Origin of the sequence: Fictibacillus sp. NRS-1165, assembly GCF_050468105.1 — a bacterium.
Lineage (GTDB): Bacteria > Bacillota > Bacilli > Bacillales > Fictibacillaceae > Fictibacillus_C > Fictibacillus_C terrinigri.
In genome coordinates, this window is sequence record NZ_JBDPNU010000010.1 from 1 (window position 1) to 55,327 (window position 55,327).

At 44.9% G+C, this 55,327-nt stretch carries 72 protein-coding genes and 2 other annotated features (1 of these 74 cut by a window edge); of the genes, 71 read left to right on the top strand and 1 reads right to left on the bottom strand.

All coding sequences use genetic code 11. The features are described from left to right. On the bottom strand, positions 1–302 hold a 302-nt coding region (locus tag ABHN01_RS03245; RefSeq protein WP_429874371.1), incomplete at its 3' end, for a hypothetical protein. 248 nt (positions 303–550) lie between these two features. Here ABHN01_RS03245 and ABHN01_RS03250 point away from each other — a divergent pair. From ABHN01_RS03250 to ABHN01_RS03600, 71 genes are all read left to right on the top strand, one after another. Continuing rightward, positions 551–1,021, top strand: a complete 471-nt coding sequence (locus ABHN01_RS03250; RefSeq protein WP_290402306.1) for a CtsR family transcriptional regulator — start codon at positions 551–553, stop codon at positions 1,019–1,021. Positions 1,022–1,057: 36 nt separating this feature from the next. Further along, a complete protein-coding gene (locus tag ABHN01_RS03255; RefSeq protein WP_429874372.1) occupies positions 1,058–1,594 on the top strand; it encodes a UvrB/UvrC motif-containing protein in 537 nt (178 codons plus the stop codon). A 3-nt stretch (positions 1,595–1,597) separates the two neighbouring features. Next, entirely contained in the window at positions 1,598–2,665 is a 1,068-nt protein-coding gene (locus ABHN01_RS03260; RefSeq protein ID WP_429874373.1) for a protein arginine kinase, read from the top strand. A 25-nt stretch (positions 2,666–2,690) separates the two neighbouring features. Beyond that, positions 2,691–5,123: an ATP-dependent protease ATP-binding subunit ClpC gene (clpC, locus tag ABHN01_RS03265; RefSeq protein ID WP_429874374.1), complete on the top strand. Its 2,433-nt coding sequence runs from the start codon at positions 2,691–2,693 to the stop codon at positions 5,121–5,123. 217 nt (positions 5,124–5,340) lie between these two features. Then, a complete protein-coding gene (gene radA / locus ABHN01_RS03270; RefSeq protein WP_429874375.1) occupies positions 5,341–6,717 on the top strand; it encodes a DNA repair protein RadA in 1,377 nt (458 codons plus the stop codon). Between the two features lie 3 nt (positions 6,718–6,720). Beyond that, positions 6,721–7,794, top strand: a complete 1,074-nt coding sequence (gene disA, locus ABHN01_RS03275; RefSeq protein WP_429874376.1) for a DNA integrity scanning diadenylate cyclase DisA — start codon at positions 6,721–6,723, stop codon at positions 7,792–7,794. Positions 7,795–7,877: 83 nt separating this feature from the next. Continuing rightward, positions 7,878–8,969: a PIN/TRAM domain-containing protein gene (locus ABHN01_RS03280; protein ID WP_429874377.1), complete on the top strand. Its 1,092-nt coding sequence runs from the start codon at positions 7,878–7,880 to the stop codon at positions 8,967–8,969. Positions 8,970–9,033: 64 nt separating this feature from the next. Beyond that, positions 9,034–9,723: a 2-C-methyl-D-erythritol 4-phosphate cytidylyltransferase gene (ispD, locus tag ABHN01_RS03285; RefSeq protein WP_429874378.1), complete on the top strand. Its 690-nt coding sequence runs from the start codon at positions 9,034–9,036 to the stop codon at positions 9,721–9,723. Then, the gene (ispF, locus tag ABHN01_RS03290; RefSeq protein WP_290402298.1) at positions 9,720–10,196 is read left to right on the top strand and encodes a 2-C-methyl-D-erythritol 2,4-cyclodiphosphate synthase; all 477 of its coding nucleotides are present in this window, start codon (positions 9,720–9,722) and stop codon (positions 10,194–10,196) included. Before ispD ends, ispF begins: the two co-directional genes overlap by 4 nt. A gap of 50 nt (positions 10,197–10,246) precedes the next feature. Next, positions 10,247–11,713: a glutamate--tRNA ligase gene (gltX, locus tag ABHN01_RS03295; RefSeq protein WP_290402297.1), complete on the top strand. Its 1,467-nt coding sequence runs from the start codon at positions 10,247–10,249 to the stop codon at positions 11,711–11,713. A gap of 67 nt (positions 11,714–11,780) precedes the next feature. Beyond that, positions 11,781–11,997: a binding site (T-box leader), on the top strand. A gap of 206 nt (positions 11,998–12,203) precedes the next feature. Continuing rightward, a complete protein-coding gene (epsC, locus tag ABHN01_RS03300; RefSeq protein ID WP_290402296.1) occupies positions 12,204–12,854 on the top strand; it encodes a serine O-acetyltransferase EpsC in 651 nt (216 codons plus the stop codon). After that, entirely contained in the window at positions 12,851–14,251 is a 1,401-nt protein-coding gene (gene cysS / locus ABHN01_RS03305) for a cysteine--tRNA ligase (protein ID WP_429874379.1), read from the top strand. The genes epsC and cysS overlap by 4 nt, the downstream gene beginning before the upstream one ends. Further along, positions 14,252–14,677, top strand: coding sequence for a Mini-ribonuclease 3 (locus ABHN01_RS03310; RefSeq protein ID WP_429874380.1), 426 nt, complete (start codon positions 14,252–14,254; stop codon positions 14,675–14,677). Continuing rightward, positions 14,674–15,420, top strand: coding sequence for a 23S rRNA (guanosine(2251)-2'-O)-methyltransferase RlmB (rlmB, locus tag ABHN01_RS03315; RefSeq protein WP_429874381.1), 747 nt, complete (start codon positions 14,674–14,676; stop codon positions 15,418–15,420). Before ABHN01_RS03310 ends, rlmB begins: the two co-directional genes overlap by 4 nt. Continuing rightward, positions 15,420–15,929, top strand: coding sequence for an NYN domain-containing protein (locus ABHN01_RS03320; RefSeq protein WP_429874382.1), 510 nt, complete (start codon positions 15,420–15,422; stop codon positions 15,927–15,929). The genes rlmB and ABHN01_RS03320 overlap by 1 nt, the downstream gene beginning before the upstream one ends. An 82-nt stretch (positions 15,930–16,011) precedes the next feature. Further along, positions 16,012–16,662: an RNA polymerase sporulation sigma factor SigH gene (gene sigH, locus ABHN01_RS03325; protein ID WP_290402291.1), complete on the top strand. Its 651-nt coding sequence runs from the start codon at positions 16,012–16,014 to the stop codon at positions 16,660–16,662. A 179-nt stretch (positions 16,663–16,841) separates the two neighbouring features. Beyond that, positions 16,842–16,991 (top strand): 50S ribosomal protein L33, encoded by a 150-nt coding sequence (rpmG, locus tag ABHN01_RS03330; protein ID WP_290402290.1) that lies wholly within the window; start codon positions 16,842–16,844, stop codon positions 16,989–16,991. 54 nt (positions 16,992–17,045) lie between these two features. Next, positions 17,046–17,252, top strand: a complete 207-nt coding sequence (gene secE / locus ABHN01_RS03335; RefSeq protein ID WP_429874383.1) for a preprotein translocase subunit SecE — start codon at positions 17,046–17,048, stop codon at positions 17,250–17,252. Between the two features lie 83 nt (positions 17,253–17,335). Beyond that, the gene (gene nusG / locus ABHN01_RS03340) at positions 17,336–17,869 is read left to right on the top strand and encodes a transcription termination/antitermination protein NusG (protein ID WP_290402289.1); all 534 of its coding nucleotides are present in this window, start codon (positions 17,336–17,338) and stop codon (positions 17,867–17,869) included. Between the two features lie 170 nt (positions 17,870–18,039). Next, entirely contained in the window at positions 18,040–18,465 is a 426-nt protein-coding gene (gene rplK / locus ABHN01_RS03345; protein ID WP_007203564.1) for a 50S ribosomal protein L11, read from the top strand. A 200-nt stretch (positions 18,466–18,665) separates the two neighbouring features. Beyond that, positions 18,666–19,367 carry a 50S ribosomal protein L1 gene (rplA, locus tag ABHN01_RS03350; RefSeq protein WP_290402288.1) on the top strand — a complete coding sequence of 234 codons (702 nt, stop codon included), beginning with the start codon at positions 18,666–18,668 and terminating at the stop codon, positions 19,365–19,367. 43 nt (positions 19,368–19,410) lie between these two features. Beyond that, positions 19,411–19,557: a sequence feature (ribosomal protein L10 leader region), on the top strand. 40 nt (positions 19,558–19,597) lie between these two features. Further along, positions 19,598–20,098, top strand: a complete 501-nt coding sequence (gene rplJ / locus ABHN01_RS03355) for a 50S ribosomal protein L10 (RefSeq protein ID WP_429874384.1) — start codon at positions 19,598–19,600, stop codon at positions 20,096–20,098. Positions 20,099–20,149: 51 nt separating this feature from the next. Continuing rightward, a complete protein-coding gene (rplL, locus tag ABHN01_RS03360) occupies positions 20,150–20,512 on the top strand; it encodes a 50S ribosomal protein L7/L12 (protein WP_290402286.1) in 363 nt (120 codons plus the stop codon). Between the two features lie 104 nt (positions 20,513–20,616). Then, complete coding sequence (locus ABHN01_RS03365; protein ID WP_429874385.1) at positions 20,617–21,219, top strand: class I SAM-dependent methyltransferase; 603 nt, start codon at positions 20,617–20,619, stop codon at positions 21,217–21,219. Positions 21,220–21,485: 266 nt separating this feature from the next. After that, positions 21,486–25,028, top strand: a complete 3,543-nt coding sequence (gene rpoB, locus ABHN01_RS03370) for a DNA-directed RNA polymerase subunit beta (RefSeq protein WP_290402284.1) — start codon at positions 21,486–21,488, stop codon at positions 25,026–25,028. A 30-nt stretch (positions 25,029–25,058) separates the two neighbouring features. Next, positions 25,059–28,682, top strand: coding sequence for a DNA-directed RNA polymerase subunit beta' (rpoC, locus tag ABHN01_RS03375; RefSeq protein WP_429874386.1), 3,624 nt, complete (start codon positions 25,059–25,061; stop codon positions 28,680–28,682). An 83-nt stretch (positions 28,683–28,765) separates the two neighbouring features. Further along, positions 28,766–29,014 (top strand): 50S ribosomal protein L7ae-like protein, encoded by a 249-nt coding sequence (locus ABHN01_RS03380; RefSeq protein WP_290402282.1) that lies wholly within the window; start codon positions 28,766–28,768, stop codon positions 29,012–29,014. Positions 29,015–29,132: 118 nt separating this feature from the next. Beyond that, on the top strand, positions 29,133–29,555 hold the full coding sequence (gene rpsL, locus ABHN01_RS03385) for a 30S ribosomal protein S12 (RefSeq protein WP_053356202.1): 423 nt from the start codon (positions 29,133–29,135) through the stop codon (positions 29,553–29,555). A 45-nt stretch (positions 29,556–29,600) separates the two neighbouring features. Continuing rightward, positions 29,601–30,071 carry a 30S ribosomal protein S7 gene (gene rpsG / locus ABHN01_RS03390; RefSeq protein WP_290402281.1) on the top strand — a complete coding sequence of 157 codons (471 nt, stop codon included), beginning with the start codon at positions 29,601–29,603 and terminating at the stop codon, positions 30,069–30,071. 80 nt (positions 30,072–30,151) lie between these two features. Further along, entirely contained in the window at positions 30,152–32,230 is a 2,079-nt protein-coding gene (gene fusA / locus ABHN01_RS03395) for an elongation factor G (protein WP_429874387.1), read from the top strand. A gap of 113 nt (positions 32,231–32,343) precedes the next feature. Further along, positions 32,344–33,534, top strand: coding sequence for an elongation factor Tu (tuf, locus tag ABHN01_RS03400; RefSeq protein ID WP_290402279.1), 1,191 nt, complete (start codon positions 32,344–32,346; stop codon positions 33,532–33,534). A 479-nt stretch (positions 33,535–34,013) separates the two neighbouring features. Then, entirely contained in the window at positions 34,014–34,322 is a 309-nt protein-coding gene (rpsJ, locus tag ABHN01_RS03405) for a 30S ribosomal protein S10 (protein WP_007203552.1), read from the top strand. Positions 34,323–34,369: 47 nt separating this feature from the next. Then, a complete protein-coding gene (rplC, locus tag ABHN01_RS03410) occupies positions 34,370–35,008 on the top strand; it encodes a 50S ribosomal protein L3 (RefSeq protein WP_290402278.1) in 639 nt (212 codons plus the stop codon). A 17-nt stretch (positions 35,009–35,025) separates the two neighbouring features. After that, entirely contained in the window at positions 35,026–35,649 is a 624-nt protein-coding gene (rplD, locus tag ABHN01_RS03415) for a 50S ribosomal protein L4 (protein ID WP_429874388.1), read from the top strand. Further along, the gene (gene rplW, locus ABHN01_RS03420) at positions 35,649–35,936 is read left to right on the top strand and encodes a 50S ribosomal protein L23 (protein WP_290402276.1); all 288 of its coding nucleotides are present in this window, start codon (positions 35,649–35,651) and stop codon (positions 35,934–35,936) included. Before rplD ends, rplW begins: the two co-directional genes overlap by 1 nt. A gap of 28 nt (positions 35,937–35,964) precedes the next feature. Continuing rightward, complete coding sequence (rplB, locus tag ABHN01_RS03425; protein ID WP_290402275.1) at positions 35,965–36,795, top strand: 50S ribosomal protein L2; 831 nt, start codon at positions 35,965–35,967, stop codon at positions 36,793–36,795. A 57-nt stretch (positions 36,796–36,852) separates the two neighbouring features. After that, on the top strand, positions 36,853–37,131 hold the full coding sequence (gene rpsS, locus ABHN01_RS03430) for a 30S ribosomal protein S19 (protein WP_429874389.1): 279 nt from the start codon (positions 36,853–36,855) through the stop codon (positions 37,129–37,131). A 20-nt stretch (positions 37,132–37,151) separates the two neighbouring features. Further along, entirely contained in the window at positions 37,152–37,493 is a 342-nt protein-coding gene (gene rplV / locus ABHN01_RS03435) for a 50S ribosomal protein L22 (protein WP_007203546.1), read from the top strand. 3 nt (positions 37,494–37,496) lie between these two features. Continuing rightward, the gene (rpsC, locus tag ABHN01_RS03440; protein WP_290402273.1) at positions 37,497–38,156 is read left to right on the top strand and encodes a 30S ribosomal protein S3; all 660 of its coding nucleotides are present in this window, start codon (positions 37,497–37,499) and stop codon (positions 38,154–38,156) included. 2 nt (positions 38,157–38,158) lie between these two features. Next, positions 38,159–38,593: a 50S ribosomal protein L16 gene (rplP, locus tag ABHN01_RS03445; RefSeq protein WP_053356191.1), complete on the top strand. Its 435-nt coding sequence runs from the start codon at positions 38,159–38,161 to the stop codon at positions 38,591–38,593. After that, positions 38,583–38,786, top strand: coding sequence for a 50S ribosomal protein L29 (rpmC, locus tag ABHN01_RS03450; protein WP_053356190.1), 204 nt, complete (start codon positions 38,583–38,585; stop codon positions 38,784–38,786). The genes rplP and rpmC overlap by 11 nt, the downstream gene beginning before the upstream one ends. A 21-nt stretch (positions 38,787–38,807) precedes the next feature. Further along, the gene (gene rpsQ / locus ABHN01_RS03455) at positions 38,808–39,071 is read left to right on the top strand and encodes a 30S ribosomal protein S17 (protein ID WP_290402272.1); all 264 of its coding nucleotides are present in this window, start codon (positions 38,808–38,810) and stop codon (positions 39,069–39,071) included. Positions 39,072–39,115: 44 nt separating this feature from the next. Further along, positions 39,116–39,484 (top strand): 50S ribosomal protein L14, encoded by a 369-nt coding sequence (gene rplN, locus ABHN01_RS03460; protein WP_053356188.1) that lies wholly within the window; start codon positions 39,116–39,118, stop codon positions 39,482–39,484. Between the two features lie 60 nt (positions 39,485–39,544). Further along, positions 39,545–39,853, top strand: a complete 309-nt coding sequence (gene rplX / locus ABHN01_RS03465) for a 50S ribosomal protein L24 (protein WP_053358406.1) — start codon at positions 39,545–39,547, stop codon at positions 39,851–39,853. Positions 39,854–39,877: 24 nt separating this feature from the next. Then, on the top strand, positions 39,878–40,417 hold the full coding sequence (rplE, locus tag ABHN01_RS03470; RefSeq protein WP_290402271.1) for a 50S ribosomal protein L5: 540 nt from the start codon (positions 39,878–39,880) through the stop codon (positions 40,415–40,417). A gap of 25 nt (positions 40,418–40,442) precedes the next feature. Continuing rightward, on the top strand, positions 40,443–40,628 hold the full coding sequence (gene rpsN, locus ABHN01_RS03475; RefSeq protein WP_007203538.1) for a 30S ribosomal protein S14: 186 nt from the start codon (positions 40,443–40,445) through the stop codon (positions 40,626–40,628). A 32-nt stretch (positions 40,629–40,660) separates the two neighbouring features. After that, complete coding sequence (gene rpsH, locus ABHN01_RS03480) at positions 40,661–41,059, top strand: 30S ribosomal protein S8 (RefSeq protein WP_053356186.1); 399 nt, start codon at positions 40,661–40,663, stop codon at positions 41,057–41,059. A gap of 28 nt (positions 41,060–41,087) precedes the next feature. After that, a complete protein-coding gene (gene rplF / locus ABHN01_RS03485) occupies positions 41,088–41,627 on the top strand; it encodes a 50S ribosomal protein L6 (RefSeq protein ID WP_429874390.1) in 540 nt (179 codons plus the stop codon). 35 nt (positions 41,628–41,662) lie between these two features. Continuing rightward, complete coding sequence (gene rplR / locus ABHN01_RS03490) at positions 41,663–42,025, top strand: 50S ribosomal protein L18 (protein WP_429874391.1); 363 nt, start codon at positions 41,663–41,665, stop codon at positions 42,023–42,025. A 14-nt stretch (positions 42,026–42,039) separates the two neighbouring features. Continuing rightward, positions 42,040–42,540 (top strand): 30S ribosomal protein S5, encoded by a 501-nt coding sequence (gene rpsE / locus ABHN01_RS03495; RefSeq protein ID WP_290402307.1) that lies wholly within the window; start codon positions 42,040–42,042, stop codon positions 42,538–42,540. Between the two features lie 14 nt (positions 42,541–42,554). Then, on the top strand, positions 42,555–42,743 hold the full coding sequence (gene rpmD / locus ABHN01_RS03500) for a 50S ribosomal protein L30 (protein ID WP_061975703.1): 189 nt from the start codon (positions 42,555–42,557) through the stop codon (positions 42,741–42,743). A 31-nt stretch (positions 42,744–42,774) separates the two neighbouring features. After that, positions 42,775–43,215, top strand: coding sequence for a 50S ribosomal protein L15 (rplO, locus tag ABHN01_RS03505; RefSeq protein ID WP_053356181.1), 441 nt, complete (start codon positions 42,775–42,777; stop codon positions 43,213–43,215). Next, positions 43,215–44,516: a preprotein translocase subunit SecY gene (secY, locus tag ABHN01_RS03510; RefSeq protein WP_429874392.1), complete on the top strand. Its 1,302-nt coding sequence runs from the start codon at positions 43,215–43,217 to the stop codon at positions 44,514–44,516. Before rplO ends, secY begins: the two co-directional genes overlap by 1 nt. Positions 44,517–44,587: 71 nt before the next feature. Then, a complete protein-coding gene (locus tag ABHN01_RS03515; protein ID WP_290402266.1) occupies positions 44,588–45,241 on the top strand; it encodes an adenylate kinase in 654 nt (217 codons plus the stop codon). Continuing rightward, entirely contained in the window at positions 45,238–45,984 is a 747-nt protein-coding gene (map, locus tag ABHN01_RS03520) for a type I methionyl aminopeptidase (protein ID WP_429874393.1), read from the top strand. Before ABHN01_RS03515 ends, map begins: the two co-directional genes overlap by 4 nt. Positions 45,985–45,998: 14 nt before the next feature. Beyond that, complete coding sequence (locus tag ABHN01_RS03525) at positions 45,999–46,322, top strand: KOW motif-containing protein (RefSeq protein ID WP_429874394.1); 324 nt, start codon at positions 45,999–46,001, stop codon at positions 46,320–46,322. Continuing rightward, positions 46,315–46,533, top strand: a complete 219-nt coding sequence (gene infA / locus ABHN01_RS03530) for a translation initiation factor IF-1 (protein WP_007203527.1) — start codon at positions 46,315–46,317, stop codon at positions 46,531–46,533. The genes ABHN01_RS03525 and infA overlap by 8 nt, the downstream gene beginning before the upstream one ends. A gap of 34 nt (positions 46,534–46,567) precedes the next feature. Further along, complete coding sequence (gene rpmJ, locus ABHN01_RS03535; RefSeq protein WP_007203526.1) at positions 46,568–46,681, top strand: 50S ribosomal protein L36; 114 nt, start codon at positions 46,568–46,570, stop codon at positions 46,679–46,681. Positions 46,682–46,700: 19 nt separating this feature from the next. Beyond that, positions 46,701–47,066, top strand: a complete 366-nt coding sequence (rpsM, locus tag ABHN01_RS03540) for a 30S ribosomal protein S13 (protein WP_053356176.1) — start codon at positions 46,701–46,703, stop codon at positions 47,064–47,066. 22 nt (positions 47,067–47,088) lie between these two features. Continuing rightward, on the top strand, positions 47,089–47,484 hold the full coding sequence (gene rpsK, locus ABHN01_RS03545) for a 30S ribosomal protein S11 (protein ID WP_429874395.1): 396 nt from the start codon (positions 47,089–47,091) through the stop codon (positions 47,482–47,484). 173 nt (positions 47,485–47,657) lie between these two features. Then, positions 47,658–48,602, top strand: coding sequence for a DNA-directed RNA polymerase subunit alpha (locus tag ABHN01_RS03550; protein ID WP_290402262.1), 945 nt, complete (start codon positions 47,658–47,660; stop codon positions 48,600–48,602). Between the two features lie 86 nt (positions 48,603–48,688). Then, positions 48,689–49,051, top strand: a complete 363-nt coding sequence (rplQ, locus tag ABHN01_RS03555) for a 50S ribosomal protein L17 (RefSeq protein ID WP_061975721.1) — start codon at positions 48,689–48,691, stop codon at positions 49,049–49,051. A gap of 136 nt (positions 49,052–49,187) precedes the next feature. Continuing rightward, complete coding sequence (locus tag ABHN01_RS03560; RefSeq protein WP_429874396.1) at positions 49,188–50,063, top strand: energy-coupling factor ABC transporter ATP-binding protein; 876 nt, start codon at positions 49,188–49,190, stop codon at positions 50,061–50,063. Beyond that, entirely contained in the window at positions 50,039–50,911 is an 873-nt protein-coding gene (locus ABHN01_RS03565; RefSeq protein ID WP_290402260.1) for an energy-coupling factor ABC transporter ATP-binding protein, read from the top strand. Before ABHN01_RS03560 ends, ABHN01_RS03565 begins: the two co-directional genes overlap by 25 nt. Then, the gene (locus ABHN01_RS03570) at positions 50,905–51,705 is read left to right on the top strand and encodes an energy-coupling factor transporter transmembrane component T family protein (protein WP_429874397.1); all 801 of its coding nucleotides are present in this window, start codon (positions 50,905–50,907) and stop codon (positions 51,703–51,705) included. Before ABHN01_RS03565 ends, ABHN01_RS03570 begins: the two co-directional genes overlap by 7 nt. 19 nt (positions 51,706–51,724) lie before the next feature. Further along, the gene (gene truA / locus ABHN01_RS03575; protein WP_429874398.1) at positions 51,725–52,462 is read left to right on the top strand and encodes a tRNA pseudouridine(38-40) synthase TruA; all 738 of its coding nucleotides are present in this window, start codon (positions 51,725–51,727) and stop codon (positions 52,460–52,462) included. 229 nt (positions 52,463–52,691) lie between these two features. Then, positions 52,692–53,129 carry a 50S ribosomal protein L13 gene (rplM, locus tag ABHN01_RS03580; protein WP_290402257.1) on the top strand — a complete coding sequence of 146 codons (438 nt, stop codon included), beginning with the start codon at positions 52,692–52,694 and terminating at the stop codon, positions 53,127–53,129. An 18-nt stretch (positions 53,130–53,147) separates the two neighbouring features. Beyond that, complete coding sequence (gene rpsI, locus ABHN01_RS03585) at positions 53,148–53,540, top strand: 30S ribosomal protein S9 (protein ID WP_061975732.1); 393 nt, start codon at positions 53,148–53,150, stop codon at positions 53,538–53,540. Between the two features lie 382 nt (positions 53,541–53,922). Then, positions 53,923–54,363, top strand: a complete 441-nt coding sequence (locus tag ABHN01_RS03590; protein WP_290402256.1) for a DUF2521 family protein — start codon at positions 53,923–53,925, stop codon at positions 54,361–54,363. Positions 54,364–54,425: 62 nt separating this feature from the next. Next, positions 54,426–55,139: an N-acetylmuramoyl-L-alanine amidase CwlD gene (gene cwlD / locus ABHN01_RS03595; protein WP_429874399.1), complete on the top strand. Its 714-nt coding sequence runs from the start codon at positions 54,426–54,428 to the stop codon at positions 55,137–55,139. 112 nt (positions 55,140–55,251) lie between these two features. Further along, positions 55,252–55,327, top strand: partial view of a P-loop NTPase gene (locus ABHN01_RS03600; protein ID WP_429874400.1) — the 5' end (the start) only. Its footprint extends 950 nt past the window's final position; 76 of the gene's 1,026 nt are visible here — the first part of the coding sequence; the start codon lies at positions 55,252–55,254; the stop codon falls past the right edge of the window.

The following is a 55,327-nucleotide window of genomic DNA, read 5'->3' on the forward strand; positions in this document are numbered from 1 at the left end:
TTTTCTTCTTCGGCATTCGAATGTCCCCTTAATCTTTGACTAGTTTTAGTGTATTTCTTTTTATATTTCATGTCCAAATGATTAAGGGGGCTAAAAAGAAGTGGCATGTAATCGGGCGAAACCCGCATGTAAACGCAGCAAACCCGCACGTAAACCGTACACCCAGCAAGTAACAGTACAAAAAAACGCCACACAAAATCCAACTCGATTCTCATACAGCTCTCCACCCTTTCAACAGTAAAAATCCACATAAATATCATACAAAAAAACCCCTGATTCATTTTTTTTTCAACAGCACCCACACACCAAACACCACTTTGGAATTTTAAAATTCGCCCGATCCCCTGAACTGTGGAATCGTGTCGGTTGTTTACAGTGAAAGACTTCAATTGTTACGATTAATCCCGAAAATATCGGGTAATACTGTGATAGAAACAGGCAGTCCCCCAATCAGCCAAAAAGTATACATTAGTTGCATAAATCCTGAAAATGCGTCTATAATATAAGTGTATAGTCAAAGATAGTCAAAGTCAGAGGGGAGGGGAGCAGGATGAAAAATATCTCAGACATCATTGAAGCATATTTAAAGCAGGTCATTGCAGGTTCAGATGATACGTTCATCGAGATCAAGCGAACTGATATTGCTGAAAAGTTCCAGTGTGTCCCTTCCCAGATCAATTATGTGATCAATACCCGTTTCACGGTAGAAAAAGGTTTTGTAGTAGAAAGTAAACGGGGCGGCGGGGGATATATCCGGATCATTAAAGTCCAGACGGAGAATTACGTCGAGCTTATTGATCAGCTGCTGCTTCTGATTAATGACCGCATTTCACAGGGGAATGCGGAAAATGTTATATTACGGTTGCTTGATGAGCAGATCGTATCCGAACGTGAGGCCAGAATCATGCTGAGTGTGACAGAACGCTCTGTTCTGCAAGTGTTAGACCTTCCTGAACGTGATCAGTTACGAGCCGAATTATTAAAAGCGATGATTCGGACATTAAAATTTAGAACCAGATAGCGACATATCACATTTATTAATAGGGAGGGAAAAATAATGTACTGCCAGGAATGCCATGAGCGGCCTGCCACTTTACACTTTACGAAAATTGTAAACGGCAAGAAAACTGAATTCCATATTTGTGAGCATTGTGCAAAAGAAAAAGGAGAATTCCTTCCGGGGTCGAATACTTTCTCTATTCATCAGCTGCTCTCTGGTCTGCTTTATGGAGATCCTTCCATTTCGGGGGCGGCATCTGCAGGATTGTCTCAAAATTCGGTCCTGGCCTGCCCAAAGTGCAGCATGACGTACCAACAGTTTGCCAAATCGGGCAGGTTTGGCTGCAGCCATTGCTATGAGGTTTTTGATTCTAAGCTGGATCCGGTACTAAAGAGGGTTCACGGCGGCAATACAAAACATGCTGGAAAAATTCCAAAGCGAATTGGCAGCGGACTTCAAGAGAGGCGTGAATTGGAAAAATTAAAGCAGGCGATGCAGCAGTATATTTTAAATGAGGAATTTGAAAAGGCGGCAGAGACCCGCGATCAAATTCGACTTTTAGAAAAGCAGAAGAACCGGGAAAAGGGGGAATAGAGCATGTCACTTGAACATTTTATAAGTGAAGCTATCAGTCCCTGGATGAAGAAAGAAGGACCAGACTCTGACATTGTCCTTAGCAGCAGAATTCGGCTGGCGCGAAACCTCGAAAAGTTTAATTTTCCCGACTTGGCTTCCAAGGAAGAGTCCGAGGCTGTCATTCAGACATTGGAAGCAGCCTGCAGAGAGCAAGGAAGCGGGAATTTTGGAGAATTTGAAATACTTCATCTCGATGAGCTAAAACCTCTGGCAAAAAGGGTATTGGTAGAGAAGCACTTGATCAGTCCCCATCTTGCAGAGCAGTCAAGATTCGGGGCGGTGATGCTCAATCATGATGAGTCAGTGAGCATCATGGTCAATGAAGAAGATCATCTCCGCATTCAATGTCTTTTTCCAGGCTTTCAGCTGAATCAGGCGTTGACTCTTGCTGGGGGACTGGATGATTGGATAGAGGAAAAGGTGGATTATGCCTTTGATGAGGAAAGGGGCTATCTGACCAGCTGCCCAACGAATGTCGGAACAGGGTTGCGGGCTTCCGTCATGATGCATCTCCCAGCTTTGGTGTTAACGAAACAAATGAACCGGATTATACCGGCCATCAACCAGCTGGGCCTTGTGGTGAGAGGAATATACGGGGAAGGAACTGAAGCTCAAGGAAATGTCTTTCAGATCTCCAACCAGATTACTCTCGGGAAATCAGAGGAAGATATTGTGGAGGATTTGCGGGGCGTGGTCCTTCAGCTCATTCAGCAAGAGAGAGTGGCAAGAAAAAACCTGCAGGACGGTTTAAAGATCCAGCTTGAGGATCGGATCTTCAGGTCGTATGGAGTGCTGGCAAACAGCCGGATCATCCAATCGAAGGAAGCTGCACAATGCCTTTCCGATGTGAGGCTGGGAATTGACCTTGAGATAATTATAGGGATTTCCCGATCCATATTAAATGAATTAATGATACTTACACAACCGGGCTTTTTACAGCATTATGCGAATGAGATGTTGAATCCTGATGAGCGTGATATCCTAAGGGCAACGCTAATAAGGGAAAGAATCAAACTTGAAGAAGCATAAAATTTGAATGGGAGTGTGAATGATTATGATGTTTGGTCGATTTACAGAACGAGCTCAAAAGGTACTTGCGCTGGCACAGGAAGAAGCCATCCGTTTAGGCCATAATAATGTTGGAACCGAGCACATTCTGCTTGGCTTGATCCGGGAGGGCGAAGGAATTGCTGCCAAAGCGCTTCACGTTCTTGGCCTTGGACCTGAGAAGATCCAAAAAGAAGTAGAAACCTTAATTGGACGCGGCCAGGAATCCGTGCAAACCATCCATTACACTCCAAGAGCAAAAAAGGTAATCGAACTATCAATGGATGAAGCCCGTAAGCTTGGCCACTCCTACGTCGGTACTGAACACATCCTGCTTGGGCTGATCCGTGAAGGCGAGGGAGTAGCGGCCCGCGTGCTGAATAACCTCGGAGTGAGCTTAAACAAGGCCCGCCAACAGGTGCTTCAGCTTCTTGGAAGCAATGAAGCATCATCCAATCACCGCGGTTCCTCTACGAACGCTAATACGCCTACGCTCGACAGCCTGGCTAGAGATCTAACAGCGATTGCGAAGGATGGAAGCCTGGATCCGGTCATCGGCCGTTCCAAAGAGATTCAAAGGGTGATTGAGGTACTGAGCCGCAGAACAAAGAACAACCCCGTTCTTATCGGTGAGCCGGGGGTTGGTAAAACCGCGATCGCGGAAGGCCTCGCTCAACAGATTATCAATAATGAAGTGCCGGAAACTCTTCGTGATAAAAGGGTCATGACACTCGATATGGGAACGGTTGTTGCCGGCACCAAGTATCGCGGTGAATTTGAAGACCGTTTAAAGAAAGTCATGGATGAGATCCGCCAGGCAGGCAACATTATTCTCTTTATCGATGAGCTTCACACACTGATCGGTGCCGGCGGAGCAGAGGGTGCGATCGACGCATCAAACATACTTAAACCGGCCCTTGCCCGCGGTGAGCTTCAATGTATCGGAGCGACAACGCTGGATGAGTACCGTAAATATATTGAAAAAGATGCAGCGCTTGAGCGCCGTTTCCAGCCGATCACAGTTAATGAGCCAACTAAAGATGAAAGTACACAGATTTTGCAAGGTCTTCGCGACCGTTATGAAGCGCATCACCGCGTCACGATTACCGATGATGCCATCGAAGCGGCTGTAACGCTGTCTGACCGTTACATCTCCGATCGTTTCCTCCCGGATAAAGCGATTGACCTTATAGATGAAGCGGCGTCGAAAGTAAGACTGCGTTCCTATACTGCACCGCCAAACTTAAAGGAGCTTGAACTGAAGCTTGAAGAAGTACGCAAGGAAAAGGATGCAGCTGTTCAAAGCCAAGAGTTTGAAAAAGCAGCTTCCCTAAGAGATTCGGAACAGCGTCTGCGTGAGGAACTTGAGAAAACAAAGAATGTATGGAAAGAGAAACAAGGACAGGAGAATACAGAGGTTACTCCAGAGGATATCGCGCAAGTGGTCTCCAGCTGGACCGGTGTACCTGTCTCCAAACTGGCTGAAGAAGAAACCGAACGCCTCTTGAAGCTGGAAGAGATTCTTCATAACAGGGTGATCGGGCAAAACGAAGCGGTTCAGTCGATCTCAAAAGCGATCCGCAGAGCCCGTGCAGGCTTGAAGGATCCGAAGCGTCCAATCGGTTCGTTTATCTTCTTGGGGCCTACAGGTGTAGGTAAAACGGAGCTCGCCCGTGCAGTGGCAGAATCTCTGTTCGGAGATGAGGATGCAATCATCCGTATTGATATGTCCGAGTACATGGAGAAACATACGACATCAAGACTCGTAGGTTCACCTCCAGGCTATGTAGGACATGAAGAAGGCGGGCAGCTGACAGAGAAAGTTCGCCGTAAGCCTTATTCTGTTATCCTGCTTGATGAAATCGAAAAAGCGCATCCTGAAGTATTCAACATTCTGCTTCAGGTACTTGAAGACGGACGCCTGACAGATTCCAAAGGCCGTACGGTCGACTTCCGAAACACTGTCGTCATCATGACGTCCAATGTCGGAGCCAGCACCCTTAAGCGCAACAGTTCTTTAGGGTTTACGGTTCACACGGAAGATCAGCAGTACAACGATATGAAAACGAAAGTGATGGCAGAGCTGAAAAAGGCTTTCCGTCCTGAGTTCTTAAACCGTATTGATGAGATCATCGTCTTCCATGCTTTGGAGAAAACACATCTCAAACAGATCGTTACCTTATTGGCAGATTCTCTGATCAAACGTTTGAGAGACCAGGGCATCGAAATCGAGCTTACTGACGCGGCACTCGATAAGATTACGGATGAAGGCTATGATCCGGATTACGGAGCGCGCCCATTGCGCAGGGCCCTTCAGCGTAAGATTGAAGACCGTCTGTCAGAAGAATTGCTGAGAGGAAACATCAGCAAAGGCAATACCGTGAAAATCGATGTGGATAACAATGACTTTGTCGTTGAAACGGTCGGAGCCAGCTCGTAATGATGGGATTTAGTCCAATCGTATAGAAATAAATACAAAAACCCGGGAGGCAGTCACGTCTTCCGGGTTTTTGTCGAATTGTTTTCTGTATTTTATCCAAATTCCAGATGCCCCCATTGGAAAGGGAACCCGCTTTTTTGATAAGATAAAGGCAGCAAATGAAAAAAGAAAGAATTGCCGGCTGAGAAAAAGCAGCCTGGAAATAGAGGAGAAAGAGATGGCCAAGAACAAATCTGTTTTTATGTGCCAGGAATGCGGATATGAATCACCGAAATGGATGGGGAAATGTCCCGGATGCAACCAATGGAACACCATGGTGGAAGAAGTCATCAAGCGTGATAGCCAAACGAGAGGCCTGACGGCTTCCTCGGCTTCAGGCACCCAGCAAAAACCTCAATCCATCGTTGACATAAAAAGTGAACAAGAGCCGCGCATCAACACTCATACGATTGAGCTTAACCGCGTCCTCGGGGGAGGGATCGTCCCTGGTTCATTGGTGCTCGTTGGGGGTGATCCTGGAATCGGGAAATCCACCCTGCTGCTGCAAACCTCGGCAAAACTCGCCCAGCACGGGCAAAAGGTTCTTTATATATCAGGTGAGGAATCGGTCAAACAGACGAAACTCCGGTCGGACCGCCTGAATATCTCAGCCGGAGATCTTTTTGTCCTGGCTGAAACGGACCTTGATTTGATTGAGAAAGCTGTTACGGAGATCAATCCTTCGGTGGTCATTATTGACTCCATACAGACGGTCTACCGTCCGGAAGTGACAAGCGCCCCAGGAAGTGTGTCACAGGTCAGGGAGTGTACGTCGCATTTTATGAGAATCGCCAAGACAAAAGGGATTGCCATTTTTATCGTTGGTCACGTGACGAAGGAGGGTGCGATCGCTGGTCCGAGAATGCTTGAGCATATGGTGGATGCGGTGCTCTACTTTGAAGGAGAACGGCATCACACGTACCGGATTCTGCGAGCGGTCAAAAACCGATTCGGTTCAACCAATGAAATCGGTGTGTTTGAGATGAAGGAGCTCGGGCTTTCCGAAGTTCTTAACCCTTCTGAAATTTTTCTTGAGGAACGTTCAAAAGGAGTGGCGGGATCAACGGTTGTTGCTTCATTAGAAGGAACGAGGCCCATGCTTGTAGAAATACAGGCATTAGTATCTCCCACAAGTTTTGGAAATCCGAGAAGGATGGCAACTGGCATCGATCACAATCGAGTCTCATTGCTCATGGCTGTACTAGAAAAAAGGGTAGGCCTCCTGCTACAGAATCAGGACGCTTATTTAAATGTCGCCGGTGGAGTGCGTCTGGATGAACCGGCCGTTGATCTGGCTGTTGCTGTAAGCATAGCGTCAAGCTTCCGGGATGCTCCGACCCGCCCTACGGATGTCATGATCGGGGAAGTGGGGCTGACTGGAGAAGTACGAAGGGTCTCAAGGATCGACCAACGGATCCATGAAGCGGCAAAGCTTGGATTTGAACGGGCGATTATCCCGGATAAGAACCTCGGGGGATGGACCATCCCTAAGGGAATCCAAGTGATTGGTGTGTCTACAGTTGAAGAGGCATTGCACTATACTTTGGGAGGATAAGGCATGGATCATATATTAAGAGAAGCGATCATCAGCAACATGCTCCAGCTCGTTGCACCAGGAACACCCCTCAGAGAGGGTATAGACAATGTACTCCGCGCCAATACCGGCGGCCTCATTGTTGTCGGCTATAATGATAAGGTTACACAGCTTGTTGACGGAGGGTTTTCCATCAACTGTAAATATTCCCCGGCCTCGCTATATGAGCTTGCTAAGATGGATGGAGCCATTATACTGAGCGAAGATGCCTCTCGAATACTTTATGCGAATACACAATTGGTGCCTGACACGTCCATTCCATCTACTGAAACCGGGATCCGGCACAGGACCGCTGAGCGTGTGGCACGGCAGACAGGAAATCTTGTCATATCGATTTCACAGCGCCGTAATGTTATCACTCTCTATCAAGGGGTGATCCGCTATTCACTGAAAGACATCGGCGTTATTTTGACAAAAGCGAACCAGGCGATTCAGACCCTGGAAAAATACAAGGTAGTGTTCGACCAGAGTGTTACGAACCTTGGTGCTCTTGAATTTGAAGAGCTCGTAACGTTCCAGGAGGTCTCTCAGGTCATCCACCGTATTGAAATGGTTCTAAGAATAAAGAGCGAAATCATAAAATATGTTAATGAATTGGGTGTAGAGGGAAGATTAATAAGGATGCAGATGGAAGAACTTGTCGCCAACATAGAAGATGAGGCTGTTCTTTTAATTAAAGATTACGTAAAAGATAGAAAACATGACCCTGCACACATTCTCCGTCAGCTTAAAAAGCTTTCAAGTGACGAGCTGTTTGATGAAAATGTCATCGTAAAGCTGCTGGGGCACTCACCTACTTCCAATGTACAGGAAGAGACGGTCCATCCCCGCGGCTACCGTATCCTTTCCAAAATTCCGAGGCTGCCGGCGCTTATCGTGGAAAACTTAATCGGTACTTTCGACAGTCTTCCGAGCATTTTGCGGGCGTCCATCAAAGAGCTGGATGAGGTGGAAGGCATCGGGGAAATTCGCGCTAAGAAAATTAAAGAGGGTCTTAAACGTATTCAAGAGCAGCTTTTTGTAGACAGGCATATATAAATGGTTAATTTTTATAGATTTTATGAAAAGTGCACGTTTCAAAACAGACAATTTGTAAATAATGGTTAAGGGAGGTGAAGTGCATGCTAAAAAGATTTGTACAGCTGTTTTTTGTTGTTGTGGGAGGCATGCTTGGTTTTATCTATGTCCCTGACATTATCCGTATTCTCAATTTGGGTGATCTGCCGTCAGAATTGACCTCATCTTATGCGGGCGCCGTCTTAGGGGCACTTATATTCTTTTTATCTACATTTTGGGTGACTGATTATATCGTAGGTTTGATCCGCTGGGTTGAAGAAACTGTTGTGAAGGCTCCAGTCACTGATGTCCTTTTTGGAACGATGGGACTTATTTTCGGACTTATAGTTGCTTTTTTTGTACAACTTCCTCTTAATAACATCAATATTGTGGTATTCAGCTCGGTTTTACCCATATTCTTAACGTTATTATTAGGTTATCTGGGATTCCAGGTTGGTTTTAAAAAGCGAGATGAGCTGATTAATCTGTTCTCTATCAACCGCTCAGGAAAAGAACGGAAAAAGGATATGGAAGAAGAAAAGCTTAAAGGGAAATACAAGATTCTTGATACGAGCGTCATCATCGACGGCAGGATCGCTGATATCTGCCAGACCGGGTTCCTTGAAGGGCCGCTTATTATTCCTCGCTTTGTTCTAGAGGAGCTTCAGCATATTGCCGACTCTTCCGATGTATTGAAACGGAACCGCGGAAGACGTGGCCTTGATATTCTGAACCGCATTCAGAAGGAACTTTCCATCAAGGTGGAAATTTACGAAGGCGATTTTGTAGAAGTGAGCGAAGTGGATAGCAAATTAGTGAAGCTCGCCCAGCTTCTGTCCGGAATCGTTGTGACGAACGATTTTAACTTAAACAAAGTGTGCGAACTTCAAAATGTGTTAGTATTGAACATAAATGACCTGGCCAACGCGGTTAAACCAGTCGTACTGCCTGGGGAAGAATTGATCGTACAGGTGATTAAGGACGGCAAGGAGCATAACCAGGGAGTCGGCTATCTTGATGACGGAACAATGATCGTTGTGGAAGAGGGCCGAAACTATATCGGCAAGACCATAGATGTCCTTGTGACGAGTGTTCTGCAGACTTCTGCAGGACGGATGATTTTTGCGAAGCCGAAACTTCTGGAGAAGGCTTTATAATTAAAGAGCTTACAAGAGAGCCATTGTTTTCTCTGTACGCGGTATAGTGTGGTGGAGAAGGGTGTTGGAATATAGTGTAGTCATTCCTGCAGCAGGCCAGGGAAAAAGGATGAACGCAGGAAAGAACAAACAATGGATCGAACTGAACGGCAAACCGCTGATCGCTCATACACTTTCTGTATTTGAAGAGGATCCGTGGTGCCGGGAAATCATCCTGGCTGTGAATCGTCTGGAACAGGTTCAATTTCAGGAATTGGCCAAAAAAGGACGTTTTCAAAAGATTTCCCGGATTGTAGTAGGCGGGGCCGAACGGCAGCACAGTGTCTTTGAAGGCTTAAAAGCGGTACAGCAAACGGAACTGGCGCTGATTCATGATGGTGCTCGTCCCTTTGTTGAAAGAGAAAACATTCATGAACTTGTATCGAAGGCGAATGAAACAGGAGCGGCCATCCTGGCTGTCCCGTTAAAAGATACAGTGAAAAAAGCAACAGGCGGAACCGTGGATGTAACGGTAGACCGTGCGAGCTTGTGGGCTGTCCAGACCCCACAAGCTTTTCGTCTGCCTGTCGTACTGGACGCTCACCGGATGGCAGCCGAAGCCGGCTATCTTGGTACAGACGATGCCAGCCTCGTAGAACAGATGAACTACCCGGTATCGATCGTCGAGGGAGATTATTTAAACATCAAATTAACAACTGTGCATGACATACTATTCGCCAATGCCATATTGGCGCAAAGGGAGAGAGAAACATGATTCGAGTAGGACAAGGCTATGATGTGCACCAGCTCGTCGAAGGGCGCCCTCTGATTATCGGAGGCATCACCATCCCTTATGAAAAGGGGCTGCTCGGCCATTCTGACGCGGATGTTTTGCTGCACGCTGTTACGGACGCATTGCTCGGTGCAGCAGGTGAAGGCGATATCGGCAAGCATTTTCCGGACACGGACGAAGCGTTTAAAGATGCGGATTCAAAAAAACTGCTGCAGGAGTCCTGGAATTTTGTTAAGAATAAAGGTTATGTTCTAGGGAATGTCGATTGCACGATCATCGCCCAAAAGCCGAAGATGGCACCATACATTGAAGAGATGCGAAGTGTAATCGCCGGAATTTTCGGAGCTGAAACGGAACAGATTAATGTCAAAGCAACAACGACTGAGAAACTGGGTTTTACCGGCCGCAGTGAAGGGATTGCCGCAAACGCAGTCATCCTTATTACAAAAAAGTAGACAAAGTGTTACAATGGAAAAAGTAAAAAAATATCGAGGTGGAATTGAAAATGTCAAACGAAGTAAGGGTACGGTATGCACCTAGCCCAACAGGACATTTACATATAGGGAATGCAAGAACAGCATTGTTTAACTATTTGTTTGCCCGCCACAATAACGGCAAGCTCATCATCCGTATTGAGGATACCGACCAAAAACGTAACATCCAAGGCGGAGTGGAAAGCCAGCTGACGTATTTAAAATGGCTGGGCATCGATTGGGACGAAAGCATTGATGTTGGCGGTGAGTATGGCCCTTATACTCAGATGGAGCGTTTGGACATCTACCAAAAACACTACGAGGACTTGTTAGACCGCGGCTTGGCTTATCCTTGCTACTGTACAGAGGAAGAGCTTGAAGCATCACGTGAGGAACAGGTCGCAAATAATGAAACTCCGCACTATTCAGGAAAATGCCGCCATTTGACGGAAGATGAGCGCAAGGCACTTGAAGCTGAAGGAAGAAAGCCGAGCATTCGTTTTGCTGTGCCGGCAGACCATACCTACGCGTTTGATGATATGGTAAAAGGACATGTTTCGTTTGATTCCAATGGGATCGGCGACTATGTTATCGTAAAAAAAGACGGGATTCCAACTTATAACTTTGCAGTAGCCATTGATGACCACTTAATGAAGATTTCTCATGTGCTGCGCGGGGATGATCATATCTCCAATACACCGAAACAGCTTATGGTCTATGAAGCATTTGGCTGGGAGCCGCCGGTGTTTGGCCATATGACGCTGATTTTTAATGAAAACCGCAAGAAACTGAGCAAACGTGATGAGTCCATCATCCAGTTTATTGAACAGTACGAACAGCTAGGATATATTCCTGAAGCATTGTTTAACTTTATTACTCTGCTTGGATGGTCACCGGTTGGAGAAGAGGAGATCTTCACGAAGGAAGAGTTCATTGAAATCTTTGATCCCACCAGACTTTCAAAAGCACCGGCTATTTTTGACAAACAGAAACTGCTTTGGGTAAACAACCAATACATGAAGAAGCAGGACCTTGAAACTGTAATGGAACTCACCCTTCCACATCTTATTGAGGCTGGAAGATTAAAAGAGGACATGTCCGCAGAAGACCGCTTATGGGCGGCTAAGCTTGTTGCGCTCTATCAGGAAAAATTGAGCTATGGCGCTGAGATCGTGGAACAGACGGATGTTTTCTTTAAGGATCAGATTGAATATGAAGAAGAGGCACTGGAAGTTTTGAAAGGCGAAACGGTTCCTGAAGTCATCGCTTCTTTTAAAGGACAAGTGGAAGCGATCACGGATTTTTCAGCAGAGGAAGTAAAAGCTGCGATAAAAGCGACACAAAAGGAAACGAAGCAAAAAGGGAAAAACTTGTTTATGCCGATTCGCGTATCGACAACGGGTCAGACACATGGCCCTGACCTTCCACAAGCCATCGCATTGTTCGGCAAGGAAGAAATCCTAAAACGCTTGGATACAACAGCATCTCGCTTATCTTAAATTTTTACCAGGCAAAATTAGTTAACATTTTGCCCGTAATGTAATATATTAAAAGAAATTAATTACAGCGACAGCAAGGATGAGGAGAGTAAGTTATCCATTTTCCTATCAGAGAGAATCGCCATGGGCTGAGAGCGGTTTAGGAAAAGGAAACTGAAATGCACCTCGGAGCCTTTTATCGAACCGATAGAGTAGATAAAAGCGGCACTCCACGTTACGGAGTTTAAGGAGAACAGCAACCATGCTGTTAAACAGAGTGGAACCGCGCAAAAAGCGTCTCTGTGCATACGCACAGGGGCGCTTTTTTTGATGGCCCGGGGCGTTATGGATAAGTTTACCGGCGAAATGGGGGATTACGGTAAAAGCAGGCAGGGCCTCGGCCGCTTCACTCTCCCACCTCAACACAAAAAGCGTGTTGCTGTGGGAGTATTTCACCGTCTTTCGGCCCTAAAAGCCTGCTTCGAGCTTTTCTAACTAAGGGGGGATTACAATGTGGAAACGCATCAAGGAGGATATACAGGTTGTCTTTGAGAACGATCCGGCAGCGCGAAGCAAGCTGGAAGTAGTACTTACCTATTCTGGCCTGCATGCCATATGGGCGCATCGGCTGGCACATAAGCTATTTAAACGAAATTTTTTGTTTTGGGCCCGTTTGGTTTCGCAGATCAGCCGTTTCTTTACTGGAATTGAGATTCATCCGGGTGCACAGATCGGACGCCGGTTTTTTATAGACCATGGGAGTGGTGTAGTGATAGGGGAGACCTGTATTATCGGCAATGATGTTACCTTGTATCAGGGAGTAACACTTGGTGGTACTGGTAAAGAAAAAGGGAAACGCCACCCGACCATTGAGGATCATGCGTTAATTGCAACAGGTGCAAAAGTATTGGGATCCATCACAATTGGGAAACATTCTAAGGTAGGAGCAGGATCTGTTGTTTTGCGGGATGTACCTCCGAATTCGACAGTTGTTGGTATTCCCGGGCGAATCGTTATCCAGGATGGAATTAAGGTTGGCAAAGAACTGGATCATTGTAACTTGCCTGATCCGGTGGCCGTTCAGTTCCGAGAGGTTCAAGAAGAGCTGGAACGACTGCAAACAGAGATTGAACGTTTACGAAAGGGAAGTGAAGTACGATGAGTTTAGTTATTTATAATACGTTGACGCGGCAAAAAGAGGTATTCAAACCCCTCGAGGAAGGGAAAGTAAAGATGTATGTATGCGGGCCTACCGTCTACAATTATATTCACATTGGGAATGCGCGTCCGGCCATCGTCTTTGATACCGTAAGACGTTATCTCGCGTATCGCGGCTATGATGTAAACTTTATCTCTAACTTTACGGATGTCGATGACAAGCTCATTAAGGCTGCAAAAGAGCTCGGTACCGATGTGCCGACTGTTGCAGAGCGTTTTATTCATTCCTATCATGAGGATGTTTGCGCGTTAGGTGTGCAAAAAGCAGATCATCACCCGAGAGTGACAGAGACCATGCCGGAAATTATTGATTTTATCGGCAGGCTCATTGAAAAAGGGTATGCTTATGAAGCACAAGGCGATGTTTATTTTAAGACAAGGGCGTTTGAGGGCTATGGCAAACTTTCTCATCAGTCGATCGATGACCTCCGATCCGGAGCACGCATCGAGGTGGGTGAGATCAAGAAGGATCCTCTGGATTTCGCTTTATGGAAAGCAGCAAAAGAAGGGGAAATCTATTGGGAAAGTCCATGGGGCAACGGACGTCCGGGATGGCATATCGAGTGCTCGGCCATGGCTAAAAAATACCTCGGCGATTCCATTGATATTCATGGCGGCGGCCAGGATCTTACCTTCCCGCATCACGAAAATGAGATCGCCCAGTCTGAAGCATTGAACGAGGCGCTGATGGCCAGGTATTGGATGCATAATGGCTATATTAATATCAACAACGAAAAGATGTCCAAGTCGCTGGGGAATTTCGTTCTTGTCCATGACATGATTAAAGAATATGACCCTCAGGTGATTCGCTTTTTCATGATGGCGGTGCATTACCGCAATCCGATCAATTTCAGTGATGAGCTGCTCCAGAGTGCACAGGCGAGCTTGAACCGCATTCGTACTGCTTATGATAACCTGAAACACAGACAGGGAATCAGTGCGGATCTTGCAGAGGACGCAGAGATTTGGGAAGCAAAAGTGAATCAATTCAAACAGAGCTTTATTTCTGAGATGGATGATGATTTTAATACGGCGAACGCCATTGCTGTTTTGTTTGATGCTGCAAGGGATGCGAATGTATACCTGCAGTCGGAAAACACATCGAAAAGTGTGCTGACGGCATTCATTACACTCTTTGAAGAACTTACTGGAGTGCTCGGTCTGACACTCACGGCAGAAAAGGAACTGCTTGATGAGGAGATCGAAGCGTTGATCGAAGAACGAAACCAGGCAAGAAAAGAACGCAATTTTGCAAGAGCCGACGAAATCCGCGGCCAGCTGAAGGATATGAACATCATCCTGGAAGATACGCCACAGGGCGTTCGCTGGAAGAGGCAATAAATGAGCAGACAGATTTCACGTTCGGATATTAAACAGCTAAACGGGATGACGCTTGCGTATATGGGAGATGCCGTACTCGAAACCTTTGTGCGGCATCACCTCATCCATACCGGCCAGGTGAAACCAAACCGGCTCCATACGCTGGCAACCAAGTATGTATCTGCCAAGGCCCAGGCAGCTGTGGTTCTTCGTTTGCTTGACGAGAGCTTTTTTGACGAAGAAGAAGTCGGTGTGATCATGCGGGGCAGAAACGCAAAGCAAGGCTCCGTACCAAAGAACACAGATGTACAAACCTACCGTTATGGGACAGGCTTTGAGGCAATTATCGGCTACCATTATCTGCTTGGAAACGAAGAGCGGTTACAGGCCATTTTTGAAAAAGTAGTATCTTTCGTCGAACAGGCGGGAGAGGGAGGAAAACGATGAGCGAAGAATTTATTATTGGCAGAAACCCTGTACTCGAAGTACTGCGTGCAGGGAGGGATATAAACAAAATATTTGTTGGTGAAGGCTCACAGAAAGGGCCCGTCAGCCAAGTGATCCACATGGCAAAGGAAAACAATGTGCTCGTGCAGTTTGTTCCGAAGCGAAAGCTGGATCTGCTGAGTGACGGAGGCAACCACCAAGGGGTGATCGCAGCAGTTGCTGCTTACGAATATGCAGAGATCGATGACTTATTTAAAAAAGCCGAGGAAAAAGGGGAAGAACCTTTTTTCATCCTGCTAGATGAGATTGAAGATCCTCACAACCTTGGATCCATCATGCGTACGGCTGATGCCGCGGGTGCCCATGGCATCATTATTCCTAAGAGGAGAGCGGTCGGGCTGACAGCGGCGGTAGCGAAGGCCTCCACAGGAGCGATCGAATATATTCCGGTCGTGCGTGTGACCAACATCGTACAAACAATGAAAGAGCTTAAGGAGCGCGGCCTTTGGTTTGTAGGTGCTGATATGAAAGGCAAAGAGGATTACAGGGAAGCCAAGCTTGATATGCCGATCGGCCTTGTCATCGGAAGTGAAGGCAAAGGCATGGGCAGACTGGTGAAAGATACGTGTGATTTTCTTGTACGCCTGCCGATGGAAGGAAAAGTTACTTCCCTCAATGCTTCAGTGGCAGCCGGCCTTTTATTATATGAAGTTTACCGCAAACGCCATCCGCTTTCATCCTGATGGAAACGATTTTAATCGTTGATGGCTATAATGTCATAGGCGCCTGGCCTGAACTCCGGTCATTAAAAGAAGCGGACTTTGCAAAAGCCCGGGATCTTCTGATAGAAAAAATGGCTGAGTATCAGGCTTTCACAGGCTGCCGGGTCATCATCGTATTCGATGCCCATATGGTCGCGGGAATTGAAAAGAAAGCAAAGAACTATAAAGTAGAAGTTATTTTCACGAGGGAAAATGAAACGGCGGATGAAAGGATCGAAAGGCTGGCTTCAGAGTACAAGAGCGTAAACACGCGAATCTTTGTAGCTACCTCAGATTATACGGAACAATGGGTGGTTTTTGCCAAAGGCGCCCTAAGAAAGTCATCCCGTGAGCTCAAAGTCGAAATGGACGATATTGAAAAAAGGATCGAGCGCAAAGTCAAGAAAGCAAGAGAACGCAACTTTTCAAGCATCTCCCTGTCCGAGGAAGTAGCCGAAATATTCGAAAAATGGAGAAGAGGCCAAAAATAAACAATCTTGACGCTTTTTCCTGACATGCTGTATAATATTGTTATATTTTGCCTTGCATTCAGGCTCTGACGGGGGGATTGTCGTGAGCATTTACCTCAAAGAAATGACGGTTCTGGAGTATGAACAGATTGAAGATGAAAGCCTGGTTGAACATGTCCATGAAGGAGACAGTGCTGCACTTGAATTTTTAATCAACAAGTATAAAAATTTCGTACGCGCCAAAGCCAGATCTTACTTTTTGATCGGAGCTGACCGGGAAGATATCATCCAGGAAGGCATGATCGGCCTTTATAAAGCTATCCGGGATTATAAAGAGGACAAGCTTTCATCCTTTAAGGCTTTTGCCGAACTGTGCATCACACGGCAAATGATAACGGCTATTAAGACAGCCACAAGGCAGAAACATATTCCGCTTAATTCGTATGTATCACTGGACAAGCCGATTTATGATGAAGAATCGGACAGGACACTGATGGATGTGATTTGCGGAACCAAGGTTACCGATCCGGAAGAATTGATCATTAACCAGGAAGAGTTTGATGACATTGAACTGAAAATGGGAGAGATATTGAGTGACCTTGAACGGAAGGTTCTGATGCTCTACCTGGACGGAAGATCGTATCAGGAGATTTCCATCGACTTGGACAGGCATGTCAAATCGATCGATAATGCATTGCAGCGCGTGAAAAGGAAGCTCGAAAGATATCTTGAACTAAGAGAAATAACATTATAAGCAGGGATATCCCTGCTTTTCTTTTTTTATTTCGGCAAAATTTTTTAAAGGGCGGCGGAACGGTTCTCCAGCTTTGAGCCGTTCCGACCTTTATTGACAAGCCTTTTGGGCTGTGATAATGTGGTAAAAGTAGTATAGATTCGTGGATGAGTGGGTTTTAACGCACGGAAGGTGTTATTATGCGAAAAAAAGTTATTTTAGCCTGCGGTCAATGCAACAGCCGAAATTATACCACCATGAAAAACCAGGCACAGAACCCTGAACGTATCGAGGTTAAAAAGTTTTGCAGTCATTGCAATGCTCACACTACCCACAAAGAAACGAAATAAGGGGCCGGCTAGCCGGCAGTTTACGCATATATCATAGGTAATGGGGGTAACATGATGGCTGACATTGCTGAAAAAACAAGAAAGTCACCTGCAAAATTCTTATCCGACGTTAAGAAGGAAATGAAAAAGGTAAGCTGGCCGAAGCGTGATGAGCTGGTTCGCTATACAGCCGTAACGATTCTGACAGTTGTTTTGATGGCAATCTTTTTCTGGGCAGTTGACCTTGGCATTTCTAAGCTTATTGAGCTCATTTTAGACTAGGTTGATTATATAGAAACATAACTGGATACAATGCTAGAGTATATCCGTTTAGGAGGGAAAGGACACGGGTTGTCCCGATAAATATGGAAAAAAACTGGTATGTCGTTCATACTTATTCAGGGTATGAAAACAAAGTGAAAACGAACCTGGAAAAGCGCGTGGAATCGATGGGAATGTCGGACAAGATTTTCCGTGTATTGGTTCCTGTTGAAGAAGAAACCGAAATCAAGAACGGCAAAACAAAAACAGCTATGAAGAAGGTCTTCCCTGGATATGTCCTGACTGAAATGGTCATGACGGATGATTCATGGTATGTCGTACGAAACACGCCGGGTGTTACAGGATTCGTCGGATCTGCAGGAGCGGGTTCCAAACCGACTCCGCTTTTGCCTGAAGAGGTTGAGCACATTCTTAAAGGCATGGGCATGGAAGAGCCTCGAATTGAAGTCGATTATGAGTTGAAGGAAGCGGTCAAAGTAAAAGAAGGCCCGTTTGCTGATTTTGTCGGAACGATCGAAGAAATCGACCCTGCGAAACGAAAACTCAAAGTTCACGTGAATATGTTCGGCCGTGAAACGCCGGTTGAATTGGACTTCAATCAGGTCGTCAAGCTTTAATTTTTCAACTAATTTCAAAAACACTTGTAATCCAACTTAAAAAGTGATAGACTTTTTAATGTTTGATATTTCTAAACAACTGCTTTCTCCTAAGCAAGGGGGAAGCGTATTTTTGAGTGGGAGGGTATTGCACCCATATACCACATCACGGACTTAAGGAGGTGTGTCGCGTGGCTAAAAAGGTTATTAAAATGGTAAAGCTTCAGATCCCTGCTGGTAAAGCAAATCCGGCACCACCGGTTGGACCTGCACTAGGACAAGCTGGTGTTAACATCATGGGATTCTGTAAAGAGTTTAACGCTCGTACTGCTGATCAAGCTGGTTTAATCATTCCGGTTGAAATCACGGTTTTTGAAGACCGTTCATTTACATTCATCACTAAAACTCCTCCAGCTGCTGTTCTACTTAAAGTAGCTGCTGGAATCGAGTCAGGTTCAGGTGAGCCAAACAAGAAAAAAGTTGCAACTGTAAAACGTGATAAAGTTCGCGAAATTGCAGAAACAAAAATGCCTGACCTAAACGCTGCAAACGTAGAGTCTGCAATGCGTATGGTTGAAGGTACAGCGCGCAGCATGGGAATTGTTATCGAAGACTAATCCTGATGCTTAAAAAAGGTTGCGAGTAAAGGAGACATCCTGCCGGAAACGGTTCGCAACCTTTATTAATGGAACAAAAGCCTGACGGAGCACTTGAGAATTTTCGGCGTTCCCAAAAGGCGCGGCGGCCTCAAAATCTCGAGAGACCGCTTAAGTGGGAGGAATATCCGCTAAACCACATAAGGGAGGAAATTTTTACAATGGCTAAAAAAGGAAAGAAATACCAAGAAGCGGCTAAATTAGTAGACCGCCAAAAATCTTATGAAGCTGCTGAAGCAATCGAGCTTGTTAAAAAGACGGCGACAGCTAAATTTGATGAGTCTGTAGAAGTAGCGGTACGCCTTGGGGTAGACCCTAAGAAAGCGGACCAGCAAGTTCGTGGTGCTGTAGTGCTTCCGCACGGTACTGGTAAAACTCAGCGTGTGCTAGTTTTCGCTAAAGGCGAAAAAGCGAAAGAAGCAGAAGCTGCTGGAGCTGATTTCGTTGGCGATACTGACTACATCAACAAGATCCAGCAAGGTTGGTTTGACTTTGATGTAATCGTAGCAACACCTGACATGATGGCTGAAGTTGGCCGTCTTGGACGCGTATTGGGGCCAAAAGGTTTAATGCCTAACCCTAAAACAGGTACTGTAACATTTGAAGTTGAGAAAGCGGTTAACGATATTAAAGCTGGTAAAGTAGAATATCGTGTAGACAAAGCTGGAAACATTCACGTGCCGATCGGTAAAGTTTCTTTCGACAACGAAAAGCTGGCTGAAAACCTTGGTACAATCATCGAAACATTACTTAAAGTGAAACCAGCGGCTGCAAAAGGGACTTATGTTCGTAACGTAGCCATTTCTTCAACTATGGGACCTGGAATCAAAGTTAACCCGTCTAACTTTACACTTAAAAAATAGTTGACAAACATTATTTAAACTGATATAGTTTGTGATGTTGTAAATAAATATCTATGTCATGCCGTAGACAGCAGGGGCTTAACGCTTAATAATCCTGCCGAGGTGTGTAGCACAGAATAGATCAATTTTGATTGCTTGATTTCTGACACTACGCCTTCATGTCTAACATGAAGGCTTTTCTTATGGCTACGGTATGAAGATGACTAAACTATTCTACAGGAGGTGTAAGGATGAGCAGCATTCTTGAAACAAAGAAGCAAATAGTTTCTGACATCGCTGGACAATTGCGCGACAGCAAATCAACAATTCTTGTTGACTACCGCGGTCTTAGCGTAGCAGCAGTAACTGAACTTCGTAAACAACTTCGTGAAGCTGGTATCGAGTTCAAAGTATACAAAAACTCAATGGCTCGACGTGCAGCTGACGAAACTGGCTTATCTGAGCTTAACGAGCATTTGGTTGGTCCTACAGCGATTGCGTTCAGCAATGACGATGTAGTAGCTCCAGCTAAAATCCTTAACAACTTTGCTAAGGAAAACGAAGCTCTTGAAATCAAAGCGGGTGTAATTGAAGGCCGTATCGCAACACTTGAGGAAGTAAAAGCTCTTGCCGATCTTCCGTCACGCGAAGGACTTCTTTCTATGGTACTCAGCGTGCTTCAAGCGCCAATCCGCAACTTTGCGTTGGTTACTAAAGCAGTTGCAGAACAAAAAGAAGAACAAGGCGCATAAGCTTTTCGTTTTAAATCAAATTAGATTCAACTAACTAAGGAGGAAATTATAATGTCTAAAGAAATCATTGAAAGCTTAAAAAATATGACAGTTTTAGAACTTAACGACCTAGTTAAGGCAATTGAAGAAGAGTTTGGTGTTACTGCTGCTGCTCCTGTAGCTGTAGCTGGTGGAGCTGCTGGCGGAGAAGCTGCTGCAGAGAAAACTGAATTTGATGTAGTTCTTACTGGCGCTGGCGCTTCTAAGATCAAAGTTATCAAAGTAGTTCGTGAGCTTACTGGCCTTGGTCTTAAAGAAGCTAAAGAACTAGTTGACGGCGCTCCAAGCAATGTTAAAGAAGGCGTTGCTAAAGAAGAAGCTGAAGAAATGAAAGCTAAACTTGAAGAAGTTGGAGCTTCTGTAGAAGTTAAGTAATTTTAAATCAAAAATGGGGTTCGCCAACAGGCGGACCTTTTTATTTGAAGTCAATCCTGGTCATACTGTTAACAGGAGTTCCTTTAACAGAAAGGAAGATGGACATGAGTGGTCACTATTATTCTGAACGGCCGGACGTTAAAAGCGATCCGAAAAGCTGGACGTTCACACTTAGAAACCATGAGTTCAAATTTACGTCTGATTCCGGTGTCTTTTCAAAGAAAGAAGTAGATTTCGGTAGCAGGCTGCTGATTGAAGAATTTGTTTTTCCTGGAGTTGACGGTGATTGTTTGGATGTGGGCTGCGGGTATGGGCCGATTGGGCTCGCGATTGCTAAAGAAAATCCAGGCCGGCGTGTACTCATGGTGGATGTTAACGAGCGTGCCCTGGAATTATCGGAAGAAAACGCGAAGAAAAACGGGATCTCAAACATTGAGGTTCGAAAGAGCAGCCTGTTTGAAAATGTCCAAGAATCAAGTTTTGCCGCCATACTTTCAAACCCGCCAATCCGCGCCGGGAAAAAGGTCGTGCATCAGCTTTTTGAAGAATCGTTTGATAAATTGCAGGCGGACGGTGAGTTATGGATCGTTATCCAAAAGAAACAGGGTGCTCCTTCTGCCATTGAAAAACTCCAATCCGTTTTTATGGAAGTGGAGACTGTTTCAAAAAGCAAGGGGTACTATATTATTCGAGCGATAAAACGTTGACTCTGCATGGAGTCTATGCTAATATTATAAAATGCCAATGAATTCACATTTTCTGCCTTTCTGTTCAAATGCAGAAAAAACCTCGATATTATAACCTTTTAGGGTATATCAAGAGAAGAATTTGGACAAAATTATATAATCTGTTGCTCGATTGAAATTGCGGTTTTTATAAAAACCCTTTTTCTTTTTGTCTTTCTGACATTCGATAATAGAATGTTAGAGTATATAGGAACAAGAAAAAACGCTGGATTTGAGGGGTGAATCAGTTGACAGGTCAACTAGTTCAGTTTGGACGCCACCGCCAACGAAGAAGTTACGCAAGAATTAGCGAAGTCCTTGAGTTACCGAACTTAATCGAAATTCAAACGGCTTCCTATCAATGGTTTCTTGATGAGGGACTGCGTGAAATGTTCCAGGACATTTCGCCGATTGAAGATTTCACTGGAAATCTCGTGCTAGAGTTTATTGACTATAGCCTAGGAGAGCCAAAGTATCCCGTGGAAGAATCAAAAGAGCGTGATGTAACTTATGCTGCGCCGCTTCGTGTAAAGGTGCGTCTCATTAATAAAGAGACTGGCGAAGTGAAAGAGCAAGAAGTATTTATGGGAGATTTCCCGTTAATGACAGATACAGGCACGTTTGTGATCAACGGTGCTGAACGTGTAATTGTTTCCCAGCTTGTTCGTTCACCAAGTGTCTACTACAGTGAAAAGATTGATAAAAACGGTAAAAAGGGTTTCACTGCCACTGTTATACCAAACCGAGGTGCCTGGCTCGAATTCGAAACAGACGCCAAAGATATAGTATATGTGCGCATTGACCGCACTAGGAAAATTCCTATTACCGTATTGCTTCGTGCATTAGGGTTTGGGTCTGATCAAGAAATCATCGACTTGCTTGGAGAAGATGAGTATTTAAGAAATACCCTTGATAAAGACAATACAGAAGGTACGGAAAAAGCACTCCTAGAAATCTATGAGCGCCTTCGCCCCGGCGAACCTCCTACTGTTGATAACGCCAAGAGTTTGTTAGACTCCCGCTTCTTTGATCCGAAGCGTTATGACCTGGCGAGTGTTGGACGTTATAAAATCAACAAAAAGCTTCATATTAAAAACCGCTTATTCAATCAGAAGCTGGCTGAGACTTTAGCTGATCCAGAAACGGGAGAAGTGCTTGCGGAAGCAGGAACTTTATTAGACCGCCGTACGCTGGACAAGATACTTCCTTATCTTGAAAACGGCATCGGTTTCCGTCATGTTACTCCGGCAGGCGGTGTAGCTGAAGATCAGGATATCCCGCTTCAGTCTATTAACATTTATGCTCCGGATGACGCTGATGGTGAACGAATCATTAAAGTAATTGGCAATGCCAATGTCGAGAAGTCTGTGAAGAACATCACGGTTTCTGACATCATCGCATCTATCAACTACTTCTTCAACTTGCTTCATAGTGTCGGTAACACCGATGATATTGACCACCTTGGAAACCGCCGCTTGCGTTCTGTAGGTGAGCTTCTCCAAAACCAATTCCGTATCGGTTTGTCCCGTATGGAGCGTGTAGTGCGTGAACGTATGTCTATCCAAGACACGAACGCGATCACACCACAGGCACTGATCAATATTCGTCCTGTTATTGCCGCGATTAAAGAGTTCTTCGGAAGCTCTCAGCTTTCTCAATTCATGGATCAGACTAACCCTCTGGCCGAGCTTACACATAAGCGCCGTCTGTCCGCTCTAGGACCTGGTGGGCTTACACGTGAGCGCGCCGGGTTTGAAGTCCGTGACGTTCACTACTCCCACTATGGCCGTATGTGTCCGATTGAAACGCCTGAGGGGCCGAATATCGGTTTGATCAACTCCTTGTCAAGCTATGCAAAAGTAAACGAATACGGCTTTATCGAAACGCCATATCGCCGTGTCGATCCGGAAACTGGTAAAGTTACAGGCCGAATCGATTACCTAACTGCTGATGAAGAGGATAACTATGTAGTAGCACAAGCGAACTCCCTTCTGGGGGAAGACGGAGAATTTCTGAACGAAGACGTTATCGCACGCTTCCGCGGTGAAAACACCATCGTCAAACGAGATCGAATCGACTATATGGACGTATCACCGAAGCAGGTCGTATCCGCCGCTACAGCTTGTATTCCATTCCTTGAAAACGATGACTCCAACCGCGCCCTTATGGGTGCGAACATGCAGCGTCAAGCGGTTCCTCTAATGGTACCGGAAGCGCCGGTCGTCGGAACAGGAATGGAGCACGTGTCTGCAAAAGACTCCGGTGCAGCTGTTATCTGTAAGTATGAAGGAATTGTTGAGAAGGTTACTGCAAAACAAGTCCAGGTACGCCGCATTGAAATGGTGGACGGAAAAGAAGTAGAAGGTCCGCTTGACCGTTACAACTGCCTTAAATTTATTCGTTCCAACCAAGGAACGTGCTATAACCAGCGTCCAATCGTCAGCAAAGGCGACCGTGTAGTTAAAGGAGAAATCCTTGCAGACGGACCATCCATGGAAAAAGGAGAACTTGCTCTCGGGCGAAATGTTCTTGTCGGCTTCATGACATGGGAAGGCTATAACTATGAAGATGCGGTCATCATGAGCGAACGTCTGGTAAAAGATGATGTTTATACATCCATCCATATTGAAGAATATGAATCGGAAGCACGCGATACAAAGCTTGGGCCAGAAGAAATTACAAGAGATATTCCGAACGTGGGGGAAGAAGCTCTTCGAAATCTGGATGACCGCGGAATCATTCGTGTCGGTGCGGAAGTAAAAGATGGAGACATCCTCGTAGGTAAAGTTACTCCTAAAGGGGTTACTGAACTAACGGCTGAAGAACGCCTCCTTCACGCCATCTTTGGTGAAAAAGCGCGTGAAGTTCGTGATACATCTCTTCGTGTACCTCACGGCGGGGATGGAATCATTCTCGATGTTAAAGTGTTTAACCGTGAAGACGGCGACGAGCTTCCTCCTGGAGTGAATCAGCTTGTACGTGCTTATATCGTACAGAAACGTAAGATTCACGAAGGGGATAAGATGGCGGGACGCCACGGAAACAAAGGTGTTATCTCCCGCATCATGCCGGAAGAAGATATGCCGTTCCTTCCAGATGGAACACCGATTGATATCATGTTGAACCCTCTGGGTGTACCTTCGCGTATGAACATCGGTCAGGTGCTTGAGCTTCACCTTGGTATGGCTGCAAGACAGCTTGGCCTTCACATGGCAACGCCGGTATTTGACGGCGCGCGTGAAGAAGATGTTTGGGAAACCATCGAAGAAGCGGGAATGGCCCGTGATGGTAAAACCGTTCTCTATGATGGAAGAACAGGAGTTCCGTTTGACAACCGTGTTTCAGTTGGTGTCATGTATATGATCAAACTGGCCCACATGGTCGATGACAAACTTCACGCACGTTCTACCGGACCGTACTCCCTTGTTACCCAGCAGCCGCTTGGTGGTAAGGCGCAGTTTGGTGGACAGCGTTTCGGTGAGATGGAGGTTTGGGCGCTTGAAGCCTACGGTGCCGCTTATACTCTTCAAGAAATTCTTACCGTCAAATCCGATGACGTTGTGGGCCGTGTGAAAACATACGAAGCCATCGTCAAAGGTGAGAACGTACCGGAACCTGGAGTTCCTGAATCATTCAAAGTATTGATCAAAGAACTTCAGTCACTCGGAATGGACGTTAAGATCATGTCCGGTGACGATACGGAAATCGAAATGCGCGAGCTTGATGATGAAGAAGATCAAGCGAATGAAAAGCTTAATTTAAATCTTGAATCTTACACTGTGAGTGAATAAAAACAGGATATCATAAGGGAGGTTTGCTCCTTGATAGACGTAAACAATTTTGAGTATATGAAAATAGGCCTCGCTTCTCCTGATAAGATCCGTTCTTGGTCAAGAGGAGAAGTGAAAAAACCAGAAACGATCAACTATCGTACATTAAAGCCTGAAAAAGACGGTTTGTTCTGTGAACGTATTTTCGGACCTCAAAAGGACTGGGAATGCCATTGCGGAAAATACAAACGTGTCCGCTATAAAGGTGTCGTATGTGATCGCTGCGGCGTAGAAGTAACTCGTGCAAAAGTTCGACGTGACCGTATGGGTCACATCGAGCTTGCTGCACCTGTTTCGCACATTTGGTATTTCAAAGGAATACCAAGCCGTATGGGTCTTGTACTCGATATGTCTCCAAGAGCACTGGAAGAAGTTATTTACTTTGCATCTTACGTGGTGACAGATACGGGTGAAACGCCGCTGGAGAAAAAACAGCTGCTTTCTGAAAAAGAATACCGTTCCTACCGTGAAAAATACGGTCAGGGGTTCACTGCACAGATGGGTGCTGAAGCCATCAGACGCCTTCTTGAAGACATCGACCTTGTCAAAGAAGTCGATCAGCTGAAAGAAGAGCTTAAAACTGCGCAGGGTCAGCGTCGTACCCGCGCGATTAAACGCCTGGAAGTTCTTGAAGCGTTCCGTCATTCCGGAAACGAACCATTCTGGATGATCCTAGATGTTCTTCCTGTTATTCCGCCGGAGCTTCGCCCTATGGTGCAGCTTGACGGAGGACGCTTTGCGACATCTGACTTGAATGATCTTTACCGCCGTGTTATTAACCGTAATAACCGTTTGAAGCGCCTTTTGGATTTAGGTGCGCCGAATATCATCGTACAGAATGAAAAACGTATGCTTCAAGAAGCGGTAGATGCTCTTATCGACAACGGACGCCGCGGCCGTCCAGTAACTGGTCCTGGTAACCGTCCGCTTAAATCTCTTTCTCATATGCTTAAAGGGAAACAAGGCCGTTTCCGTCAGAACCTTCTTGGTAAGCGTGTTGACTATTCTGGCCGTTCCGTTATCGTAGTAGGACCTCACCTTAAGATGTACCAATGCGGTCTTCCTAAGGAGATGGCACTTGAGCTGTTCAAGCCTTTCGTTATGAAAGAGCTTGTTGCCAAAGGCCTTGCTCATAACATTAAGAGCGCGAAACGCAAGGTTGAACGTGTTCAGCCTGAAGTATGGGATGTACTTGAAGATGTTATTCGAGAGCATCCAGTATTGCTGAACCGTGCCCCTACTCTTCACAGACTTGGGATCCAGGCGTTCGAGCCGACTCTCGTAGAGGGGCGCGCGATACGTCTTCACCCGCTCGTATGTACAGCATACAACGCTGACTTTGACGGTGACCAAATGGCGGTCCACGTACCTTTATCTGCAGAAGCGCAAGCTGAGGCACGCCTTCTTATGCTGGCTGCACAAAACATCTTGAACCCGAAAGATGGTAAACCGGTTGTTACACCATCTCAGGATATGGTATTGGGTAACTACTACCTTACGATGGAACGTGCAGGTGCAATTGGTGAAGGATCAGTGTTTAAAGATGCGAACGAAGCAATTGTGGCATATGAAAATGGCTATGTTCATCTTCACACGCGTATTGCGGTTCCGGTATCCACTTTAAACAAGCCGTCATTTAAAGAGCACCAGCAAAACATGATGTTGATGACGACTGTCGGAAAACTTCTCTTTAACGAGATTCTTCCTGAGTCATTCCCATACATCAACGAACCGACAACTGCCAACCTACAGATCGAAACACCAGAAAAGTATTTCCTTCCGCAAGGAGCCAACATTAAGGAAGAAATCGCTAAACACGATGAAGTTGCTCCGTTCAAGAAGGGGATTCTCGGTAAGATCATCGCAGAAGTGTTCAAACGATTTAAGATTACTGAAACCTCCAAGATGCTTGACCGCATGAAAGACCTTGGATTTAAATACTCCACGCGGGCAGGGATTACGGTTGGTGTCTCTGACATCGTCGTATTGCCTGAGAAGCAGGTCATCCTAGCGGCAGCTGAAGAAAAAGTTACAACGGTAACGAAACAGTTCCGCCGCGGTTTGATTACAGAAGACGAGCGTTATGAGCGCGTCATCAACATCTGGAGCCAGGCGAAGGATGAAATCCAGCAAAAATTAATGCTTACCCTTGATAAGAGAAACCCGATCTTCATGATGAGTGACTCTGGTGCCCGTGGTAACGCATCTAACTTTACACAGCTTGCCGGTATGCGTGGTCTCATGGCCAACCCGGCTGGTAAAATCATCGAATTGCCGATCAAGTCCAGCTTCCGTGAGGGTCTGACGGTACTCGAATACTTTATCTCTACACACGGTGCGCGTAAAGGTCTTGCCGATACAGCACTTAAAACAGCGGACTCAGGTTACTTGACTCGCCGTCTTGTAGACGTAGCCCAGGACGTTATCGTCCGTGAAGATGACTGTGGAACTGACCGTGGTCTTAAAGTTGCGGCTATTAAAGAAGGCAATGAAGTCATCGAGAACTTATACGAGCGTTTAGTCGGCCGTACAGCGTTCAGAACGGTGTACCATCCGGAAACAAACGAAGTTCTAGTCAGCAAAAACGAGCAAATTACGGAAGATTCTGCACAACTGGTCGTTGATGCTGGCATTGAAGAAGTAACCCTTCGTTCCGTATTCACTTGTGACACTCGTCACGGTGTATGTAAGAAATGTTACGGCCGCAACCTGGCGACAGGCTCTGACGTTGAAGTCGGTGAAGCGGTTGGTATCATCGCTGCCCAATCCATCGGGGAACCGGGAACACAGCTTACAATGCGTACGTTCCATACAGGTGGGGTAGCAGGAGACGATATCACTCAAGGTTTACCGCGTATCCAGGAGTTGTTTGAAGCACGTAACCCGAAAGGTCAGGCATTAATCTCTGAGCTTGAAGGAACCGTCATCAGCATCAACGAGTCCAAAGAAAAGCGTGAAATCCTTGTTCAAGGCGAGATTGAAACCCGATCTTACACTGTACCATACGGTGCCCGCATTAAAGTTGCTGAAGGTGACGCAGTGGTAGCAGGTCAAGTTCTTACTGAAGGTTCAATCGATCCTAAAGAATTGATCAAAGTTAAAGGTGCGGAAGGCGTTCAAGAATACCTTCTTCGTGAAGTTCAGAAAGTATACCGTATGCAAGGGGTAGAAATCGGAGATAAACACGTAGAGGTAATGGTTCGCCAGATGCTTCGCAAAGTGCGTATCATCGATGCAGGCCATACCGACGTATTGCCTGGAGCATTGATGGATATTCATAACTTTACCGATGTAAACAGAAAGGTTCTCCTTGAAGGAGGCATCCCTGCTACAGGGCGTCCTGTGCTGCTTGGTATTACCAAAGCATCTCTTGAAACAGAATCCTTCTTGTCTGCAGCATCATTCCAGGAAACAACTCGTGTCTTGACCGATGCAGCAATCAAAGGTAAACGTGATGAATTGCTCGGATTGAAAGAGAATGTAATCATCGGGAAGCTGATCCCGGCTGGTACCGGAATGTCCGTCTACAGAAATGTAGGAATGGATTCTCCAGTAGCAACAGAAGAAGGCGAAACCGCTGATAACGCTGCAACAGAACTAGTCCCGCAAGATTAACAAGAGAAGTGTTGACATTGGGAGCACAACAGTGATATCATATCTGAGTGCTCCTAAGAAATGTTACTTTGGAGGATATAACGATGTCTTATGAAAAAGTGACACAGGCTTCTGATTTTATCGTAGGAACTAAGCAAACCATTAAGGCTTTGCAAAACGGGGAAGTGAAAGAGCTCGTCGTTGCCGATGATGCTGATCCTCGTGTGACCGGTAAGGTTTTACAGATCGCACAGGAAAAACTTGTCCCGATTACGAGAGTTGATTCCATGAAAAAGCTTGGTAAAGCTTGCGGAATTGATGTTGGAGCCGCAACTGTTGCTATAAAAGGATAAAATAAATGTTTTTGCGACGTCACCCGCGTGGCCTCTCGCAAAAACTTTCTTTTGTCCAAAGATGAACCACCTGGTTCAGTGGTCTTAGAAAAAACGTAAGGAAAGGAGGAAAAAACAAATGCCTACAATTAATCAATTGGTTCGTAAAGGCCGTGAGTCAAAAGGTAAAAAATCTGACTCTCCAGCTCTTAACAAAGGCTACAACAGCTTCAAAAAAGCTCAAACCAACGTTTCTTCTCCGCAAAAACGTGGAGTATGTACTCGTGTTGGTACGATGACACCGAAGAAACCGAACTCGGCTCTTCGTAAATACGCTCGTGTACGTTTAACTAACGGAATTGAAGTGACTGCTTACATCCCTGGGATCGGGCACAACCTTCAAGAGCATAGCGTAGTGTTGATCCGTGGCGGACGTGTAAAAGACTTACCAGGGGTACGTTACCACATCGTTCGTGGTGCGCTTGATACTGCTGGTGTTAACAACCGTATGCAAGGCCGTTCTAAATACGGAACTAAACGTCCTAAAGCTGCTAAAAAGTAAGCTTTTGAATATTGCGTAATCAAATAGGAGAAAGGAGGGGACACAATGCCTCGTAAAGGACCTGTATCTCGTCGTGATGTGTTACCTGATCCAATTTACAAGTCTAAGCTTGTAACTCGTCTGATCAACAAAATTATGATTGACGGTAAAAGAGGAGTAGCACAAACCATTCTTTATAATGCATTTGACATTATTAAAGAACGTACAAACACAGAACCTATGGAAGTATTCGAACAAGCTCTTAAGAACATCATGCCTGTTCTTGAAGTTCGCGCTCGCCGTGTGGGTGGTGCCAACTACCAAGTTCCAGTTGAAGTTCGCCCTGAGCGCCGTACGACTCTAGGACTTCGTTGGTTAACTAACTACGCTCGTCTTCGTGGCGAAAAGACAATGGAAGAACGTCTTGCTAACGAAATCATCGATGCTGCTAACAATGCTGGAGCATCAGTGAAGAAGCGTGAAGACATGCACAAAATGGCAGAAGCGAACAAAGCGTTTGCTCACTACCGCTGGTAAAAAACACAAGAGACAGTTTCTTAGCTGTCTCTATCACACTATAAAAAATTATTTCCTATGTATAGGAAGGAGAGAAATTCATGGCAAGAGAATTCTCCTTAAAAAATACGCGTAACATCGGCATCATGGCTCACATCGATGCTGGTAAAACAACAACTACAGAACGTGTACTATACTATACAGGTCGTATCCATAAAATTGGTGAAACTCATGAAGGAGCTTCCCAAATGGACTGGATGGAGCAGGAGCAAGAGCGCGGAATCACAATCACTTCCGCTGCAACTACTGCTCAGTGGAAAGGTCACCGTATCAACATCATTGATACTCCTGGACACGTAGACTTTACAGTAGAAGTAGAACGTTCATTGCGTGTATTAGACGGAGCTGTAGCTGTACTCGATGCACAGTCTGGGGTAGAACCGCAAACTGAAACAGTATGGCGTCAAGCAACAACTTACGGGGTTCCCCGTGTAGTATTCGTTAACAAAATGGACAAGATCGGTGCTGACTTCCTTTACTCTGTAAAGACTCTTCATGACCGTCTTGGTGCAAACGCACATCCAATTCAGCTTCCTATCGGTGCTGAAGATCAATTCGAAGCCATCATCGACCTAATCGAGATGAAAGCTGTATTCTACGGAAACGACCTTGGTACTGATATTGAAGTAGGTGAAATCCCTGCTGATTATCAAGAGCAAGCGGAAGAGTACCGTGGAAAGCTTATCGAAGCGGTAGCTGAGCTTGATGAAGAGTTGATGATGAAGTACTTAGAAGGCGAAGAGATTACAAACGAAGAAATCAAAGCAGCCATCCGTCAAGGAACTGTAAACGTTGATTTCTATCCTGTAATCTGTGGATCTGCATTTAAGAACAAGGGTGTTCAGCTTATGCTGGATGCAGTTCTTGACTACTTGCCAGCTCCAACCGATGTAGAAGCAATCAAAGGTACACTACCTGATTCTGAAGAAGAAGTAACTCGCGAATCCAGCGACGAGGCTCCTTTCTCTGCATTGGCATTTAAAGTTATGACTGACCCTTATGTCGGTAAACTTACATTCTTCCGCGTATACTCAGGAACATTGAACTCTGGTTCTTATGTACAGAACTCTACAAAAGGTAAGCGTGAGCGCGTAGGACGTATCCTTCAAATGCACGCTAACCACCGTGAAGAGATCTCTATCGTATACGCTGGTGATATCGCAGCTGCTGTAGGTTTGAAAGATACTACAACTGGTGATACTCTCTGTGATGAGAAGAACCAGGTTATCCTTGAATCTATGGTATTCCCAGAGCCTGTAATCCACTTGTCCATCGAGCCTAAATCTAAGGCTGACCAGGACAAAATGGGTATGGCCCTTGCGAAACTTGCTGAGGAAGATCCTACATTCAGAACTGAAACGGATGAAGAAACAGGACAAACGATCATCGGCGGAATGGGTGAACTTCACCTGGACATCCTAGTTGACCGTATGAAACGTGAATTCAAAGTTGAAGCTAACGTAGGTGCTCCACAGGTTGCTTACCGTGAAACAATCCGCCAAGCGGCTAAAGTTGAAGGTAAGTTCGTTCGTCAGTCCGGTGGTCGTGGTCAATACGGTCACGTTTGGATCGAGTTCGAGCCAGGTGAAGAAGGATCTGGATTCGTATTCGAAAACAAAATCGTCGGTGGTGTTGTTCCACGTGAATACATCCCAGCGGTACAAGCCGGTATCGAAGAATCAATGAAAAATGGTATGCTTGCAGGCTTCCCAATGCTTGACCTTAAAGCGAAAATCGTTGACGGTTCATACCATGACGTTGACTCCAACGAAATGGCGTTCAAAATTGCTGGATCCATGGCACTTAAAAACGCGAAATCAAAATGTGACCCTGCTATCCTTGAGCCGATCATGAAAGTTGAAGTGGTTGTTCCTGAAGAGTACATGGGAGACATTATGGGTGACGTAACTTCCCGACGCGGACGCGTTGAAGGTATGGAAGCTCGCGGTAACGCTCAAGTTGTTAAAGCGATGGTTCCACTTGCTGAAATGTTTGGTTATGCAACATCACTTCGTTCTCGTACACAAGGACGTGGAACTTACTCCATGCACTTTGACCACTACGAAGAAGTACCGAAATCAATTTCAGAGGAAATCATTAAAAAATCAACTGGCCAATAATAGTTGACAGTTGTAAGAAACTAGCTTTTCATGTAATCTAAAATAGGCAGACAACCTGTCTGTTTTAAATATAAAAATTAAACTTTTACACATATTAAGGAGGAATCTTTCTCATGGCTAAAGAGAAATTTGATCGTTCCAAAACACATGCGAATATTGGTACAATCGGACACGTTGACCACGGTAAAACAACTTTAACAGCTGCAATTACATCTGTACTTGCTAAGAAATCTGGTAAAGGCCAAGCTATGGCTTACGACCAAATCGATGGTGCTCCAGAAGAGCGTGAGCGTGGTATCACAATCTCAACTGCACACGTTGAGTATGAAACTGACACTCGCCACTATGCACACGTTGACTGCCCAGGACATGCTGACTATGTTAAAAACATGATCACTGGTGCTGCACAAATGGACGGAGGGATCCTAGTAGTATCTGCTGCTGACGGCCCAATGCCACAAACTCGTGAACACATCCTTCTTTCTCGTCAAGTAGGTGTACCTTACCTAGTTGTATTCTTGAACAAATGTGATATGGTAGATGACGAAGAACTTCTTGAACTAGTTGAAATGGAAGTTCGTGACCTTCTTTCTGAGTACGATTTCCCAGGAGACGATGTTCCTGTAATCAAAGGTTCTGCTCTTAAAGCTCTTGAAGGAGATGCTGAGTGGGAAGCTAAAATCATCGAACTTATGGACGCAGTTGACGAGTACATCCCAACTCCTCCACGTGACACTGATAAACCATTCATGATGCCTGTTGAGGACGTATTCTCAATCACTGGCCGTGGTACAGTTGCTACTGGACGTGTTGAGCGTGGACAAGTTAAAGTTGGTGACGTTATCGAGATCCTTGGTCTTACTGAAGAGCCAAAATCAACTACTGTAACAGGTGTTGAGATGTTCCGTAAACTTCTTGACTATGCTGAAGCTGGTGACAACATCGGTGCACTTCTTCGCGGGGTTTCCCGTGACGATGTTGAGCGTGGACAAGTTCTTGCTAAACCAGGAACTGTTAAAGCTCACACAAAGTTCAAAGCTGAAGTTTATGTTCTTTCAAAAGAAGAGGGTGGACGTCACACTCCATTCTTCTCTAACTACCGTCCTCAGTTCTACTTCCGTACAACTGACGTAACTGGTATCATCCAACTTCCAGAAGGAACTGAAATGGTTATGCCAGGAGACAACATCGAAATGACTGTTGAACTAATCGCTCCAATCGCGATCGAAGAAGGAACTAAGTTCTCTATTCGTGAAGGTGGACGTACTGTAGGTGCTGGAGTAGTAGCAACTATCCAAGAATAGTTCATCGTTTATAAAAAGCATCCCTGATTGGGATGCTTTTTTGTTTGCATTCAGTTGCTTATTTATATAGAAGAAACTCGACTTAGAAGTGATGTCTGGCTTCAGCGCCTAAGTCCTCGATGTCGCTTCGCCCATACTCAACAACACAAAAAAAGCGTGTTGCAGAGTATGGACTCCAGCGCTTGTCGGCCTTGTTCAAGGCGCTACCGCTTTTCTTTTGGTAAATCCTGATTCGGCTTGCTATTACACGGTTATGCCTCTATAATAGAAAAAGTGTGCGGCCGACTAAAATATTTATAAGAATAGCTTGCATTGGGCAGCTGTTTTTACTATAATAAGTAATGTTGGTCATTCATTTGCGATGATCCGGAAGGTTGCTGACACACCCGGCCCCATTGCCATGGCGGATGTCTGTCAGGTTAAATTTCCGTGGGAGTAATGTCTGTTTATCAAAATGGGCGAATAAAGGAGGGAAAATAATGGCAAAGCAAAAGATTCGTATTCGATTAAAAGCATATGATCACAGAATTCTTGATCAATCTGCTGAGAAAATTGTTGAGACTGCAAAACGTTCTGGTGCAAAAGTATCCGGACCGATTCCGCTTCCAACTGAGAAAGCTGTTTACACAATCCTACGTGCGGTGCACAAGTATAAGGATTCTCGTGAGCAGTTCGAAATGCGTACGCATAAGCGTTTGATCGATATCATCGAGCCAACGCCGCAAACTGTTGATTCATTAATGCGTTTGGATCTTCCATCTGGCGTTGACATTGAAATCAAACTATAAGAAATAACATATAAAAAAACTCAAACATTTAATAGGAGGTGTGACTAATGGCCAAAGGAATCTTAGGTAAAAAAGTTGGAATGACTCAAGTATTCGCAGAAAACGGTGAACTAATCCCAGTTACTGTCGTTGAAGTTACTCCAAACGTTGTTCTTCAAAAGAAAACTGCTGAAAACGATGGTTACGAAGCAATCCAATTGGGATTTGATGATAAGAAAGAAAGCCGTGTGAACAAGCCTGCAAAAGGGCATGCTGCTAAAGCTAACACAAACCCTAAGCGCTTCGTGAAAGAATTCCGCAATGTAGAAGGCGCGGATTTTGAAGTTGGTCAGGAAGTCAAGGTAGATATTTTCGCAGAAGGTGACATCGTTGATGTAACCGGAACATCAAAAGGTAAAGGATTCCAAGGTGTTATCAAACGCCACGGACAATCCCGCGGACCTATGAGCCACGGTTCCCGTTACCACCGTCGTCCCGGTTCTATGGGTGCAGTTGACCCTAACCGTGTATTCAAAGGTAAAAACCTACCTGGACGTACAGGCGGAGATACAATTACTGTTCAAAATCTAGAAGTTGTTAAAGTTGATGCTGAGCGCAACGTACTTCTAATCAAAGGTAACGTACCTGGTGCGAAAAAGAGCTACGTTACAATCAATGCAGCTGTAAAAGCTAAAGAAGCTAAATAAGAAGGGAGGATACATCGATGCCTAAAGTAGCTATTTACAAACAAGATGGTTCTCAAGCTGGCGATATCGAGCTTAATGCTTCCGTTTTCGGTATTGAACCAAACCAAAATGTATTATTTGATGCTGTTATCATGCAGCAAGCGTCACTTCGTCAAGGTAACCACGACGTGAAAAACCGTTCTGAAGTTGCCGGTGGTGGACGCAAACCATGGAGACAAAAGGGAACTGGCCGTGCTCGTCAAGGTTCAATCCGTTCTCCACAATGGGTAGGCGGTGGAACAGTTTTCGGTCCAACGCCAAGAGGCTATTCTTACAAATTGCCTAAGAAAGTTCGCCGTTTAGCTATTAAATCTGCACTTTCTTCCAAGGTAATCGATAATAACCTAGTAGTACTTGACGCTCTTTCTTTTGATGCTCCAAAAACAAAAGATATGAAACAAGTACTGACAAATCTATCCGCAGATCGCAAAGCACTTGTTGTAACAGGTGACTTTAACGAATTTGTTGCGTTATCTGCTCGTAACATCCCTGGTGTAACTGTTGTTACAGCAACTGGTGTTAACGTGCTTGATGTGCTTAACCACGACAAGCTTGTTATGACAAGAGACGCTGTGGAAAAAGTAGAGGAGGTGCTTGCATAATGGATGCACGTGATATTATTAAGCGCCCCGTAATTACAGAGCGTTCTACTGAAATTATGGCTGACGGAAAATACACTTTCGAAGTGGACACTCGCGCGACTAAGACTCAAATCAAAACTGCGCTGGAAGAAATTTTCGGAATTAAAGTTGCATCAGTAAACACTGCGAACTACAAAGGGAAATTCAAGCGTGTAGGTCGTCATACTGGCTATACTTCAAAACGTAAAAAAGCAATCATTACTTTAACTCCAGGAAGCAAAGAATTGGACTTCTTTGAAGGAGTTTAAGATCAACAGGTAAAGGAGGGAAACACAAATGGGTATCAAAAAGTTTAAACCGATCACTAACGGTCGTCGTAACATGACTCAGCTTGACTATGCTGAAATCACTACAGACAAACCAGAAAAATCATTGCTTGCACCACTAAGCAAAAAAGCCGGACGCAACAACCAAGGTAAACTTACTGTTCGTCACCAAGGCGGTGGACACAAGCGTAAATACAGAATCATCGACTTTAAACGTAACAAAGATGGAATACCAGGACGCGTTGCTACAATCGAGTATGATCCGAACCGTACTGCAAACATCGCACTAATCAACTATGTTGACGGTGAAAAACGTTACATCCTTGCTCCAAAAGGACTTAAAGTAGGCCAAGAAATCATGTCCGGCGTTGACGCTGACATTAAAGTAGGGAATGCACTTCCGCTTGCGAACATTCCTGTAGGTTCTACAATCCACAACATCGAGCTGAAACCTGGTAAAGGCGGACAGCTAGCTCGTTCAGCTGGTGCTGAAGCTCAGCTTCTTGGTAAAGAAGAAAAATATGCTCTAGTTCGTTTAGGTTCCGGAGAAGTTCGTATGATCCTTCTCACTTGCCGTGCAACAATCGGTCAAGTAGGTAACCTCGAGCATGAACTTGTAAACGTAGGTAAAGCAGGACGCTCTCGCTGGATGGGTATCCGTCCAACAGTTCGTGGTTCTGTAATGAACCCTAACGATCACCCGCACGGTGGTGGTGAAGGACGCGCTCCAATCGGACGTAAATCACCAATGTCACCATGGGGCAAACCGACTCTTGGCTACAAGACTCGTAAGAAAAACAATCCAACTGACAAGTACATCGTACGTCGTCGTAAAAAATAACGTGTTTGTTCTACGGTTCAATCGAACCGTAGCGCAATCGCGAAGGGAGGTTCACGTATGGGTCGCAGTTTGAAAAAAGGACCTTTTGTTGATGACCACTTAATGAAAAAAGTTGAAGGCTTGAACGAAGCAAATGACAAAAAAGTTATTAAAACTTGGTCTCGCCGTTCAACAATTTTCCCGGAATTCATCGGACACACATTAGCAGTATATGATGGCCGTAAGCATGTGCCGGTTTATGTTACAGAAGACATGGTCGGACATAAGTTAGGTGAGTTTGCACCAACTCGTACTTACAAAGGTCACGCCGCTGATGATAAGAAAACAAGACGTTAATTTGAGGGGAGGTACACAAAATGCAAGCAAAAGCTGTTGCTAAACAAGTGCGTATTGCTCCTCGTAAAGCTAGAATTGTTATCGATCTGATTCGAGGTAAGCAAGTAGGCGAAGCACTTGCGATCTTACGCCTAACACCAAAAGCTGCTTCTCCAGTGATTGAAAAGGTGTTAAAGTCTGCTATCGCAAACGCGGAACACAACTATGAAATGGAACCAAACAACCTTGTGGTATCATCTGCATTCGTAGATGAAGGCATTACGTTAAAACGTTTCCGTCCTCGCGCAATGGGACGTGCAAGCCGTATTAACAAGCGTACTAGCCACATCACTATCGTTGTTTCTGAAAAGAAGGAGGGATAAGACGTGGGTCAAAAAGTAAATCCGGTAGGACTACGTATTGGCGTCATCCGTGACTGGGAGTCAAAGTGGTACGCTGACAAAGACTATGCTGATCTTTTACACGAAGATCTTAAAATTCGTAAATATATCGAAAAACGTTTAAAAGACGCGGCTGTATCTGGTGTTGAAATCGAACGTGCAGCTAACCGCGTAAACATCACGATCAAAACTGCTAAGCCTGGTATGGTTATTGGTAAGGGTGGTACTGAAGTCGAAGCACTTCGTAAAGCTCTTAACGAACTAACTGGCAAGCGAGTACACGTAAACATCTTTGAAATCAAGCAAGCGGATGTAGACGCTAAGCTTGTTGCAGAAAATATTGCTCGTCAATTGGAAAACCGTGTGTCTTTCCGCCGTGCAATGAAGCAAGCGATCCAACGTTCTATGCGTGCTGGAGCAAAAGGTATCAAAACAGAAGTATCTGGCCGTCTTGGCGGAGCAGATATCGCTCGTTCAGAATCTTACAGTGAAGGAACTGTTCCTCTTCATACCCTTCGTGCAGATATCGACTACGGAACTGCAGAAGCTGACACTACTTACGGTAAACTTGGTGTGAAAATCTGGATCTACCGTGGGGAAGTCCTTCCAACAAGAGGAACGAAAAAAGAGGAAGGAGGCAAATAATTATGTTATTGCCAAAACGTGTTAAATACCGCCGTGAACACCGCGGGAAAATGCGCGGACGTGCAAAAGGCGGAGCTGAAGTAGCATTCGGTGAATATGGTCTTCAAGCTGTTGAAGCATCTTGGATCACAAACCGTCAGATCGAAGCAGCGCGTATCGCGATGACTCGTTACATGAAGCGTGGCGGTAAAGTATGGATTAAAATTTTCCCATCTAAGCCTTACACAGCTAAACCTCTAGAAGTTCGAATGGGTTCCGGTAAAGGGGCGCCTGAAGGATGGGTTGCTGTAGTAAAACCAGGAAAAATCATGTTTGAAATCGCTGGTGTATCCGAAGAAGTAGCTCGTGAAGCTCTTCGTCTTGCTGCACACAAGCTTCCTGTGAAATGTAAATTTGTAAAACGCGAAGAAGTGGGTGGTGACACTAATGAAGGCTAATGATATCCGTAACTTGACCACTGCTGAAATTGAACAAAACGCTAAGTCATTGAAAGAAGAGCTTTTCAATCTTCGTTTTCAACTAGCTACAGGTCAATTAGAAAACCCTGCCCGCATTCGTGAAGTTCGTAAAGCAATTGCCCGTGCAAAAACTGTTTTACGTGAAAGAGAGCTAGGGATTACTAACGCTTAACATTGAGAGGAGGTTCGCACAATGAGTGAACGTAACCAGCGTAAAGTTTATGTTGGCCGTGTTGTATCTGACAAGATGGACAAAACAATCACTGTGCTTGTAGAGACTTACAAAAAACACCCTTTATATAACAAGCGTGTTAAGTACTCTAAGAAATTTAAAGCTCATGATGAAAACAACACTGCAAAAATGAATGACATGGTAAGAATCATGGAAACTCGTCCGCTTTCTAAAGACAAACGTTTCCGTTTAGTAGAAGTGGTTGAAGAAGCAGTAGTTATTTAATATATGTTCGGATCGAAAATGTATCCGAAAGGAGGTCAATTCGCATGATTCAACAAGAGACTCGTTTAAAAGTAGCTGACAACTCAGGTGCTCGTGAGTTACTTTGCATTAAAGTTCTTGGTGGTTCTGGACGTAAATACGCTAACGTTGGTGACATCATCGTTTGTTCTGTAAAATCTGCAACACCAGGCGGCGTTGTTAAGAAAGGTGATGTCGTTAAAGCGGTTGTTGTTCGTACAAAACGCGGAATGCGCCGTAACGATGGATCTTCCATCCGTTTTGACGAAAACGCAGCAGTAATCGTTCGTGATGACAAGGGTCCTCGTGGTACTCGTATTTTTGGACCAGTTGCTCGTGAACTTCGTGACAAACAATTCATGAAGATCGTATCACTTGCTCCGGAAGTACTTTAATTATCAATAGAATGCAAGACTCAAAGCAGGCTTGTAAGGAGGTGCAACACGCTCATGCCAATGCATGTTAAAAAAGGCGATAAAGTACAAGTGATTTCTGGTAAGGATAAAGGCAAACAAGGTGTGATCCTTGAAGCTTATCCGAAGCAAAATCGTGTCCTTGTAGAAGGCGTTAATATCGTTAAGAAGCACGCGAAACCGTCTCAGGCTAATCCACAAGGTGGAATCGTAAGCCAAGAAGCTCCGGTTCACGTTTCTAACGTAATGCCTCTTGATCCAAAGACTGGTGCTCCTACCCGTGTAGGTCACAAAGAAGTCGATGGTAAAAAAGTTCGTGTAGCTAAATCAGGTGAAGTTTTAGATAAATAATTGCAGTGAAAGGAGGGCATCTTGATGAACCGTCTACAAGAGCGTTATAAAAGTGAGATTGTTCCTTCTCTAGTAGAGAAGTTTAACTACACTTCTGTAATGGAAGTTCCAAAGATCGAAAAAATTGTAATCAACATGGGTGTTGGTGATGCAGTTTCCAACTCTAAAGTATTGGATACAGCAGTTGAAGAACTAACAGCTATCGCTGGTCAAAAGCCAGTAATCACTCGTGCTAAAAAATCTATCGCAGGTTTCAAACTTCGTGAAGGTATGCCGATCGGTACGAAAGTAACTCTTCGCGGAGAGCGCATGTATGATTTCTTAGACAAATTAATCTCTGTTACACTTCCGCGTGTTCGTGACTTCCGTGGTATTTCAAAGAAAGCTTTTGATGGCCGTGGTAACTACACTCTTGGTGTAAAAGAACAATTGATCTTCCCGGAGATCGATTACGATAAAGTGAATAAAGTTCGCGGTATGGACATCGTTATCGTAACGACTGCCAACACGGACGAAGAGGCACGTGAGCTATTGACTCAAGTAGGAATGCCTTTCCAAAAATAATCGTTTAGCCAAAGGAGGTAAACCCGTGGCAAAGAAATCTATGATTGCTAAGCAACAACGCCAGCAAAAGTTCAAAGTGCAGGAATACACTCGCTGTGAACGATGCGGGCGTCCTCATTCAGTAATCCGCAAGTTCAAACTATGCCGTATCTGCTTTAGAGAACTTGCTTATAAAGGTCAAATTCCTGGCGTTAAAAAAGCCAGCTGGTAATACCCTGAATAAAGGGAAGGAGGTAAATATCAATGGTCATGACAGATCCAATTGCAGATATGCTTACTCGTATTCGCAACGCTAACACTGTTCGTCACGATAAACTAGAGGTTCCTGGCTCAACGATTAAGAAAGAAATCGCAGAAATCCTCAAGCGTGAAGGCTTTGTACGTGATGTGGAATACATTGAAGATAATAAACAAGGGATGATTCGCATCTTCCTTAAATACGGTTCTAACAATGAGCGTGTAATTACTGGTCTTAAACGTATCAGTAAGCCTGGACTACGTGTATACGCAAAATCAACTGAACTTCCACGTGTACTTGGAGGATTAGGGATTGCACTAGTATCCACTTCTAAAGGCGTTTTAACTGACAAAGAAGCTCGCCAGCAACAAGTCGGCGGCGAAGTATTAGCATACGTTTGGTAAAAATTAAGCAGCGAATGGAGGTGTCATTATGTCTCGCGTAGGTAATAAACCTGTAGAAATCCCAAGTGGTGTAACAGTTGATGTGAAGGAAAACAACCTTGTCACTGTTAAAGGACCTAAAGGTGAACTAACTCGTAAATTCCACAACGATATCAAAATCAATGTGGCTGATAGCACAATCACTTTTGAACGCCCGAGCGATCACAAAGAACACCGTGCTTTACACGGAACAACTAGAAGCGTACTTAACAACATGGTTGTTGGTGTTACAACTGGATACGAAAGAGCACTAGAAATCATTGGTGTAGGTTACCGTGCATCTAAGTCTGGTAACAAATTGATCCTTAACGTTGGATACTCTCACCCAGTAGAAATCGTTCCTGAAAAAGGAATCGACATTGATGTTCCTTCTAACACGAAAGTAATCGTTAAAGGTATCGATAAAGAACGCGTTGGCGAAATCGCAGCAAACATCCGTTCCGTACGTGCTCCTGAGCCTTACAAAGGTAAAGGAATCCGTTATGAAGGTGAGTTTGTACGACGCAAAGAAGGTAAGACTGGTAAATAAGGCCGTTAAGAAGTTAGCGGAAAGGAGTGCATAAGATGATCACTAAAGCGGATAAAAATGTCGCTCGTAAAAAAAGACATGGTCGTGTACGCCGCACTGTAATCGGAACAGCACAACGTCCTCGTTTAAACGTATTCCGTTCTACTAAGCACATTTATGCTCAGTTGATCGATGATCAAAACGGAGTTACAATTGCATCTGCCTCTTCATTAGATAAAGGCGTTGATGTTAAAAACGGCGGTAACGTTGAAGCTGCTAAAGCAATTGGCGAAGCTATTGCTAAACGCGGTGCAGAAAAAGGCGTTAAATCAGTAGTATTCGACCGTGGCGGATATTTATATCATGGACGTGTAAAAGCATTAGCTGATGCAGCCCGTGAGGCTGGGTTAGAATTTTAATAGAAGGAGGGAAACTGATGCGTATCGACCCAAATAAACTTGAACTTGAAGAACGTGTCGTAACGGTCAACCGTGTAGCGAAGGTTGTAAAAGGTGGACGTCGTTTCCGCTTTGCTGCAGTCGTTGTCGTTGGTGACAAAAATGGTCATGTCGGATTTGGTACTGGTAAAGCGCAAGAAGTACCAGATGCAATCCGTAAAGCAATTGAAGATGCAAAGAAAAATCTTATTACAGTACCAGTTGTTCGAACAACTATCCCTCACCAAATTACAGGACGATTTGGCGCAGGAAGCGTATTGCTTAAGCCTGCTTCTGAGGGTACTGGAGTTATCGCGGGCGGACCTGTCCGTGCGGTACTAGAACTTGCTGGTGTTGGCGACATTCTTTCTAAATCTCTTGGATCTAACAACCCTATTAACATGGTGCGTGCTACGATCGAAGGATTAAGAAATCTTAAACGTGCTGAGGACGTTGCGAAACTTCGCGGCAAATCAGTAGAAGAGCTTTTAGGTTAAGGAGGGAATTATAGATGGCTAAGAAATTAGAAATCACCCTCACACGCAGTGTTATCGGTCGTCCTGAGAATCAGCGTGTAACTGTTAAGACTTTAGGTCTTAGAAAAATGCATCAAACGGTTGTTCACGAAGACAACCAAGCTATCCGTGGAATGGTTAACAAGGTATCTCACCTTGTAACTGTTAATGAAATCGACGCGTAAAACGTTAAATAAATCATGAGGAGGTGCTCAGATGAAACTTCATGAGTTGAAACCAGCTGAAGGATCTCGTTCAACACGCAACCGTGTAGGACGTGGTATCGGATCAGGAAATGGTAAAACCAGCGGACGTGGTCACAAAGGTCAAAAAGCTCGTTCTGGTGGCGGAGTTCGTCCGGGATTTGAGGGTGGACAAAATCCATTAGCACGTCGTTTGCCGAAACGTGGATTCACTAACCCAACTCGTAAAGAGTACTCAATTGTTAATCTTGAAAAACTTGCTCGTTTTGAAGAAGGTACAGAGGTAACTCCGGAACTTCTTATCGAAACTGGTGTAGTAAGCAAAGAAAATAGCGGTATCAAAGTTCTAGGAAATGGCAAGTTAGGAGTTAAGCTTACAGTTAAGGCCCACAAATTCTCTGCTTCTGCTAAAGAAGCTATTGAAGCGGCCGGCGGAAAAACTGAGGTGATCTAATGTTCCGGACAATCTCCAACATTATGCGTGTGGGTGATCTGAGAAACAAGATTTTATTTACACTCTTGATGCTGATCGTTTTCAGGATCGGAACATTTATTCCTGTTCCGGGTGTAAATCGCGAAGTTCTCCAGTTTGGCACTGAAAATAACGCAAGTATTTTTGGATTCTTGAACACGTTCGGTGGTGGAGCATTAAAAAACTTCTCCATCTTTGCAATGGGTATCATGCCATACATTACAGCATCAATCATTGTTCAGCTGCTTCAGATGGATGTGGTTCCTAAGTTTACAGAGTGGAGTAAACAAGGGGAAGTGGGCCGACGCAAGCTGGCTCAGTTCACCAGGTACGGGACGATTATCCTCGGCTTTATCCAAGCCGTTGGGATGTCAATAGGTTTTAACAACCTATTCCCTGGACTGATCTCAGATCCGGGAATCATGACGTATTTGTTTATTGCGTTAGTATTGACTGCAGGAACTGCCTTTTTGATGTGGCTAGGTGAGCAGATTACCCTTAAGGGAATTGGAAATGGGATTTCCGTTCTCATTTTCGCGGGGATTGTCGCAGCTATTCCTACAGCAGTTAACCAGATATATGCAGCGCAATTCAAAGGCGCAAACGATCAGCTGTTTATGCATATTGTAACTGTACTTCTGTTACTGATCGCTATTATTTTAATTGTTGTCGGCGTTATCTTTATTCAACAAGGTTTGCGTAAAATCCCGATTCAGTATGCAAAACGAGTCGTCGGAAATAAGCCTGTTGGGGGTCAATCCACACACTTGCCGATTAAAGTCAATGCAGCAGGAGTTATCCCGGTTATCTTTGCGATTTCCTTGATTATTACTCCGCGTACCATTGCCGGCTTTTTCGAGCAAAACAGTGTAACCAAATGGATTGTCAATGCGTTTGACTACACCCAGCCAGTCGGAATGATTATATATGCGCTTTTAATTATTGGATTTTCGTACTTCTACACTTTTATTCAAGTCAATCCAGAAAAAATGGCAGACAACTTGAAGAAACAGGGCGGTTATATTCCTGGCATTCGTCCAGGAGCTAACACTCAGTCGTATGTTACGAAAATTTTATATCGATTAACTTTTGTAGGATCTCTATTCCTTGCGTTGATCGCTATTCTCCCGGTAATCTTTACAGCAATTCCAGGGCTTAACCTTCCGCCTTCGATCCAGATCGGCGGAACGAGCATACTGATTGTTGTAGGTGTGGCATTAGACACGATGAAGCAGATTGAAAGCCAGTTGATCAAAAGGCATTACAAAGGCTTCATTAAATAGAGGAAGGGAAGAACCTTTTCTTCCCCAGCCCTCAGTCTATTGACTAGATTAGTGACGTATGGAGGGATTAGATGTATCTTGTATTAATGGGATTGCCTGGTGCCGGTAAAGGGACGCAGGCAGAACAAATTGTTGAGCAGTACGGAATTCCTCATATTTCTACTGGAGATATGTTTCGAGCAGCAATTAAAGAGGGTACGCCTCTCGGTCTGAAGGCAAAGTCATATATGGATTCCGGCAACTTGGTTCCGGATGATGTAACGATCGGAATTGTCCGTGAACGTCTTGCCAAAGATGACTGTGAAAAAGGATTCCTGCTTGATGGTTTTCCTCGTACTGTGGCTCAGGCTGAAGCGCTTGAGGAAATTCTTCAGGATTTAGACCGCCAGATTGATTATGTTCTCAATATTTCTGTTGATACAGAAAAATTGATGGCGCGACTGACTGGACGCCGGGTATGCCCGGTTTGCGGAGCCACTTATCATGTGATCTTCAATCCGCCAAAAGTGGATGGAAGATGTGACAAGGACGGCGCTGAATTGATTCAACGCAAAGACGATAATGAAGAAACAGTTCGTACCCGCTTAGAAGTAAACATGGAACAATCCAAACCTTTACTTGATTTCTACAAAGAAAAAGGTTACCTCAAGAACATTGACGGTGATCAGGAAATCCATAAAGTTTACACAGACATCAACAAACTTATTGGAGGATTGGCAAAATGATTATCTCCAAAACGCCGCGAGAGATAGAAATCATGCGGGAAGCAGGGAGAATCGTTGCCCTAACTCACCAAGAGTTAAAGAAACACATTAAACCTGGTGTGACAACGAAAGAACTGGATAACATTGCTGAGAAGTTTATTCGCAGCCAGGGTGCAATCCCTTCTTTCAAGGATTATAATGGATTTACGGGAAGCATCTGTACTTCCGTGAATGAAGAGCTTGTACATGGGATCCCAGGAAAGCGTGTATTAAACCATGGCGACATTATCTCTATAGATATTGGGGCGAAATACAAAGGCTACCACGGGGACTCAGCCTGGACGTATGGAGTCGGAGAGATTTCCGAGGAATCTCAAAGGCTTCTGGATGTAACTGAGCAATCTCTTTTCAAAGGATTGGAGAAAGCGAAGGCAGGTGCCAGACTAACGGACATTTCTCATGATATTCAAGTATTTGCAGAAGCTGAAGGGTTCTCTGTTGTACGGGAATATGTGGGTCATGGAGTCGGCCAGGAATTACATGAAGATCCACAGATTCCTCACTACGGACCGCCTGGAAAAGGGCCGATCCTGAAAAAAGGAATGGTATTGGCTGTTGAGCCGATGATCAATGCTGGATCTCGTTACGTTCGAACATTATCCGATAACTGGACGGTTGTCACAACGGATGGCAAATGGTGTGCTCACTTTGAACATACCATCGCTATTACGGAGGAAGGATACGAAATCTTAACAAAGATCTAAGTGAAGGTGATATAATGGTTAGCGATTCTGAATCGGCACCGCAAATAGGTCAGATGGTTCGAATCACAAAGGGAAGAGACGCTGAGAAATTAGGTGTCATTGTCAGTATCCTGGATGATCGTTTTGTGCTTGTCGCTGACGGCGATAAACGCAAATATGATCGCGCCAAACGTAAAAACCTGATTCACTTAGAACTTCTTGATTTTATTTCTCCGGAAGTTGCAAGAAGCATTCTTGAAACAGGCCGTGTAACTAATGGCAAACTACGGTACGCAGTAGCGAAGTTTTCCGACGAGAAAGTCATTGCTCTGAAGAAGGGAGACCATATCGATGGCTAAAGACGATGTAATTGAGGTAGAAGGTACGGTAATCGAACCACTGCCAAACGCCATGTTCCGTGTGGAGCTTGAGAATGGACATAAAATTCTGGCACACGTTTCTGGTAAGATCCGCATGCACTATATTCGGATATTGCCAGGAGATAAAGTAACCGTAGAATTGTCTCCATATGACTTATCACGTGGTCGTATAACGTATCGCTTTAAATAAAAATCGTACTCCGTGACATAAGGAGGTTTAAAAGATGAAGGTTAGACCATCAGTCAAACCCATTTGTGAAAAATGTAAAGTTATTCGTCGTAGAGGTACTGTAATGGTGATCTGCGAAAACCCGAAACACAAGCAAAAACAAGGTTAATCCAAGGAGGTGCTACATTATGGCACGTATTGCAGGAGTGGACGTTCCACGCGATAAGCGTATTGTCATTTCACTAACATATATCTTTGGAATCGGTAAAGCTAAAGCACAACAAGTTCTTGCTGAAGCTGGTGTATCTGAAGAAACTCGTGTTCGTGATCTTACAGAAGATGAATTAAACAAAATTCGTGAAGCAATCGACAAAATTAAAGTTGAAGGTGACCTTCGCCGTGAAGTGTCTCTTAACATTAAACGTCTAATTGAAATCGGCAGCTACCGTGGGATCCGCCACCGTCGCGGTCTTCCAGTTCGTGGTCAAAATACGAAGAACAACTCTCGTACTCGTAAAGGACCTCGTCGTACAGTAGCGAATAAGAAAAAGTAAGAGGTAAAGGAGGTAAACTCTAATGGCTAAGCAACGTAAAACTAATACACGTAAACGTCGTGTCAAAAAGAATGTCGAGTCTGGTATCGCGCATATCCGTTCTACTTTCAACAACACGATTATTACGATTACTGATACTCACGGGAATGCAATCTCTTGGGCTACATCTGGCCACCTGGGATTCAAAGGTTCTCGTAAATCAACTCCATTCGCAGCGCAAATGGCAGCTGAAACTGCTGGTAAAACTGCGATGGAAAATGGCATGAAAACACTAGAGGTTTCTGTTAAAGGCCCTGGTGCTGGCCGTGAAGCTGCAATCCGTGCCCTTCAAGCGGTAGGTTTAGAAGTAACAGCTATTCGCGATGTTACACCTGTTCCTCATAACGGATGCCGTCCTCCAAAACGCCGCCGCGTGTAACTTTAGTTACACTCTGCGGTATAAAGTATGCATAGCCTGTCTATAATGGGTATGTATACTATTAGTTTTGGTGAAGAACACTATTTAGTTGTTTAAGTCGGGAATGCCACTGGGGAATTTCGGCTGGGTACATGTCCGGTCGAGGTTCGACGTTTGAAGGAGGGTTTAGTTGAATGATCGAAATCGAAAAGCCAAGAATTGAAACGGTTGAAATCAGCGACGATGCCACATATGGAAAGTTTGTTGTTGAACCACTTGAACGTGGATATGGTACTACACTGGGCAACTCCTTACGTCGTATCCTATTATCCTCACTGCCTGGTGCAGCTGTTACATCGATTCAGATTAATGGAGTATTGCATGAATTCTCAACAGTTGAAGGTGTTGTAGAAGACGTTACTACGATCATCCTTAACTTGAAAAAGCTTGCAATGAAGATTTATTCTGATGAAGATAAAACATTGGAAATAGATGTACAAGGTGAGGGAGTCGTTACAGCTGGTGACATTACACATGACAGTGATGTGGAAATTTTGAATCCGGACCTTCATATTGCTACTCTTGCGGAAGGCGCTCATTTCCAAATGAAGCTGAATGCAAAGAGAGGCCGCGGTTATGTTCAAGCGGAAGGCAATAAGAGTGATGATCATCCAATCGGAGTCATTCCGGTCGATTCAATTTACACACCGATCTCACGTGTAAACTACCAGGTAGAAAATACCCGCGTTGGACAAGTGACCAACTATGACAAGCTTACATTTGACATTTGGACAGATGGAAGCATCCGTCCTGAAGAGGCAGTTTCTCTTGGAGCGAAGATCATTACCGAACATTTAAATATATTTGTCGGACTAACCGATCAAGCGCAAAAAGCGGAAATTATGGTTGAAAAAGAAGAAGACCAAAAAGAAAAAGTTCTTGAGATGACTATCGAAGAACTTGATCTTTCTGTTCGTTCTTACAACTGCCTAAAACGCGCTGGTATTAATACAGTTCAAGAACTTGCTAATAAATCAGAAGAAGACATGATGAAAGTTCGCAACCTCGGTAAGAAGTCTCTTGAAGAAGTTCAAGAAAAACTTGACGAGCTCGGACTTTCCTTACGTGCTGACGATTAATCTGACAGACTAGAATTTGCTTTTTCACAGGTGACTGTTCTTGCAACAGCCCCTGTTTGCAAAAAGCACAGAAGGAGGGAATAGACATGGCATACCAAAAGTTGGGTCGTGTTTCAGCTGTTCGCCGCGCAATGCTGCGTGACTTAGCAACTGACTTAATTATCAACGATCGTATCGAAACAACAGAAGCACGTGCGAAAGAAGTACGTAAATTTGTTGAAAAGATGATCACGCTTGGTAAGCGTGGAGACCTTCACGCACGCCGTCAAGCTGCAAGTTTCGTACGAAACGAAGTAGCTAACGAAGAATCAGGACAAAAGGCACTTCAAAAACTATTTAGTGACCTTGGACCTCGTTATGCTGAGCGTAATGGTGGTTACACTCGTATCGCTAAAATCGGTCCTCGCCGTGGTGACGGTGCACCAATGGTCATCATCGAATTAGTTTAATAGTGAATAAAGGGCGGGACAGGGTCGTAAAGATCGTTTCTTGCCCTTTTTTTATTTGTCCTCTTTTGGAGGGGGCAAGCAAATAAAAAAGAAAGCATCTTGAATCAGTGTCTGACACGTAAAGATGCATCTCGAAATGGTGTCAGGCACCAGAGCTGAGGGGGAGAATAGCGTGAAGGAACTGATATCGGTCAATAATGTTTCCTTCCAGTACCCGAGTGAGGAGAAAACCACGCTGGCGGATTTAAGCCTCTCGGTGTACCAAGGAGAATGGCTGGCGATCGTCGGCCATAACGGGTCCGGAAAGTCTACACTGGCTAAATTGCTCAATGGGCTGCTTCTGCCTTCTTCAGGAGAGATCAAGGTAGAGGATTACACGACAACGAATGAACAAGAACTATGGGAAATCAGAAGACGGGTAGGCATCGTTTTTCAAAATCCGGACAACCAGTTCGTCGGGACGAGCGTCAGAGACGATGTGGCATTCGGATTGGAAAACTTCGGTGTACCCCGTGCGGAGATGATTTCTCGAATTGAGCAAAGCATACAGCGAGTTAAGATGCAGGAATTTATTGAGAGTGAGCCTCACCATCTTTCAGGCGGGCAAAAGCAGCGTGTCGCCATTGCCGGCATCATTGCCCAAAGGCCGTCCATCATCATCTTGGATGAAGCGACATCCATGCTGGACCCAATGGGCAGGAAAGAAGTAATCGACACAGTGAAACAGCTGAACGAGGAAGAGGGGATTACCGTTATCTCCATCACGCATGATCTGGAAGAGGCGGTCCGCGCAGACCGGGTCATCGTCATGAAGCAAGGCTCCATCCTCACGACGGGCAGTCCAAGGGAAGTATTCCAGAACGAGGCGTTATTGCTGGATGCCGGCCTGGATCTGCCGTTCTCCCTTAAACTCGGATTGGCATTGAAAGAAAACGGTATAGACATAAAAGAACAACATTTAACACAGGAAGAGCTGGTGGGTGCATTATGGACATTAAAATCAACAACCTGACCCATCGCTACAAGCCCGGGACGCCTTTTGAGCGGCTTGCTCTGAAGGATGTTAATCTATCAGTACCATCGGGCTGTTTCCTCGCTGTCATCGGCCATACGGGCTCTGGGAAGTCGACGCTTATCCAGCACCTCAATGGCTTGCTGAAGCCTTCTGAAGGGACGATACAGGTAGGAGATCTAACGATAGCCGCCAATGAGAAAAAGAAACAGCTTAAGGCACTTCGCAAAAGGGTAGGCATCGTTTTTCAATATCCGGAGCATCAGTTATTTGATGAAACGGTTGAGAAGGATGTCATGTTCGGTCCGATGAATTTTGGAGAGAGTGAAGAAGCAGCAAGAAAAACGGCTCGGGAGATGGTTAAGCTGGTCGGGCTTCCGGATGAAGTACTGCAAAAGTCACCGTTTGACCTTAGCGGCGGACAGATGCGGCGGGTTGCAATCGCGGGTGTTCTGGCGATGCAGCCCGATGTACTGATCCTGGACGAACCAACAGCGGGTCTTGATCCAAAGGGCCGTAAAGAAATTATGGATTTGTTCCGTGCCCTTCATGATCAGCGGAACATGACGACCATCCTTGTTACCCATTCCATGGAGGATGCTGCATATTATGCCGACCGGATCGTCGTGATGGATAAAGGTGCAACCTATCTTGAAGGCACGCCATCGCAAATCTTTGAAAAACGGGATGAGCTCCAGGCGGTTGGCCTGGACGTACCGGAAACCGTGCAGTTTTTGCTCAAATGGCAGGAACTGACGAAACAATCGGTGAAACTCTCCTCTTTTACGATTGAAGAAACAGCGAAAGCGATCGCAGCTGACTTCAGAAAAGGAGGGCCATCATGCTAGATAACGTAATCATCGGCCAGTATATCCCAGGCCGTTCCGTCATTCACAAGATGGACCCGCGTGCTAAGCTGTTGAGCATCTTTTTATATATCATTATTGTCTTTCTGGCTAACAACTGGCTGACCTATGCCCTTCTCGGCATTTTTGCAGTCGCCTCTGTGCTTTCATCTCAAGTGTCGCTCCGTTATATCTATAAAGGGCTTAAACCCATTTTTCTTATTGTCATTTTTACATTCATCCTTCATATCCTGATGACCAAACAAGGTGAGGTTATCTACGGTCTGGGTTGGCTGAAGATTTACGAAGGCGGGTTGAAGCAAGGGGTATTTATATCTCTTCGTCTCGTTTATCTCGTGGTCATCACTTCATTGCTGACACTTACGACTACGCCGATCGATATAACAGACGGCCTTGAATACTTGCTGGCACCTTTTAAAAAAATCAAGCTGCCTGTCCATGAGTTTGCTCTCATGATGTCTATTTCTCTTCGCTTCATTCCTACACTTCTGCAGGAAACTGAGAAAATCATGAAGGCGCAAATGGCCCGTGGTGCAGAGTTTACAGCCGGTCCTGTAAAAGAGCGGGTCAAAGCGTTTGTTCCGCTGCTGGTTCCTTTGTTCATCTCATCCTTTAAACGTGCGGAGGACTTGGCTCTCGCTATGGAAGCACGCGGCTACCGGGGAGGAGAAGGCAGGACGAGGCTCCGCATTCTGGAATGGAAATTAAGGGATACAGCCGCTCTGCTCATCCTGCTCGCATTAGCCGCTGTACTTTTTGTATTCCGAACCCATTAATCTTAAGGGAGTTTGATCTATGCAGCGCTGGAAAGCAACCGTAAGTTATGATGGCACCTTGTTTGCAGGCTATCAGGTGCAGCCGGAAGGACGAACGGTACAAAGTGAGATAGAACGAAGCCTTGCTAAAATGCATAAAGGCGGAGAACTCCGTATCTCCGCTTCTGGCAGGACAGATGCAGGAGTCCATGCGATTGGACAGGTGTTCCACTTTGACAGCTCGCTGGCCATTGCTCCTGACCGCTGGGAGAAAGCATTGAATGCGCTGCTGCCAGGTGATATCCGCATCACCGAAGTTGAAGCGGCTGCTCCCGATTTTCATGCACGATTCAGTGCCAAGAAAAAGGAGTATCATTACCGGCTTTTGACCTGCCCGCAGCCTGATGTTTTCCGCCGGAACTATGCCTATCATTTTCCTTATTCTTTGGACCATGGGGCTTTAGAAGACGGGATGAGGATGTTTTTGGGTACTCATGACTTCACATCGTTTTCCTCTGCGCGTTCCGCTGTTGAGGACAAGATACGCACCATCTACAGCTTTCAGATGGAAACGTCGAATGACGAGATTCTTTTTAAAGTGAGTGGGAGCGGGTTTCTGTATAATATGGTCCGGATCATGATCGGTACACTTCTCGATGTCGGACAGGGCCGGATCAAGCCGCAGGAAATCGGAGAGATGCTGAAGAAAAAGGACAGGAGCGCTGCCGGAAAAACCGCTCCGCCACACGGATTGTACTTTTATCAAGTGACCTATTAATGCTCTAAAAAAATCACCTGATAAATTTCGCGACACACTTGACATCGTTGTTTATATGTTATAAGATATTCTTTGGTATTTCTAAGATTATCTCCCTGCCCCGGAAGATAATTCGGTGAAATGTTTAGTAATTCAAAAATGTTCAGCGAACCGTAATTTACTGTGAGTTTGGACAGCATTCATAAAAAATTGAGCGATTTAGCGAATGAAGATACAGGAGGGAAAATTCATGCGTACGACATTCATGGCGAAAGCTTCTGAAGTAGAACGTAAATGGTTATTGATCGACGCTGAAGGCAAGACATTAGGTCGCCTAGCAAGTGAAGTTGCTTCAATCCTTCGCGGGAAACACAAGCCAACTTTCACACCACACGTTGACACTGGGGATCACGTTATCCTTATCAACGCTGAGAAAATTCACCTTACAGGTAAAAAGTTAAGTGACAAGATTTACTACCGTCACACTGGACACCCAGGTGGACTTCGTACAAGAACTGCATTAGAAATGCGTACAACTCGTCCTGAGCAAATGCTTGAACTGGCGATCAAAGGTATGCTTCCTAAGAACAGCCTTGGCCGTCAAATGATCAAAAAGCTTCACGTATATGCGGGAGCTGAGCACCAACATCAAGCACAAAAGCCAGAAAAATACGAATTACGCGGATAATAAAAGGGAGGTATTCACGTGGCACAAGTACAATATTACGGTACTGGGCGTCGTAAGCACTCCGTTGCTCGCGTACGTTTAGTTCCTGGTGATGGCCGTATCGTAATCAACGGTCGCAGCATTGACGAATATTTCGGTTTAGAAACATTAAAACTTATCGTAAGACAGCCCCTTAACGAAACAGCTACAGAAGGCAACTACGATGTTCTTGTAACTGTTCAGGGTGGAGGATATACAGGACAAGCAGGAGCGATCCGTCATGGTATCTCTCGCGCTCTTCTACAAGCTGATCCTGAGTTCCGCGGCAACCTTAAAGCTGCTGGATTCTTGACTCGTGACGCTCGTATGAAAGAACGTAAGAAATACGGTCTTAAAGGCGCTCGTCGTGCACCACAGTTCTCAAAACGTTAATTCTCAACGTTTCAAAGGCTCTCAACCATTTTGGTTGGGGGTCTTTTTTGTTGTTCCGGTTTAAACGGTCGTTTAATTTCTTTTCAGCGGTTAGGCAAGGAAACGATCGGTTCTGTGGGTAAACTAACTAAAACGGTGAGTAAGAAACAAATATCCGTGAGTAAGTTGTGCAAAACCGTGAGTAACCTTGGTCAAACCGTGAGTAACAGTAACAAAACGGTGAGTAAAAAAATTAGTTTGCTTCGAAATCAACTTTTCAGCTTTTTTTCCCATCATTTACGCAGGATGATGCTTCCCTTTTTTGCAAAAGATGTAGGTAAGGGTGAACCCAATTCTAAATAGATATAGTGATTGGCGCATCTGCGCGGGAAGAGGATAAACGATGGCGATTGTGATTACAACATTTAGGGAGAAGCAGCGTACGAAAAAAGCGGAATATGAAAGAAAAGTGCTGCGGGATCTTTCTCTGGGAAAGATCAAGAAGGAATTTCAAAGCCTTTACCAGCCGTTCTTTCAATATTCTTTACTGTATCAGCAGGACATTGAAGACGCCTGCATCGATCTGGCGATTGATGCCTACTTGCTTGGAGCGGCGTACAGCCGGTTTGCGTATCACGGGGAATCGCTTGAGGGCATTAAGAAACGCAGCCAGCAGGGAGAAAAAGAACTGACGGACAGCCTGTTCGAATATTGGCAGTTCTGGTGCTGGGGAACAGAACAGATGATGGAGTCTTTGTACATGTGCTGTGAAGTGTATATCCAGCATTGGTGGATGGAAGGATATTGGAACGGAGAGAAAAGATACAGAATGAAGCTGCATTAAGTTATATTCATCATCTTGTCCCATATATATAGACATATAAGTCTGTTGATTAGGGGGCAAAAATGAAGAGACGGGTGAAGCAAGTTACCTTTACCTTAGGTTTTACCCTTCTGTTATTTATCTTAACGTTTCAGTTTTCCGAAAACCGGTCATGGAAACCATGGAGCCTTCCGTTATCAGGGAAAGTCATTGTGCTTGATCCGGGACACGGCGGAATGGATGGCGGGGCAGTTGGAAGCGATGGTGTGCTCGAAAAGGACATCTCATTGGATATATCGCTTAAACTGAGGGATTATTTGCAGGAATGCGGGGCTCTTGTGATTATGACGAGAGAAAGAGATAAGGATTTAAGCGGCAGAGACTCTGGGCGAATCCGAGCCCGAAAATGGGATGATCTAAAAAAACGCAAAGAAATTATCAATAGCTCCAACGGGGATTTATATGTAAGTATCCATTTAAATGCGTTGCCTTCCTCAAGATGGAGGGGAGCACAAGTATTTTTCAATCCCGCTGATAAAGGTGGGGAAGCAGCGTCAAAATTTATTCAGAACGAGTTGAAGCGCAACCTTCAGAACACAAACCGTATTGCCAAGTCCATTGATGGGATCTATTTAATGCGGACGAGCAAACTGCCGGCCACCCTGGTTGAGGTGGGCTTTTTATCCAACCCGAGTGAGCGGGATCTGCTGAAAACAAAGTCTTATCAGCAGAAAGTGTCGGCGTCCATTTACCAAGGCATCTTACGCTACTATACAAAAGAAAAAGTACCTGATTAAGGTGTGAGCCTCTGGCTTACACCTTTTTGCATCTGATTCTACGAAAAAAGCCTTTTATGCTATACTGAATATGAAAATGAAATCGAATATATGCCGAAGGAAGTGTCTTACCATGACAGAAGAGAAAGTAATTGAACTTTTATCTCATATTCAAGACCCTTTTCTACATAAAAGCCTGACAGAATCAG

Coding starts and splice junctions, on each gene's coding strand:
- ABHN01_RS03250 (WP_290402306.1), top strand. CDS start 551: ATGAAAAATATCTCAGACATCATTGAAGCATATTTAAAGCAGGTCATT.
- ABHN01_RS03255 (WP_429874372.1), top strand. CDS start 1,058: ATGTACTGCCAGGAATGCCATGAGCGGCCTGCCACTTTACACTTTACG.
- ABHN01_RS03260 (WP_429874373.1), top strand. CDS start 1,598: ATGTCACTTGAACATTTTATAAGTGAAGCTATCAGTCCCTGGATGAAG.
- clpC (WP_429874374.1), top strand. CDS start 2,691: ATGATGTTTGGTCGATTTACAGAACGAGCTCAAAAGGTACTTGCGCTG.
- radA (WP_429874375.1), top strand. CDS start 5,341: ATGGCCAAGAACAAATCTGTTTTTATGTGCCAGGAATGCGGATATGAA.
- disA (WP_429874376.1), top strand. CDS start 6,721: ATGGATCATATATTAAGAGAAGCGATCATCAGCAACATGCTCCAGCTC.
- ABHN01_RS03280 (WP_429874377.1), top strand. CDS start 7,878: ATGCTAAAAAGATTTGTACAGCTGTTTTTTGTTGTTGTGGGAGGCATG.
- ispF (WP_290402298.1), top strand. CDS start 9,720: ATGATTCGAGTAGGACAAGGCTATGATGTGCACCAGCTCGTCGAAGGG.
- gltX (WP_290402297.1), top strand. CDS start 10,247: ATGTCAAACGAAGTAAGGGTACGGTATGCACCTAGCCCAACAGGACAT.
- epsC (WP_290402296.1), top strand. CDS start 12,204: ATGTGGAAACGCATCAAGGAGGATATACAGGTTGTCTTTGAGAACGAT.
- cysS (WP_429874379.1), top strand. CDS start 12,851: ATGAGTTTAGTTATTTATAATACGTTGACGCGGCAAAAAGAGGTATTC.
- ABHN01_RS03310 (WP_429874380.1), top strand. CDS start 14,252: ATGAGCAGACAGATTTCACGTTCGGATATTAAACAGCTAAACGGGATG.
- rlmB (WP_429874381.1), top strand. CDS start 14,674: ATGAGCGAAGAATTTATTATTGGCAGAAACCCTGTACTCGAAGTACTG.
- ABHN01_RS03320 (WP_429874382.1), top strand. CDS start 15,420: ATGGAAACGATTTTAATCGTTGATGGCTATAATGTCATAGGCGCCTGG.
- rpmG (WP_290402290.1), top strand. CDS start 16,842: ATGCGAAAAAAAGTTATTTTAGCCTGCGGTCAATGCAACAGCCGAAAT.
- secE (WP_429874383.1), top strand. CDS start 17,046: ATGGCTGACATTGCTGAAAAAACAAGAAAGTCACCTGCAAAATTCTTA.
- nusG (WP_290402289.1), top strand. CDS start 17,336: ATGGAAAAAAACTGGTATGTCGTTCATACTTATTCAGGGTATGAAAAC.
- rplA (WP_290402288.1), top strand. CDS start 18,666: ATGGCTAAAAAAGGAAAGAAATACCAAGAAGCGGCTAAATTAGTAGAC.
- rplJ (WP_429874384.1), top strand. CDS start 19,598: ATGAGCAGCATTCTTGAAACAAAGAAGCAAATAGTTTCTGACATCGCT.
- rplL (WP_290402286.1), top strand. CDS start 20,150: ATGTCTAAAGAAATCATTGAAAGCTTAAAAAATATGACAGTTTTAGAA.
- ABHN01_RS03365 (WP_429874385.1), top strand. CDS start 20,617: ATGAGTGGTCACTATTATTCTGAACGGCCGGACGTTAAAAGCGATCCG.
- ABHN01_RS03380 (WP_290402282.1), top strand. CDS start 28,766: ATGTCTTATGAAAAAGTGACACAGGCTTCTGATTTTATCGTAGGAACT.
- rpsL (WP_053356202.1), top strand. CDS start 29,133: ATGCCTACAATTAATCAATTGGTTCGTAAAGGCCGTGAGTCAAAAGGT.
- rpsG (WP_290402281.1), top strand. CDS start 29,601: ATGCCTCGTAAAGGACCTGTATCTCGTCGTGATGTGTTACCTGATCCA.
- fusA (WP_429874387.1), top strand. CDS start 30,152: ATGGCAAGAGAATTCTCCTTAAAAAATACGCGTAACATCGGCATCATG.
- tuf (WP_290402279.1), top strand. CDS start 32,344: ATGGCTAAAGAGAAATTTGATCGTTCCAAAACACATGCGAATATTGGT.
- rpsJ (WP_007203552.1), top strand. CDS start 34,014: ATGGCAAAGCAAAAGATTCGTATTCGATTAAAAGCATATGATCACAGA.
- rplC (WP_290402278.1), top strand. CDS start 34,370: ATGGCCAAAGGAATCTTAGGTAAAAAAGTTGGAATGACTCAAGTATTC.
- rplD (WP_429874388.1), top strand. CDS start 35,026: ATGCCTAAAGTAGCTATTTACAAACAAGATGGTTCTCAAGCTGGCGAT.
- rplW (WP_290402276.1), top strand. CDS start 35,649: ATGGATGCACGTGATATTATTAAGCGCCCCGTAATTACAGAGCGTTCT.
- rplB (WP_290402275.1), top strand. CDS start 35,965: ATGGGTATCAAAAAGTTTAAACCGATCACTAACGGTCGTCGTAACATG.
- rpsS (WP_429874389.1), top strand. CDS start 36,853: ATGGGTCGCAGTTTGAAAAAAGGACCTTTTGTTGATGACCACTTAATG.
- rplV (WP_007203546.1), top strand. CDS start 37,152: ATGCAAGCAAAAGCTGTTGCTAAACAAGTGCGTATTGCTCCTCGTAAA.
- rplP (WP_053356191.1), top strand. CDS start 38,159: ATGTTATTGCCAAAACGTGTTAAATACCGCCGTGAACACCGCGGGAAA.
- rpmC (WP_053356190.1), top strand. CDS start 38,583: ATGAAGGCTAATGATATCCGTAACTTGACCACTGCTGAAATTGAACAA.
- rpsQ (WP_290402272.1), top strand. CDS start 38,808: ATGAGTGAACGTAACCAGCGTAAAGTTTATGTTGGCCGTGTTGTATCT.
- rplN (WP_053356188.1), top strand. CDS start 39,116: ATGATTCAACAAGAGACTCGTTTAAAAGTAGCTGACAACTCAGGTGCT.
- rplX (WP_053358406.1), top strand. CDS start 39,545: ATGCATGTTAAAAAAGGCGATAAAGTACAAGTGATTTCTGGTAAGGAT.
- rplE (WP_290402271.1), top strand. CDS start 39,878: ATGAACCGTCTACAAGAGCGTTATAAAAGTGAGATTGTTCCTTCTCTA.
- rpsH (WP_053356186.1), top strand. CDS start 40,661: ATGGTCATGACAGATCCAATTGCAGATATGCTTACTCGTATTCGCAAC.
- rplF (WP_429874390.1), top strand. CDS start 41,088: ATGTCTCGCGTAGGTAATAAACCTGTAGAAATCCCAAGTGGTGTAACA.
- rplR (WP_429874391.1), top strand. CDS start 41,663: ATGATCACTAAAGCGGATAAAAATGTCGCTCGTAAAAAAAGACATGGT.
- rpmD (WP_061975703.1), top strand. CDS start 42,555: ATGGCTAAGAAATTAGAAATCACCCTCACACGCAGTGTTATCGGTCGT.
- rplO (WP_053356181.1), top strand. CDS start 42,775: ATGAAACTTCATGAGTTGAAACCAGCTGAAGGATCTCGTTCAACACGC.
- secY (WP_429874392.1), top strand. CDS start 43,215: ATGTTCCGGACAATCTCCAACATTATGCGTGTGGGTGATCTGAGAAAC.
- ABHN01_RS03515 (WP_290402266.1), top strand. CDS start 44,588: ATGTATCTTGTATTAATGGGATTGCCTGGTGCCGGTAAAGGGACGCAG.
- map (WP_429874393.1), top strand. CDS start 45,238: ATGATTATCTCCAAAACGCCGCGAGAGATAGAAATCATGCGGGAAGCA.
- ABHN01_RS03525 (WP_429874394.1), top strand. CDS start 45,999: ATGGTTAGCGATTCTGAATCGGCACCGCAAATAGGTCAGATGGTTCGA.
- infA (WP_007203527.1), top strand. CDS start 46,315: ATGGCTAAAGACGATGTAATTGAGGTAGAAGGTACGGTAATCGAACCA.
- rpmJ (WP_007203526.1), top strand. CDS start 46,568: ATGAAGGTTAGACCATCAGTCAAACCCATTTGTGAAAAATGTAAAGTT.
- rpsM (WP_053356176.1), top strand. CDS start 46,701: ATGGCACGTATTGCAGGAGTGGACGTTCCACGCGATAAGCGTATTGTC.
- rpsK (WP_429874395.1), top strand. CDS start 47,089: ATGGCTAAGCAACGTAAAACTAATACACGTAAACGTCGTGTCAAAAAG.
- ABHN01_RS03550 (WP_290402262.1), top strand. CDS start 47,658: ATGATCGAAATCGAAAAGCCAAGAATTGAAACGGTTGAAATCAGCGAC.
- rplQ (WP_061975721.1), top strand. CDS start 48,689: ATGGCATACCAAAAGTTGGGTCGTGTTTCAGCTGTTCGCCGCGCAATG.
- ABHN01_RS03560 (WP_429874396.1), top strand. CDS start 49,188: ATGGTGTCAGGCACCAGAGCTGAGGGGGAGAATAGCGTGAAGGAACTG.
- ABHN01_RS03565 (WP_290402260.1), top strand. CDS start 50,039: ATGGACATTAAAATCAACAACCTGACCCATCGCTACAAGCCCGGGACG.
- ABHN01_RS03570 (WP_429874397.1), top strand. CDS start 50,905: ATGCTAGATAACGTAATCATCGGCCAGTATATCCCAGGCCGTTCCGTC.
- truA (WP_429874398.1), top strand. CDS start 51,725: ATGCAGCGCTGGAAAGCAACCGTAAGTTATGATGGCACCTTGTTTGCA.
- rplM (WP_290402257.1), top strand. CDS start 52,692: ATGCGTACGACATTCATGGCGAAAGCTTCTGAAGTAGAACGTAAATGG.
- ABHN01_RS03590 (WP_290402256.1), top strand. CDS start 53,923: ATGGCGATTGTGATTACAACATTTAGGGAGAAGCAGCGTACGAAAAAA.
- cwlD (WP_429874399.1), top strand. CDS start 54,426: ATGAAGAGACGGGTGAAGCAAGTTACCTTTACCTTAGGTTTTACCCTT.